This window comes from Pseudoxanthomonas sp. GW2, from assembly GCF_000283075.1.
Lineage (GTDB): Bacteria > Pseudomonadota > Gammaproteobacteria > Xanthomonadales > Xanthomonadaceae > Pseudoxanthomonas.
The window spans coordinates 1-46,274 of the sequence record NZ_ALIP01000127.1 but is presented as its reverse complement, the minus strand read 5'-3'; the positions used below and the strand labels follow the sequence as shown (position 1 = coordinate 46,274).

At 69.4% G+C, this 46,274-nt stretch carries 57 protein-coding genes, 3 tRNA genes and 1 pseudogene; 51 read left to right on the top strand and 10 right to left on the bottom strand.

The window, feature by feature from the left end:
• From B351_RS0111490 to B351_RS0111320, 35 genes are all read left to right on the top strand, one after another.
• Nucleotides 1-609, top strand: a 609-nt coding sequence (locus tag B351_RS0111490; protein ID WP_019399189.1) for a DUF933 domain-containing protein, incomplete at its 5' end; no start/stop codon positions are given.
• Nucleotides 610-708: 99 nt separating this feature from the next.
• Nucleotides 709-794: transfer RNA gene (locus B351_RS0111485), tRNA-Tyr, on the top strand.
• 70 nt (nt 795-864) lie between these two features.
• Nucleotides 865-938, top strand: a tRNA-Gly gene (locus B351_RS0111480).
• 38 nt (nt 939-976) lie between these two features.
• A tRNA-Thr gene (locus tag B351_RS0111475) sits at nt 977-1,052 on the top strand.
• Nucleotides 1,053-1,151: 99 nt separating this feature from the next.
• A complete protein-coding gene (gene tuf, locus B351_RS0111470; RefSeq protein WP_019399188.1) occupies nt 1,152-2,342 on the top strand; it encodes an elongation factor Tu in 1,191 nt (396 codons plus the stop codon).
• A gap of 319 nt (nt 2,343-2,661) precedes the next feature.
• A complete protein-coding gene (rpsJ, locus tag B351_RS0111465; protein WP_013535997.1) occupies nt 2,662-2,973 on the top strand; it encodes a 30S ribosomal protein S10 in 312 nt (103 codons plus the stop codon).
• A gap of 11 nt (nt 2,974-2,984) precedes the next feature.
• Nucleotides 2,985-3,635 (top strand): 50S ribosomal protein L3, encoded by a 651-nt coding sequence (gene rplC / locus B351_RS0111460; protein ID WP_019399187.1) that lies wholly within the window; start codon nt 2,985-2,987, stop codon nt 3,633-3,635.
• A gap of 11 nt (nt 3,636-3,646) precedes the next feature.
• On the top strand, nt 3,647-4,252 hold the full coding sequence (gene rplD, locus B351_RS0111455) for a 50S ribosomal protein L4 (RefSeq protein WP_019399186.1): 606 nt from the start codon (nt 3,647-3,649) through the stop codon (nt 4,250-4,252).
• Nucleotides 4,249-4,548, top strand: a complete 300-nt coding sequence (gene rplW, locus B351_RS0111450; RefSeq protein WP_019399185.1) for a 50S ribosomal protein L23 — start codon at nt 4,249-4,251, stop codon at nt 4,546-4,548. Before rplD ends, rplW begins: the two co-directional genes overlap by 4 nt.
• A gap of 10 nt (nt 4,549-4,558) precedes the next feature.
• Nucleotides 4,559-5,386: a 50S ribosomal protein L2 gene (gene rplB, locus B351_RS0111445; protein ID WP_026010635.1), complete on the top strand. Its 828-nt coding sequence runs from the start codon at nt 4,559-4,561 to the stop codon at nt 5,384-5,386.
• A 6-nt stretch (nt 5,387-5,392) separates the two neighbouring features.
• Nucleotides 5,393-5,659, top strand: a complete 267-nt coding sequence (rpsS, locus tag B351_RS0111440) for a 30S ribosomal protein S19 (RefSeq protein WP_019399183.1) — start codon at nt 5,393-5,395, stop codon at nt 5,657-5,659.
• Nucleotides 5,660-5,669: 10 nt separating this feature from the next.
• Entirely contained in the window at nt 5,670-6,005 is a 336-nt protein-coding gene (gene rplV, locus B351_RS0111435; protein WP_013535991.1) for a 50S ribosomal protein L22, read from the top strand.
• A 1-nt stretch (nt 6,006) separates the two neighbouring features.
• Complete coding sequence (gene rpsC, locus B351_RS0111430; protein ID WP_019399181.1) at nt 6,007-6,735, top strand: 30S ribosomal protein S3; 729 nt, start codon at nt 6,007-6,009, stop codon at nt 6,733-6,735.
• 5 nt (nt 6,736-6,740) lie between these two features.
• A complete protein-coding gene (gene rplP / locus B351_RS0111425; RefSeq protein ID WP_019399180.1) occupies nt 6,741-7,154 on the top strand; it encodes a 50S ribosomal protein L16 in 414 nt (137 codons plus the stop codon).
• Nucleotides 7,154-7,342, top strand: coding sequence for a 50S ribosomal protein L29 (rpmC, locus tag B351_RS0111420; protein ID WP_019399179.1), 189 nt, complete (start codon nt 7,154-7,156; stop codon nt 7,340-7,342). The genes rplP and rpmC overlap by 1 nt, the downstream gene beginning before the upstream one ends.
• A gap of 12 nt (nt 7,343-7,354) precedes the next feature.
• Nucleotides 7,355-7,621 (top strand): 30S ribosomal protein S17, encoded by a 267-nt coding sequence (gene rpsQ, locus B351_RS0111415; protein ID WP_019399178.1) that lies wholly within the window; start codon nt 7,355-7,357, stop codon nt 7,619-7,621.
• Between the two features lie 14 nt (nt 7,622-7,635).
• A complete protein-coding gene (gene rplN / locus B351_RS0111410; RefSeq protein ID WP_014161372.1) occupies nt 7,636-8,004 on the top strand; it encodes a 50S ribosomal protein L14 in 369 nt (122 codons plus the stop codon).
• A gap of 15 nt (nt 8,005-8,019) precedes the next feature.
• Nucleotides 8,020-8,337 (top strand): 50S ribosomal protein L24, encoded by a 318-nt coding sequence (rplX, locus tag B351_RS0111405; protein ID WP_019399177.1) that lies wholly within the window; start codon nt 8,020-8,022, stop codon nt 8,335-8,337.
• Nucleotides 8,338-8,348: 11 nt separating this feature from the next.
• Nucleotides 8,349-8,891, top strand: coding sequence for a 50S ribosomal protein L5 (gene rplE, locus B351_RS0111400; protein WP_019399176.1), 543 nt, complete (start codon nt 8,349-8,351; stop codon nt 8,889-8,891).
• Between the two features lie 11 nt (nt 8,892-8,902).
• On the top strand, nt 8,903-9,208 hold the full coding sequence (gene rpsN, locus B351_RS0111395; protein WP_019399175.1) for a 30S ribosomal protein S14: 306 nt from the start codon (nt 8,903-8,905) through the stop codon (nt 9,206-9,208).
• A gap of 174 nt (nt 9,209-9,382) precedes the next feature.
• Complete coding sequence (gene rpsH, locus B351_RS0111390; protein ID WP_019399174.1) at nt 9,383-9,781, top strand: 30S ribosomal protein S8; 399 nt, start codon at nt 9,383-9,385, stop codon at nt 9,779-9,781.
• Between the two features lie 19 nt (nt 9,782-9,800).
• Nucleotides 9,801-10,328: a 50S ribosomal protein L6 gene (gene rplF / locus B351_RS0111385; protein WP_019399173.1), complete on the top strand. Its 528-nt coding sequence runs from the start codon at nt 9,801-9,803 to the stop codon at nt 10,326-10,328.
• Nucleotides 10,329-10,406: 78 nt separating this feature from the next.
• Nucleotides 10,407-10,763: a 50S ribosomal protein L18 gene (gene rplR, locus B351_RS0111380; protein ID WP_019399172.1), complete on the top strand. Its 357-nt coding sequence runs from the start codon at nt 10,407-10,409 to the stop codon at nt 10,761-10,763.
• Nucleotides 10,764-10,914: 151 nt separating this feature from the next.
• Nucleotides 10,915-11,457, top strand: a complete 543-nt coding sequence (gene rpsE / locus B351_RS0111375) for a 30S ribosomal protein S5 (RefSeq protein WP_019399171.1) — start codon at nt 10,915-10,917, stop codon at nt 11,455-11,457.
• Complete coding sequence (gene rpmD / locus B351_RS0111370; protein WP_019399170.1) at nt 11,450-11,641, top strand: 50S ribosomal protein L30; 192 nt, start codon at nt 11,450-11,452, stop codon at nt 11,639-11,641. The genes rpsE and rpmD overlap by 8 nt, the downstream gene beginning before the upstream one ends.
• Nucleotides 11,642-11,651: 10 nt before the next feature.
• Nucleotides 11,652-12,089, top strand: a complete 438-nt coding sequence (rplO, locus tag B351_RS0111365) for a 50S ribosomal protein L15 (RefSeq protein WP_019399169.1) — start codon at nt 11,652-11,654, stop codon at nt 12,087-12,089.
• Between the two features lie 7 nt (nt 12,090-12,096).
• Entirely contained in the window at nt 12,097-13,449 is a 1,353-nt protein-coding gene (secY, locus tag B351_RS0111360) for a preprotein translocase subunit SecY (RefSeq protein WP_019399168.1), read from the top strand.
• A gap of 332 nt (nt 13,450-13,781) precedes the next feature.
• Nucleotides 13,782-14,138 carry a 30S ribosomal protein S13 gene (gene rpsM, locus B351_RS0111355; RefSeq protein ID WP_019399167.1) on the top strand — a complete coding sequence of 119 codons (357 nt, stop codon included), beginning with the start codon at nt 13,782-13,784 and terminating at the stop codon, nt 14,136-14,138.
• 14 nt (nt 14,139-14,152) lie between these two features.
• Nucleotides 14,153-14,545: a 30S ribosomal protein S11 gene (gene rpsK, locus B351_RS0111350; protein ID WP_013535974.1), complete on the top strand. Its 393-nt coding sequence runs from the start codon at nt 14,153-14,155 to the stop codon at nt 14,543-14,545.
• A gap of 14 nt (nt 14,546-14,559) precedes the next feature.
• Nucleotides 14,560-15,186: a 30S ribosomal protein S4 gene (rpsD, locus tag B351_RS0111345; RefSeq protein ID WP_019399166.1), complete on the top strand. Its 627-nt coding sequence runs from the start codon at nt 14,560-14,562 to the stop codon at nt 15,184-15,186.
• Nucleotides 15,187-15,343: 157 nt separating this feature from the next.
• Nucleotides 15,344-16,342 carry a DNA-directed RNA polymerase subunit alpha gene (locus tag B351_RS0111340; RefSeq protein ID WP_019399165.1) on the top strand — a complete coding sequence of 333 codons (999 nt, stop codon included), beginning with the start codon at nt 15,344-15,346 and terminating at the stop codon, nt 16,340-16,342.
• A gap of 232 nt (nt 16,343-16,574) precedes the next feature.
• Nucleotides 16,575-16,949, top strand: coding sequence for a 50S ribosomal protein L17 (rplQ, locus tag B351_RS0111335; RefSeq protein WP_019399164.1), 375 nt, complete (start codon nt 16,575-16,577; stop codon nt 16,947-16,949).
• A 126-nt stretch (nt 16,950-17,075) separates the two neighbouring features.
• Entirely contained in the window at nt 17,076-17,594 is a 519-nt protein-coding gene (locus tag B351_RS0111330) for a disulfide bond formation protein B (protein ID WP_019399163.1), read from the top strand.
• Between the two features lie 35 nt (nt 17,595-17,629).
• Complete coding sequence (locus B351_RS0111325) at nt 17,630-19,027, top strand: class II 3-deoxy-7-phosphoheptulonate synthase (RefSeq protein ID WP_019399162.1); 1,398 nt, start codon at nt 17,630-17,632, stop codon at nt 19,025-19,027.
• 144 nt (nt 19,028-19,171) lie between these two features.
• Entirely contained in the window at nt 19,172-20,341 is a 1,170-nt protein-coding gene (locus tag B351_RS0111320) for a mechanosensitive ion channel family protein (protein ID WP_019399161.1), read from the top strand.
• Here the strand turns inward: B351_RS0111320 and B351_RS0111315 are convergent, their stop codons facing one another.
• Nucleotides 20,342-21,919 (bottom strand): amidase, encoded by a 1,578-nt coding sequence (locus B351_RS0111315; protein ID WP_019399160.1) that lies wholly within the window; start codon nt 21,917-21,919, stop codon nt 20,342-20,344.
• A 131-nt stretch (nt 21,920-22,050) separates the two neighbouring features.
• Nucleotides 22,051-23,880: a translational GTPase TypA gene (gene typA, locus B351_RS0111310; protein WP_019399159.1), complete on the bottom strand. Its 1,830-nt coding sequence runs from the start codon at nt 23,878-23,880 to the stop codon at nt 22,051-22,053.
• 125 nt (nt 23,881-24,005) lie between these two features.
• Here typA and B351_RS0111305 point away from each other — a divergent pair, with 125 nt between their 5' ends.
• The 3 genes from B351_RS0111305 (at nt 24,006) to B351_RS0111295 (ending at nt 26,054) form a co-directional block, all read left to right on the top strand.
• A complete protein-coding gene (locus B351_RS0111305; protein WP_019399158.1) occupies nt 24,006-24,500 on the top strand; it encodes a peptidylprolyl isomerase in 495 nt (164 codons plus the stop codon).
• 136 nt (nt 24,501-24,636) lie between these two features.
• Nucleotides 24,637-24,993 carry a glutaredoxin domain-containing protein gene (locus B351_RS0111300; RefSeq protein WP_019399157.1) on the top strand — a complete coding sequence of 119 codons (357 nt, stop codon included), beginning with the start codon at nt 24,637-24,639 and terminating at the stop codon, nt 24,991-24,993.
• A 74-nt stretch (nt 24,994-25,067) separates the two neighbouring features.
• Complete coding sequence (locus B351_RS0111295) at nt 25,068-26,054, top strand: malate dehydrogenase (protein ID WP_026010631.1); 987 nt, start codon at nt 25,068-25,070, stop codon at nt 26,052-26,054.
• Between the two features lie 128 nt (nt 26,055-26,182).
• On the opposite strand, the gene B351_RS16745 is transcribed toward B351_RS0111295, so the two are convergent.
• Nucleotides 26,183-27,262: an FAD-dependent monooxygenase gene (locus B351_RS16745; protein ID WP_198006219.1), complete on the bottom strand. Its 1,080-nt coding sequence runs from the start codon at nt 27,260-27,262 to the stop codon at nt 26,183-26,185.
• A gap of 255 nt (nt 27,263-27,517) precedes the next feature.
• Here B351_RS16745 and B351_RS0111285 point away from each other — a divergent pair, with 255 nt between their 5' ends.
• Nucleotides 27,518-28,126 carry a TetR/AcrR family transcriptional regulator gene (locus B351_RS0111285; protein WP_019399154.1) on the top strand — a complete coding sequence of 203 codons (609 nt, stop codon included), beginning with the start codon at nt 27,518-27,520 and terminating at the stop codon, nt 28,124-28,126.
• A gap of 63 nt (nt 28,127-28,189) precedes the next feature.
• Here the strand turns inward: B351_RS0111285 and B351_RS0111280 are convergent, their stop codons facing one another.
• The 3 genes from B351_RS0111280 to B351_RS0111270 form a co-directional block, all read right to left on the bottom strand.
• Nucleotides 28,190-28,474 carry a DUF1330 domain-containing protein gene (locus tag B351_RS0111280; protein WP_019399153.1) on the bottom strand — a complete coding sequence of 95 codons (285 nt, stop codon included), beginning with the start codon at nt 28,472-28,474 and terminating at the stop codon, nt 28,190-28,192.
• Between the two features lie 86 nt (nt 28,475-28,560).
• Nucleotides 28,561-29,733 carry an L-dopachrome tautomerase-related protein gene (locus B351_RS0111275; RefSeq protein WP_019399152.1) on the bottom strand — a complete coding sequence of 391 codons (1,173 nt, stop codon included), beginning with the start codon at nt 29,731-29,733 and terminating at the stop codon, nt 28,561-28,563.
• A 12-nt stretch (nt 29,734-29,745) separates the two neighbouring features.
• Nucleotides 29,746-30,753 (bottom strand): zinc-binding alcohol dehydrogenase family protein, encoded by a 1,008-nt coding sequence (locus tag B351_RS0111270; RefSeq protein WP_019399151.1) that lies wholly within the window; start codon nt 30,751-30,753, stop codon nt 29,746-29,748.
• A gap of 93 nt (nt 30,754-30,846) precedes the next feature.
• Between B351_RS0111270 and B351_RS0111265 the strand changes: the two genes are divergently transcribed.
• The 3 genes from B351_RS0111265 to B351_RS16740 all read left to right on the top strand — a co-directional run bounded on the left by B351_RS0111265 (nt 30,847) and on the right by B351_RS16740 (nt 34,544).
• Nucleotides 30,847-31,770: a LysR family transcriptional regulator gene (locus B351_RS0111265; RefSeq protein ID WP_039731454.1), complete on the top strand. Its 924-nt coding sequence runs from the start codon at nt 30,847-30,849 to the stop codon at nt 31,768-31,770.
• 218 nt (nt 31,771-31,988) lie between these two features.
• The gene (gene prpE / locus B351_RS0111260) at nt 31,989-33,881 is read left to right on the top strand and encodes a propionate--CoA ligase (RefSeq protein WP_019399149.1); all 1,893 of its coding nucleotides are present in this window, start codon (nt 31,989-31,991) and stop codon (nt 33,879-33,881) included.
• A 309-nt stretch (nt 33,882-34,190) separates the two neighbouring features.
• Nucleotides 34,191-34,544 carry a hypothetical protein gene (locus tag B351_RS16740; protein WP_019399148.1) on the top strand — a complete coding sequence of 118 codons (354 nt, stop codon included), beginning with the start codon at nt 34,191-34,193 and terminating at the stop codon, nt 34,542-34,544.
• Nucleotides 34,545-34,646: 102 nt separating this feature from the next.
• On the opposite strand, the gene B351_RS0111250 is transcribed toward B351_RS16740, so the two are convergent.
• Nucleotides 34,647-35,690, bottom strand: a complete 1,044-nt coding sequence (locus tag B351_RS0111250; RefSeq protein WP_019399147.1) for a glycoside hydrolase family 43 protein — start codon at nt 35,688-35,690, stop codon at nt 34,647-34,649.
• A 338-nt stretch (nt 35,691-36,028) separates the two neighbouring features.
• Between B351_RS0111250 and B351_RS0111245 the strand changes: the two genes are divergently transcribed.
• The 6 genes from B351_RS0111245 to B351_RS0111220 are packed head-to-tail and all read left to right on the top strand — an operon-like array spanning nt 36,029 to nt 41,413.
• Nucleotides 36,029-36,880: an STAS domain-containing protein gene (locus tag B351_RS0111245; protein ID WP_019399146.1), complete on the top strand. Its 852-nt coding sequence runs from the start codon at nt 36,029-36,031 to the stop codon at nt 36,878-36,880.
• The gene (locus B351_RS0111240) at nt 36,880-37,245 is read left to right on the top strand and encodes an STAS domain-containing protein (RefSeq protein WP_019399145.1); all 366 of its coding nucleotides are present in this window, start codon (nt 36,880-36,882) and stop codon (nt 37,243-37,245) included. The genes B351_RS0111245 and B351_RS0111240 overlap by 1 nt, the downstream gene beginning before the upstream one ends.
• The gene (locus B351_RS0111235; RefSeq protein ID WP_019399144.1) at nt 37,242-37,640 is read left to right on the top strand and encodes an anti-sigma regulatory factor; all 399 of its coding nucleotides are present in this window, start codon (nt 37,242-37,244) and stop codon (nt 37,638-37,640) included. Before B351_RS0111240 ends, B351_RS0111235 begins: the two co-directional genes overlap by 4 nt.
• Nucleotides 37,631-38,650: an ATP-binding protein gene (locus tag B351_RS0111230; protein WP_026010630.1), complete on the top strand. Its 1,020-nt coding sequence runs from the start codon at nt 37,631-37,633 to the stop codon at nt 38,648-38,650. Before B351_RS0111235 ends, B351_RS0111230 begins: the two co-directional genes overlap by 10 nt.
• Nucleotides 38,647-39,510 (top strand): sensor histidine kinase KdpD, encoded by an 864-nt coding sequence (locus tag B351_RS0111225; RefSeq protein ID WP_019399142.1) that lies wholly within the window; start codon nt 38,647-38,649, stop codon nt 39,508-39,510. The genes B351_RS0111230 and B351_RS0111225 overlap by 4 nt, the downstream gene beginning before the upstream one ends.
• Nucleotides 39,497-41,413, top strand: coding sequence for a response regulator (locus B351_RS0111220; RefSeq protein ID WP_026010629.1), 1,917 nt, complete (start codon nt 39,497-39,499; stop codon nt 41,411-41,413). Before B351_RS0111225 ends, B351_RS0111220 begins: the two co-directional genes overlap by 14 nt.
• Before the next feature lie 10 nt (nt 41,414-41,423).
• On the opposite strand, the gene B351_RS0111215 is transcribed toward B351_RS0111220, so the two are convergent.
• Complete coding sequence (locus B351_RS0111215; protein ID WP_019399140.1) at nt 41,424-42,659, bottom strand: citrate synthase family protein; 1,236 nt, start codon at nt 42,657-42,659, stop codon at nt 41,424-41,426.
• An 86-nt stretch (nt 42,660-42,745) separates the two neighbouring features.
• Between B351_RS0111215 and prpB the strand changes: the two genes are divergently transcribed.
• The 3 genes from prpB to B351_RS0111200 are packed head-to-tail and all read left to right on the top strand — an operon-like array spanning nt 42,746 to nt 45,409.
• A complete protein-coding gene (gene prpB, locus B351_RS0111210) occupies nt 42,746-43,630 on the top strand; it encodes a methylisocitrate lyase (RefSeq protein ID WP_019399139.1) in 885 nt (294 codons plus the stop codon).
• 53 nt (nt 43,631-43,683) lie between these two features.
• The gene (gene prpC, locus B351_RS0111205; RefSeq protein WP_019399138.1) at nt 43,684-44,841 is read left to right on the top strand and encodes a 2-methylcitrate synthase; all 1,158 of its coding nucleotides are present in this window, start codon (nt 43,684-43,686) and stop codon (nt 44,839-44,841) included.
• A 40-nt stretch (nt 44,842-44,881) separates the two neighbouring features.
• Entirely contained in the window at nt 44,882-45,409 is a 528-nt protein-coding gene (locus B351_RS0111200; RefSeq protein WP_019399137.1) for a hypothetical protein, read from the top strand.
• A gap of 40 nt (nt 45,410-45,449) precedes the next feature.
• On the opposite strand, the gene B351_RS0111195 is transcribed toward B351_RS0111200, so the two are convergent.
• Nucleotides 45,450-46,061, bottom strand: coding sequence for a glutathione S-transferase family protein (locus B351_RS0111195; protein ID WP_019399136.1), 612 nt, complete (start codon nt 46,059-46,061; stop codon nt 45,450-45,452).
• 55 nt (nt 46,062-46,116) lie between these two features.
• Nucleotides 46,117-46,274 (bottom strand): annotated as a pseudogene (locus B351_RS16735) (cell wall hydrolase); the annotation flags it as partial.

Below are 46,274 nucleotides of genomic sequence, written 5' to 3'. Positions count from 1 at the left end.
AAGCCGGTGCTGCTGAAGCTGCAGGCCGCCCTGGCCGAGGGCAAGTCCGGGCGCAGCGTCGGCCTGGACGAGGAGGAGCGGGCGCTGGTGCGCGACCTGTTCCTGCTGACCCTCAAGCCGGTGATGTACATCGCCAACGTGCTGGAGGACGGCTTCGACAACAATCCGCACCTGGAGGCCGTGCGCGCCCACGCCGCGGCCGAGGGCGCGGAGGTGGTGCCGGTGTCGGCGGCCATCGAGGAGGAGCTGGCGCAGCTGGACGACGCCGACCGCGACACCTTCCTCGCCGACCTGGGCCTGGACGAGCCGGGCCTGAACCGGGTGATCCGCGCCGCGTACAAGCTGCTGGGCCTGCAGACCTACTTCACCGCAGGCGTGAAGGAGGTCCGCGCCTGGACGGTGAAGGCCGGGGCCACCGCCCCGCAGGCGGCGGCGGTGATCCACACCGACTTCGAGAAGGGCTTCATCCGCGCCGAAACCATCGCCTTCGATGACTTCATCAAGTACCGTGGCGAGGCCGGTGCGCGCGAGGCCGGGCGCATGCGCCTGGAGGGCAAGGAGTACCGCGTCCAGGAGGGCGACGTGCTGCACTTCCGCTTCAACGTCTGATGTGAAAAAAAGTTGCCGGAAGCGTTGACAGATCGTTTCGACATGACCAGAATAGCGGGCTGTTTCACCCCGGTCGCATTTGAGCCGCGGTGAGGTCCCGGAGGGATACCCAAGCGGCCAACGGGGGCAGACTGTAAATCTGCTGGCTTACGCCTTCGGTGGTTCGAATCCACCTCCCTCCACCAGTTTTTGAAGAGGTAACACGGAACAACGAGGCAAGGCCCGGAGCGGTAGGCCGGGAAAGCGGTTCCCCTCGCGGGAGTAGTTCAATGGTAGAACCTCAGCCTTCCAAGCTGATGGTGCGGGTTCGATTCCCGTCTCCCGCTCCATTGCGCCGCCCCCGTGGTTCCGACAACAGGTTTCCTGTGCTCACGTAGCTCAGTCGGTAGAGCACCTCCTTGGTAAGGAGGAGGTCGATGGTTCGATTCCATTCGTGAGCACCACCATTCGCGGGGATTCCCCGCAGGAGGCCAGGCGCCACGGCGCCTGGCCGCCACCACAGCAGTCACCCAAACACGAAAACGTCAGCGAGATAGGCAGCCATGTCCAAGGGTAAGTTCGAGCGCACCAAGCCGCACGTGAACGTCGGCACCATCGGCCACGTTGACCATGGCAAGACCACGCTGACGGCCGCGCTGACGAAGGTCGGTGCCGAGCGTTTCGGCGGCGAGTTCCACGCGTACGACGCGATCGACAAGGCGCCGGAAGAGAAGGCCCGCGGCATCACGATCTCGACCTCGCACGTCGAGTACGAACCCCCGACCCGCCACTACGCGCACGTGGACTGCCCGGGCCACGCCGACTACGTGAAGAACATGATCACCGGTGCGGCGCAGATGGACGGCGCGATCCTGGTGGTGTCGGCGGCTGACGGCCCGATGCCGCAGACCCGCGAGCACATCCTGCTGGCCCGCCAGGTGGGCGTGCCGTACATCGTGGTCTTCCTGAACAAGGCGGACATGGTGGACGACGCCGAGCTGCTGGAGCTGGTGGAGATGGAAGTCCGCGAGCTGCTGAGCAAGTACGACTTCCCGGGCGACGACACCCCGATCATCAAGGGTTCGGCGCTGAAGGCGCTGGAAGGCGACCAGTCGGAGATCGGCGTTCCGGCGATCATCCAGCTGGTGGACGCGCTGGACAGCTACATCCCGACCCCGGAGCGCGACGTTGACAAGCCGTTCCTGATGCCGGTCGAGGACGTGTTCTCGATCTCGGGCCGCGGCACCGTGGTGACCGGCCGCATCGAGCGCGGCGTGATCAAGGTGGGCGACGAAGTGGAAATCGTCGGCATCCGTCCGACCCAGAAGACCACCGTCACCGGCGTGGAGATGTTCCGCAAGCTGCTGGACCAGGGTCAGGCGGGCGACAACGCGGGCCTGCTGCTGCGCGGCACCAAGCGTGACGAGGTCGAGCGTGGCCAGGTGCTGGCCAAGCCGGGCACGATCACCCCGCACACCGACTTCGAGGCCGAGGTGTACGTGCTGTCGAAGGACGAGGGCGGCCGCCACACCCCGTTCTTCAAGGGCTACCGTCCGCAGTTCTACTTCCGCACCACCGACATCACTGGCGCCGTCCAGCTGCCGGAGGGCGTGGAGATGGTGATGCCGGGCGACAACGTGAAGATGTCGGTGTCGCTGATCAACCCGGTGGCCATGGACGAGGGCCTGCGCTTCGCGATCCGCGAGGGTGGCCGTACCGTCGGCGCCGGCGTGGTCGCCAAGATCCTGAAGTAATTCAGGTTCACTGACCCCCTGTCCGCCTGGGCGGGCAGGGGGCTTACCGCGAAAAGAGGTGCAGGAAGCGCCTCGTGTTCGCCAGACAGGGAAAAGTCGCGTGACGCAGAGCGCGGGACAGCCATGTGCTGTTGACGCGCCGTTTTACGCGTTCTATACTTTTCCGTCTGGGCAGGCCGGCTCGCTGGTCTGCCCGCACTTTTGGGGGTCGCCCGGTGCGGCCTCCTGTCCGGCGCGGGACCGGCCGGGCGAACGAACCATACCGGGGCAGGCATCCCAGAGGCCGCGCCCGTCGCTCTTTTAACGAAGGAACTCCGTCATGGCGGACCAAAAGATCCGGATTCGGCTCAAGGCGTTCGATCACCGTCTGATCGACCGTTCGGCCAGCGAGATCGTCGAAACGGCCAAGAGGACCGGCGCGCAGGTGCGTGGCCCGATCCCGCTGCCGACCAAGATCGAACGTTACACCATCCTCGTCTCCCCGCATGCCGACAAGGATGCGCGTGACCAGTACGAGACCCGCACGCACAAGCGCGTGCTCGACATCGTCGACCCCAACGACAAGACCGTGGACGCGCTGATGAAGCTCGAGCTCGCGGCTGGCGTCGACGTCCAGATCAAGCTCGCCTGAGGACTGCCGACATGACGAAGAAGTATTCGTTGGGTCTGGTCGGCCGCAAGGCCGGCATGAGCCGCGTCTTCACCGAGGATGGCCGTTCCATTCCGGTGACCCTGATCGAGGCCACCCCGAACCGCATCACCCAGATCAAGACCGTCGAGGTCGACGGCTACAGCGCTGTCCAGGTGCCCCCCGGCCCCCGCCGTGCGTCGCTGGTGAACAAGCCGCTGGCCGGCCACTACGCCAAGGCCAAGGTCGAAGCCGGCCGCGGCCTGTGGGAGTTCCGCGTCGCCGACGACAAGATCGGTGATTTCGCCATCGGTGGCGAGATCAAGGCCGACATCTTCGAGGTGGGCCAGAAGGTCGACGTCCAGGGCGTGACCAAGGGCAAGGGCTTCCAGGGCACCATCAAGCGCCACAACTTCACCATGGGCGACGCGACCCACGGTAACTCGCTGTCGCACCGCGCCCCGGGTTCGATCGGCCAGCGCCAGACCCCCGGCCGCGTGTTCCCCGGCAAGAAGATGGCCGGCCACATGGGCGCCGAGACCCAGAGCACGCAGAACCTGGAAGTGGTTCGCGTCGATGCCGAGCGCGGCCTGATCGCCGTTCGCGGCGCCGTCCCGGGTGCCCCGGGTGGCGACGTGATCGTGCGCCCGGCGAGCAAGGCGTAAGGAGAAGCACGATGGAACTCACCATTACGGGTAGCGCCAACAAGCTGTCGGTTTCCGACGCCGTGTTCGGCCGCGAATTCAGCGAGGACCTGGTCCACCAGGTCGTGGTGGCCTACCAGGCCGCCGGCCGTGCCGGCACCAAGGCGCAGAAGACCCGCGCCGAGGTCAACGGCACCACCAAGAAGTCCAAGCGGCAGAAGGGCGGCGGCGCGCGTCACGGCGCCCTGACGGCCCCGATCTTCGTCGGCGGCGGCCGGGCCTTCGCGGCCAAGCCGCGCAGCTACGACCAGAAGGTCAACCGCAAGATGTACCGCGCCGCGATTGCCGCGATCCTGTCCGAGCTGAACCGCCAGGGCCGCCTGAAGGTCGTCGAGTCGTTCGACGTCGACGCCCCGAAGACCAAGGGCCTGGTCGAGAAGCTGGCCGGTTTCGAGCTGGGCAAGCGCCCGCTGATCGTCACCGAGGACGCCTCCGAGAACCTGTTCCTGTCGGCCCGCAACCTGCCGTACGTGCAGGTCCGCGACGTCCAGGGCCTGGATCCGGTCGCCCTGGTCGGCGCCGATTCCGTGCTGATCACCGCCGATGCGGTCAAGAAGGTCGAGGAGTGGCTGGCATGAGCACCAACGAGAAGATTTTCAGCGTACTGCTCGCGCCGCGCGTGTCCGAGAAGACCGCTCGCCTGCAGGAAGTGAGCAACCAGTACGTGTTCGAGGTTTCGAACGACGCCACCAAGGCCGACGTCAAGGCCGCGGTGGAACAGCTGTTCGACGTCAAGGTCGAGTCGGTCAACGTCGTCAACGTGAAGGGCAAGAACAAGTCCTTCCGCTTCCGTTCCGGTCGCCGCGGCGACTGGCGTAAGGCGTACGTGCGCCTGGCCGAGGGCCAGAGCATCGACGTGTCCGCGAAGGCCTGAGGGTGATCCCATGCCATTGATGAAGTTCAAGCCCACCTCTGCCGGCCGCCGCTCCGCGGTCCGCGTGGTCACCCCCGACCTCCACAAGGGTGCCCCGCACGCCGCGCTCGTCGAGAAGCAGAGCAAGTCCGGCGGCCGCAACCACCACGGCCGCATCACCCCCCGCCACATCGGTGGTGGCCACAAGCACCACTACCGCCTGATCGACTTCAAGCGCAACAAGGAAGGCATCGCGGCGCGCGTGGAGCGGATCGAATACGATCCGAACCGCACCGCCCACATCGCCCTGCTGTGCTACGTCGACGGCGAGCGCCGCTACATCATCGCCCCGAAGGGCCTGAAGGCCGGCGACCAGGTGATCGCGGGTTCCGACGCCCCGATCAAGGCCGGCAACACCCTGCCGCTGCGCAACATCCCGGTCGGCACCACGGTGCACTGCATCGAGCTGAAGCCGGGCAAGGGCGCGCAGATCGCCCGCGCCGCCGGCGCCGGCGTGCAGCTGGTCGCCCGCGAGGGCGCCTACGCGCTGCTCCGCCTGCGTTCGGGCGAGATGCGCAAGGTGCCGGCCGAGTGCCGCGCCACCATCGGCGAGGTCGGCAACGACGAGCACAACCTGGAGAAGCTGGGCAAGGCCGGCGCCAAGCGTTGGCGCGGCGTGCGCCCGACCGTCCGCGGTGCGGCGATGAACCCGGTTGACCACCCGCACGGCGGTGGTGAGGCCAAGGCCGGCCAGGGTAACCCGCATCCGGTCACCCCGTGGGGTGTCCCGACCAAGGGTTACAAGACGCGCAGCAACAAGCGCACCCAGAAGTTCATCGTCCGCGATCGTAGGGGCTAATCGACCATGCCACGTTCCCTCAAGAAAGGCCCGTTCGTCGATCACCACCTCCTCAAGAAGGTGGAGGCCGCGGGCGGCACCAAGAAGCCGATCAAGACCTGGTCGCGCCGTTCCATGATCCTGCCGGAAATGGTGGGGTTCACCATCGCCGTCCATAACGGCAAGAACCATGTTCCGGTTCTCATCAACGAGAACATGGTCGGCCACAAGCTCGGCGAGTTCGCTGTCACCCGGACCTTCAAGGGTCACGGCGGCGACAAGAAGTCGAAGTAAGGAGATGACCATGGAAGCGAAAGCCATCCTGCGCACCGCGCGCATCTCCCCGCAGAAGGCCCGCCTGGTCGCCGACCAGGTGCGCGGCCTGCCGGCCGAGCGTGCCGTCAACCTGCTGAAGTTCTCCGACAAGAAGGCCGCCGCCCTGATCAAGAAGGTCGTCGAGTCCGCCATTGCCAACGCCGAGAACAACAACGGCGCCGACGTGGACGCCCTCAAGGTCAAGACCATCATGGTCGACGAGGGCCCGACCCTGAAGCGCTTCATGGCGCGAGCCAAGGGCCGCGGCACCCGCATCCTCAAGCGGACCAGCCACATCACCGTCGTCGTGGGAGAGGGCAAGTAATATGGGTCACAAAGTTCATCCCACCGGCATCCGCCTGGGCATCGCCAAGGACTGGAACTCGAAGTGGTACGCGGGCAAGGGCGAGTACGCCGACTACCTGGCGGCCGACCTGAAGGTCCGCAAGATGCTGCGCAAGAAGCTGGCCCAGGCCGGCATCAGCCGCATCCTGATCGAGCGCCCGGCCAAGACCGCCCGCGTCACCATCCACACCGCCCGCCCGGGCGTGGTGATCGGCAAGCGCGGTGAGGACATCGAGAAGCTGCGCCGCGAGGTCAGCGAGCTGATGGGCGTCCCGGCGCACATCAACGTCAGCGAGGTGCGCAAGCCCGAGCTCGACGCCCAGCTGGTCGCCGAGTCCATCGCCCAGCAGCTGGAGCGCCGCATCATGTTCCGCCGCGCCATGAAGCGCGCGGTCGGCAACGCGATGCGCCTCGGCGCCCTGGGCATCAAGGTCAACGTCGCCGGCCGCCTGAACGGCGCCGAGATCGCCCGTTCGGAGTGGTACCGCGAAGGCCGCGTGCCGCTGCATACCCTGCGCGCGGACATCGACTACGGCTTTGCCGAGGCTCACACCACCTACGGCGTGATCGGCATCAAGGTATGGGTCTACAAGGGCGAGATCTTCGACTTCGCCCAGGTTGGACAGGAGAAGCAGGAAGACGCCAGCAGCCCGCGCGGCGAGCGTGGCGACCGCGAGCGTCCCTCCCGTCCGGCACGTGAAGCGAGGTAACGGCGATGTTGCAACCCAAGCGAACCAAGTACCGCAAGCAGCACAAGGGCCGTAACGAGGGCCTGAGCTGGAGCGCCAACGCCGTGTCCTTCGGCGAGTACGGCCTGAAGGCCACCGCCCACGGTCGCCTGACCGCGCGCCAGATCGAGGCGGCCCGCCGCACGATCAGCCGCTACGTCAAGCGCGGCGGCAAGATGTGGATCCGCGTGTTCCCGGACAAGCCGATCACCCAGAAGCCCATCGAGGTCCGCATGGGCTCCGGTAAGGGTAACGTCGAGTACTGGGTGGCCCAGATCCAGCCGGGCCGCATGATCTATGAAATCGAGGGCGTGTCGGAGGAGCAGGCGCGCGAGGCGTTCCGCCTGGCGGCCGCCAAGCTCTCGGTCACCACCACCTTCGTGACCCGCACGGTGCGCTAATGGCTACGATCAACGAACTCCGTGAAAAGTCGGCCGACGAACTGAAGGCTCACCTGCTGGACCTGCGCAAGGAACAGTTCTCCCTGCGCATGCAGCGGGCGACCGGCCAGCTGACGAAGACCCATGAAACCCGCCGGGTGCGCCGCGAGATCGCTCGCGTTAAGACCCTGCTCGGCAGCAACAAGTAAGGGATCGCAGCGATGAGCGAGAACAACAACAAGCCGCTGCGCACGGTCGAAGGCCGGGTGATCAGCAACAAGATGGACAAGACGGTGACTGTCCTGGTCGAGCGCCAGGTCAAGCACCCGCTGTACGGCAAGTACATCAAGCGGTCGACCAAGCTGCACGCCCACGACGCCGAAAACGCCTGCAAGGAAGGCGACGTGGTGCGCGTGACCGAGGTCGCGCCGATTTCCAAGACCAAGAACTGGCGCGTGGTTGAAGTCGTCACCCGCGCGGCCGAATAAGGGAGATCTGAATCATGATCCAGATGCAGAGCTACCTTGACGCCGCCGACAACTCCGGCGCCAAGGAACTGATGTGCATCAAGGTGCTGGGCGGCTCCAAGCGCCGTTACGCCGGCATCGGTGACATCATCAAGGTGACCGTCAAGGACGCGATCCCGCGCGGCAAGGTCAAGAAGGGCGAGGTCTACGACGCCGTCGTGGTCCGTACCCGCAAGGGCGTCCGCCGTGCCGACGGTTCGCTGATCCGCTTCGACGGCAACGCCGCCGTCCTGCTGAACAACAAGCAGGAGCCGATCGGTACCCGTATCTTCGGACCGGTGACCCGTGAGCTGCGTTCCGAGAAGTTCATGAAGATCGTCTCGCTCGCGCCTGAAGTGCTCTGAGCGGAGGAAGCAGACATGGCAAACCGTATCAAGAAGGGTGACCAGGTCGTGGTCATCGCCGGCAAGGACAAGGGCAAGCAGGGCGAGGTGATCAAGGTGGACGGCGACCGCGTGGTCGTCTCCAACGTGAACCTCGTCAAGCGGCACACCAAGCCGAACCCGCAGGCGGGCATCGCCGGCGGCGTGGTCGAGCGCGAGGCCTCGATCCACATTTCCAACGTGATGCCGCTCAATCCGGCTACCGGCAAGGGCGAGCGCATCGGTTACAAGGTCCTGGAGGATGGACGCAAACTGCGTGTGTTCCGCTCCAGTGGTGAGGCGCTCGACGCCTGAGGAATGAAGCAATGACCACGCGGCTCGAAAAGATCTACAAGGAACAGGTTGTGCCGGCTCTCATGGAGAAGTTCGGCTACACCAATCCGATGGAAGTGCCCAGGCTCGTCAAGATCACCGTGAACATGGGTGTGGGCGAGGCGGCGACCAACAAGAAGGTGCTGGAGAACGCCGTTGCCGACCTGGCCAAGATCACCGGCCAGAAGCCGGTGACCACCAAGGCCCGCGTCTCGGTGGCCTCGTTCAAGATCCGCGACGGCTGGCCGATCGGCTGCAAGGTCACGCTGCGCCGGAACCAGATGTTCGAGTTCCTGGACCGCCTGATCAGCGTCGCGCTGCCGCGCGTGCGCGACTTCCGCGGCGTGTCCGGCCGTTCGTTCGACGGCCGCGGCAACTACAACATGGGCGTGAAGGAACAGATCATCTTCCCGGAAATCGACTTCGACGCCGTCGACGCGATCCGCGGCATGGATATCGCCATCACCACGACCGCCAAGACCGACGCCGAAGCAAAGGCGCTGCTCGAGGCGTTCAAGTTCCCGTTCCGCAACTAAGGGTTAGACACATGGCAAAGACCTCGATGGTCAACCGCGACGCGAAGCGGGAGAAGCTGGCCAAGAAGTACGCCGCCAAGCGCGAGGCCCTGAAGAAGGTGATCTCGAGCCAGACCGCCTCCTACGAGGAGAAGCTCGAGGCGGCGACCAAGCTGCAGAAGCTGCCGCGCGACTCGTCCCCGAGCCGCCAGCGCAACCGTTGCGAGCTGTCCGGCCGTCCGCGCGGCGTGTACCGCAAGTTCGGCCTCGGCCGCAACATGCTGCGCGAAGCCACCATGCGTGGCGACGTGCCCGGCCTGCGCAAGGCCAGCTGGTAAGGAAGGCGAGGGCGGCCCCGGCCGCCCCCGCGGGGAAACCGGCCCGACGGGCCGGTTTTCCTGCTATTATTTTCCGCTTGCCCGGCCCAGCCGCGGCGTGGCAAGGGCCCCGGCCCCTCCCGGGACAATCCAGATTTCGCGAAAGCGGATATCGGTGCACTCAAGGAACCACTCATGAGCATGACTGATCCCATCGCCGACATGCTGGTCCGCATCAAGAATGCGGCCGCTGTGGGCAAGCCGACGGTGAAGCTGCCGTCCTCCAAGATCAAGGTTGCCATCGCCAACGTCCTGAAGGACGAGGGCTACATCTCCGACCTGCGCGTCATCCAGGGCGAGAACAACAAGGCCGAACTCGAGATCGTGCTGAAGTACTTCGAGGGCCGTCCGGTCATCGAGCAGCTCAAGCGCGCCTCGCGCTCGGGCCTGCGCATGTACCGCGGCAAGAACGAGCTGCCGAAGGTCCTTGGCGGCCTCGGCGTGGCCATCATCTCCACCTCCCAGGGCATCATGACCGACAAGCAGGCGCGCAACGCCGGCATCGGCGGCGAAGTCCTGTGCTACGTGGCCTAATCGAAGGAGTACGACGACCATGTCCCGCGTAGCCAAGAAGCCGATCGCCCTGCCGAAGGGCGTGGAACTGAACATCCAGGACACCAGCGTCACCGCCAAGGGTCCGAAGGGCACCCTGTCGCTGGCCAAGCCGGCCGGCGTGAAGATCGCCATCGAGGACGGCCAGGCCGTGCTGTCGGCCGCCGAGCCGTCGCTGATCGCCATGACCGGCACCGTGCGCGCCATCCTGGCCAACATGGTCAAGGGCGTGTCCGAGGGCTTCGAGCGCAAGCTCGAGCTGGTCGGCGTGGGTTACCGCGCCGCGATGCAGGGCAAGGACCTGAACCTGTCGCTGGGCTTCTCCCACCCGGTCGTGTTCCAGGCGCCGGAAGGGATCACCCTGTCCACCCCGAGCCAGACCGAGATCCTGGTCCAGGGCGCCGACAAGCAGCGCGTCGGCGAGATCGCGGCCAAGATCCGCGCAGTGCGTCCGCCGGAGCCCTACAAGGGCAAGGGCGTGAAGTATTCCGACGAAGTCATCATTCGCAAGGAAGCCAAGAAGGCGTAATGCGGCTTCCCCGCGCGCCGGCCCGGCCGGCGCCACGGGGGATCCGCCCAAGCCGATCCGCTTCCGAGGACAGAAACCATGAGCATCAAGAACGACGCCCGCCTGCGCCGCGCCAAGTCCACCCGCGCCCACATCCGCAAGCTCGGCGTGCCGCGCCTGTCGGTCCTGCGTACCGGCCAGCACCTGTACGCCCAGCTGTTCACCGCCGACGGCTCCAAGGTGATCGCCGCCGCCAACACCCTGCAGGCCGACGTCAAGGAAGGCCTGAAGAACGGCAAGAACATCGAGGCCGCGGCCAAGGTCGGCAAGATCATCGCCGAGCGCGCCAAGGCCGCCGGCATCGAGAAGGTCGCCTTCGACCGCTCGGGCTACCGGTACCACGGCCGCATCAAGGCCCTGGCCGACGCCGCCCGCGAGGGTGGCCTGCAGTTCTGATCCCGCGGGCCCGCTTGCGCGGGCCCGTCCTGCCGGCGCGGGTCGCGCCGGGCGCCGCCCTCCTTCTGCGGGGGCGTGACGCTCCACCGCTGTAGACCACAACGACAAGCGGCCCACGAGCCGTACAGACCCAATCCACAAGGAAACAGAAATGGCAGAAGAGCGTCAGCCGCGGGGTCGCGATCGCGACCGCAACCGCGAAGAGAAAATCGACGACGGCATGATCGAGAAGCTGATCGCGGTCAACCGCGTCAGCAAGACCGTCAAGGGCGGCCGCCAGTTCACCTTCACCGCGCTGACCGTGGTCGGCGACGGCGAAGGCCGCGTCGGCTTCGGCTACGGCAAGGCCCGCGAGGTGCCGGTGGCCATCCAGAAGTCGATGGAATACGCGCGCAAGGGCATGCTCACCGTCGAGTTGAACAACGGCACCCTGTGGCACCCGGTCAAGGCCGGCCACGGTGCGGCCCGCGTGTTCATGCAGCCGGCTTCCGAGGGTACCGGCGTCATCGCCGGCGGTGCCATGCGCGCCGTCCTGGAAGCGGTGGGCGTGAAGAACGTGCTGGCCAAGGCCGTCGGTTCGCGCAACCCGATCAACCTGGTCCGCGCCACCCTGAAGGGCCTGGAAGCCATGCAGTCCCCGACCCGCATCGCGGCCAAGCGCGGCAAGAAGGCGGAGGAACTCCTCAATGGCTAACGAGTCCAACAAGACCGTCAAGGTGCGCCTGGTGCGCGGCCTGCGCGGCACCCAGGCCCGTCACCGTCTGTCGGTCCGCGCCCTGGGCCTGAACAAGCTCAACGACGTCCGCGAGCTGAAGGACAGCCCGCAGGTCCGCGGCCTCATCAACCAGCTGCACTACCTGGTGCGGGTCGAGGAGTAAGGAGAATCCCATGCGTCTGAATACTCTCAAGCCCGCCGAGGGCGCCCGCAAGGAGCGCACTCGCGTCGGTCGCGGCATCGGCTCCGGCCTGGGCAAGACCGCCGGCCGCGGCCACAAGGGCTCGTTCGCCCGCGCTGGCAAGGGCAAGATCAAGGCCGGCTTCGAAGGCGGCCAGACCCCGATGCAGCGCCGCCTGCCGAAGATCGGTTTCCGCTCGCTGACCGCGAAGGACACCGCCGAGGTGCTGCTGTACAAGCTCGAGCTGGTCCAGGGCGACGTGGTCGACTTCGCGGCGCTGAAGGCCGCCAAGCTGGTCCCGTCCACCGCCAAGCGCGCGAAGATCGTCAAGAAGGGCGAGCTGTCGCGCAAGCTGGTCATCAAGGGCATCGCCCTGACCGCCGGCGCCAAGGCCGCGGTCGAGGCTGCCGGCGGCAGCATCGAGGAGTAAGTCGCACATGGCGCAAGCTGGCATCGGCAATCTCGGCAGTGGCCTGGGCAAGTTCACCGAACTGCGCCAGCGCCTGCTGTTCGTGCTTGGAGCGTTGGTCGTCTACCGCATCGGCTGTTTCGTGCCGGTGCCCGGCGTCAACCCCGATGCCATGCTTGCCATGATGCAGGCGCAGGGCGGCGGCATCGTGGACATGTTCAACATGTTCTCGGGCGGCGCCCTGCACCGTTTCAGCGTGTTCGCGCTGAACGTGATGCCGTACATCTCCGCGTCGATCGTGATGCAGCTGGCGGTGCACATCTTCCCGGCGCTGAAGTCGATGCAGAAGGAAGGCGAGTCCGGCCGCCGCAAGATCACCCAGTACTCGCGCATCGGCGCGGTGTTCCTGGCGATCGTGCAGGGCGGCAGCATCGCGCTGGCGCTGCAGAACCAGACCGCCCCGGGCGGCATGCCGGTGGTGTACAGCCCGGGCATGGGCTTCGTCCTGACCGCGGTGGTCGCGCTGACCGCCGGCACCATCTTCCTGATGTGGCTGGGCGAGCAGGTCACCGAGCGCGGCATCGGCAACGGCGTCTCGCTGATCATCTTCGCGGGCATCGTGGCCGGCCTGCCGGGCGCGGTCATCCAGACCTTCCAGGCCTTCCGCGACGGCAGCATGAACTTCCTGAGCCTGGTGATCATCGCCGCCGTGGTGGCCGGCTTCACCTGGTTCGTGGTGTTCGTCGAGCGGGGCCAGCGCCGGATCACGGTCAACTACGCGCGGCGCCAGGGCGGCCGCAACGCGTACATGAACCAGACCTCGTTCCTGCCGCTGAAGCTCAACATGTCGGGCGTGATCCCCGCGATCTTCGCCTCGTCGATCCTGGCGTTCCCGGCGACCCTGAGCATGTGGTCGGGCCAGGCCACCTCGGCCACCTGGCTGCAGCGCGTGTCCAACGCGCTGGCCCCCGGCGAGCCGCTGCACATGATCGCGCTGGCGGCGCTGATCACCGGCTTCGCGTTCTTCTACACGGCGCTGGTGTTCAACTCGCAGGAAACCGCCGATAATCTCAAGAAGTCGGGTGCCCTGATCCCGGGCATCCGCCCCGGCAAGGCCACCGCCGAGTACATCGACGGCGTGCTGACCCGGCTGACCGCCGCGGGCGCGGCCTATCTGGTGATCGTCTGCCTCCTGCCGGAGCTGATGCGTACCCAGCTGGGCACCTCGTTCTACTTCGGCGGCACCTCGCTGCTGATCGTCGTGGTCGTGGTCATGGACTTCATTGCGCAGGTCCAGGCCCACCTGATGTCGCACCAGTACGAGAGCCTGCTGAAGAAGGCCAACCTCAAGGGTGGCACGCGCGGCCTGCCGCGCGGCTGAGCGGCAAGATTTCCAAGTCCGGCGGACCCATTCCGCCGGCAGGCCGGCCCCACGGGCCGGACCTTCCAGAAATGGGCGGCCCGTGCGACGTCTCGCGCGCGGGTGAGACCTTGCGGTGCCGCGCTGGAGTAGCGCGGCCGGTCCCGGGAAACCGGGGCCAGCGGGGTCCGGCGCCGGAGCATGGGCACACTCCCCATGCCGGGTTCAGGGTCGCAAGGCCTTGGACTTCCAAGCAATCCGGGACATTGATAGAATTCGCTGTTCACTTTTGAACCATTCCTGTCGGGCGTGCCCTTGGGCGACCCCGACCCATCAAGTTTGGAGATCGCGTCATGGCGCGTATTGCAGGCGTCAACCTGCCGACCCACAAGCACGTCTGGGTGGGGTTGCAGAGCATCTATGGCATCGGCCGCACCCGGTCGAAGAAGGTTTGCGAGGCCGCCAACGTGGCCCCGACGACCAAGATCCGTGACCTGTCCGAGCCGGAAGTCGAGCGCCTGCGCGCCGAAGTCGGCAAGTACATCGTCGAAGGCGACCTGCGCCGCGAAGTCGGCATCGCCATCAAGCGACTGATGGACCTGGGCTGCTCCCGCGGCCTGCGTCACCGCCGCGCCCTGCCGCTGCGTGGCCAGCGCACCCGTACCAACGCCCGCACCCGCAAGGGTCCGCGCAAGGCGATCCGGAAGTAAGGGACTAGACAACCATGGCCAAGCCAGCTGCTGCCAAGACCAAGAAGAAGATCAAGCGCGTCGTCACCGACGGCATCGCCCACGTCCACGCTTCTTTCAACAACACCATCGTCACCATCACCGATCGCCAGGGCAACGCGCTGTCGTGGGCGACTTCGGGCGGCGCGGGTTTCCGCGGTTCGCGCAAGTCGACCCCGTTCGCCGCGCAGGTCGCCGCCGAGAAGGCCGGCAAGGCCGCGCTCGACTACGGCGTGAAGTCGCTGGAAGTCCGCATCAAGGGCCCAGGCCCGGGCCGCGAGTCCGCCGTGCGCTCGCTGAACAACGTGGGCTACAAGATCACCAACATCATCGACGTGACGCCGATCCCGCACAACGGGTGCCGTCCGCCGAAGAAGCGTCGCGTCTAAGGGGGCGATAAGAAATGGCTCGTTATATCGGTCCTACCTGCAAGCTCGCGCGCCGCGAAGGCGCCGACCTGTCCCTCAAGAGCCCGGCCCGTGCGCTGGACTCCAAGTGCAAGCTGGAGCAAAAGCCCGGCCAGCACGGCGCCGCGCGCAAGGGCAAGCTGTCCGACTACGCCACCCAGCTGCGCGAGAAGCAGAAGGTCAAGCGCATCTACGGCCTGCTGGAGCGCCAGTTCCGCAACTACTACAAGAAGGCCTCGACCAAGAAGGGCAACACCGGCGAGAACCTCCTGCAGCTGCTGGAAACCCGCCTGGACAACGTCGTCTACCGCATGGGCTTCGCGGTGACCCGTCCCTCGGCCCGCCAGCTGGTCTCGCACCGCGGCGTGCTGGTCAACGGCAAGCCGGTGAACCTGCCGTCGTACCAGGTCAAGGCCGGCGACTCGATCGCCCTGTCCGAGAAGGCGCAGAAGCAGCTGCGCGTCCAGGAGGCCCTGGCCATCGCCGAGCAGCACGACCTGACCCCGTCGTGGATCGAGGTCGACGCCAAGAAGTTCTCCGGCGTGTTCAAGGCCGTGCCTGACCGGGCCGACCTGCCGGCCGACATCAACGAAGCGCTGATCGTCGAGCTGTACTCGAAGTAACAAGTAGTGGCAGGCAGCCGCGCCCTCCGGGGCGCGGCGCCGCATCCCACCACCGGCCGGATCGCGTCGCCCCGCCTTCCGGCCGTCCCCGGATAAGGGGCCACACACCAGGGCCGGCGCCTCCGGATCGTCGGTCCATTGCAGGAGAATCCGCAACATGACGGTTACCGCCAACCAGGTCCTGCGTCCGCGCGGACCGCAGATCGAACGCCTCAATGGCAATCGCGCCAAGATCGTGATCGAGCCGCTGGAGCGCGGCTACGGGCACACGCTGGGCAACGCCCTGCGTCGCGTGCTGCTGTCCTCGATCCCGGGCTTCGCGATTACCGAGGTCGAGATCGACGGCGTGCTGCACGAGTACACCACGGTCGAGGGCCTGCAGGAGGACGTGCTGGAAGTCCTGCTGAACCTGAAGGATGTCGCCATCCGCATGCATAGCGGCGAGAGCACCACCCTGACCCTGAACAAGCAGGGCCCGGGCGTGGTCACCGCCGGCGACATCAAGACCGACCACAGCGTCGAGATCATCAACCCCGACCACGTCATCTGCCACCTGACCAAGGACACCGCGCTGAACATGCGGCTGAAGGTGGAGCGCGGCCTGGGCTACCAGCCGGCCACCTCGCGCCGCCGCCCGGACGAGGAGAGCCGCGCGATCGGCCGCCTGGTCCTGGACGCCTCGTTCTCGCCGGTCCGTCGCGTCGCCTACTCGGTCGAAGCCGCGCGCGTCGAGCAGCGCACCGACCTGGACAAGCTGGTCATCGACATCGAGACCAACGGCACCATCGACGCCGAGGAAGCCGTGCGCACCGCCGCCGACATCCTGAGCGACCAGCTGTCGGTGTTCGGCGACTTCACCCACCGCGACCGCGGTGCGGCCAAGCCGGCCCAGACCGGCATCGACCCGGTGCTGCTGCGCCCGATCGACGACCTGGAGCTGACCGTGCGTTCGGCCAACTGCCTGAAGGCCGAGAGCATCTACTACATCGGCGACCTGATCCAGAAGACCGAGGTCGAGCTGCTCAAGACCCCGAACCTGGGCAAGAAGTCGCTCACCGAGATCAAGGAAGTGCTTGCCCAGCGCGGCCTTTCGCTCGGCATGAAGCTGGAGAACTGGCCGCCGGCCGGCGTCGCCGCCCACGGCATGCTCGGCTGACGAGCCTGGCGACGGCTGGCGTCCCTATGGGCGCCGGCCGTTGCCGCAGCAATACCCGCAGTACCGCAAGACGGCCCCGGCGACGGGGCAACAGCGCCGACGGACCCTTAAGGTCCGCGGCGACTTTCCGGCCAGGGAGGCCGGTAGGGCCAGCGCAGTCCGATGTTCCAGCGCCAGGGATGGCGACAGCGAAGTACAGAGACCCAACATTCATCGATAAGGACAAACCGCCATGCGCCACCAGAAAGCCGGCCGCAAGTTCAACCGCACCAGCTCGCACCGCGAAGCCATGTTCCGCAACATGGCCGCCTCGCTGTTCAAGCACGAGCTGATCAAGACCACCCTGCCCAAGGCCAAGGAACTGCGTCGCGTCGCCGAGCCGCTGATCACCCTGGCCAAGGTCGACTCGGTCGCCACCCGCCGCCTGGCCTTCGCCCGCCTGCGCGACAAGGAAGCGGTCGGCAACCTGTTCACCAAGTTCGGCCCGCGCTACCAGAGCCGTCCGGGTGGCTACCTGCGCATCCTCAAGTGCGGCTTCCGCGCCGGCGACAACGCCCCGATGGCGTACGTCGAACTGGTCGACCGCCCCGAGGCTGCCGCCGAGTAATCCCGGCGTAGCGAGCGAACCGAGAACCCCGGCCCCGGCCGGGGTTTTCCGTTTCAGCTGTCACCCTTTTTCCTGTTCGCGGCCGCGATGCGGAATAATCGGCCCAATCTTTCCTGGCCGTGCCCGATGAATCCGTTCGACTGGAGCTTTCGCGCCCGTTTCCTCGCAGGCTTCCTGGCCTGCGCCGCGCTGCTGGCCTACGCGATCTACACCCAGCTCTACCAGGGGCTGGAGCCGTGCCCGCTGTGCATCTTCCAGCGCCTGGCCTTCGCCGCGCTGGCCCTGGTGTTCCTGGTCGGCGGCCTGCACGCGCCCAAGGGCATCGGTGCCCGCCGCGTGTACGGCGTGCTGCTGCTGGCGGTCGGCGCGGTTGGCGCCGGCATCGCCGGGCGCCACGTATGGCTGCAGAACCTGCCGCCGGAACTGGCCCCGTCCTGCGGGCCGCCGCTGTCCTTCCTGCAGGAGACCATGGGGCCGCTGCAGCTGGTGCGCCGGGTGCTGACCGGCACCGGCAACTGCGGCGACGTGGACTGGACCTTCCTCGGCCTGGGCATGCCGGCGTGGAGCCTGGCCTGCTTCGTGCTGCTGACCGCCTGGGGCCTGCTGGCGGCGCTGCGCCGCCCGCGCGGCCGCAGCCGCTACTGAACCCCGGCCCTTTCCCTTCCTTCCGGTAACCCGCCATGAGCACCCCCGAACGCAACCTGCATCCCGTCGACCTGTCCGGTGGCTGGACCCCGGACAGCTGGCGCACCCGGCCGGCGCTGCAGATGCCGACCTACCCGGACCAGGCGGCGCTGGAGCGGGCGCTGGCCGAACTGCGCCACCTGCCGCCGCTGGTGACCTCCTGGGAGATCCTGGCGCTCAAGCGCCAACTGGCCGAGGCCCAGGAGGGCAAGCGCTTCCTGCTGCAGGGCGGCGACTGCGCCGAGAACTTCGCCGACTGCGAGTCCGGCACCATTTCCAACCGGCTCAAGGTGCTGCTGCAGATGAGCCTGGTGCTGGTGCACGGCCTGCGCCTGCCGGTGGTGCGCGTCGGCCGCTTCGCGGGCCAGTACGCCAAGCCGCGCTCGGCGGACATGGAGACCCGCGGCGAGGTCAGCCTGCCCAGCTACCGCGGCGACGTGGTCAACGGCCCGGAGTTCACCGCGCAGGCGCGCGTGCCCGACCCGCAGCGCATGCTGACCGCGCACGCGCGCTCGGCGATGACCATGAACTTCGTGCGCGCCCTGATCGACGGCGGCTTCGCCGACCTGCACCACCCGGAGTACTGGAACCTCAGCTGGGTGCGCTGCTCGCCGCTGGCCGAGGACTACCAGAAGATGGTCAACTCCATCGGCGACGCGGTGCGCTTCATGGAGACCCTGGCCGGGGCCGAGGTGCACAACCTCAACCGCATCGACTTCTACACCTCGCACGAGGCGCTGCTGCTGCCGTACGAGGAGGCGCTGACCCGCCAGGTGCCGCGGCAGCACGGCTGGTTCAACCTGTCCACCCACTTCCCGTGGATCGGCATGCGCACCGCCGCGCTGGACGGCGCGCACGTGGAGTACTTCCGCGGCATCCGCAACCCGATCGCGATCAAGGTCGGCCCCTCGGTGCAGCCGGACCAGCTGCTGCGCCTGATCGACGTGCTCAACCCCGAGGACGAGCCGGGCCGGCTGACCTTCATCCACCGCATGGGCGCGGCCCAGATCGCCGGGAAGCTGCCGCCGCTGCTGGAGGCGGTCAGGCGCGACGGCCGCCGCGTGCTGTGGGTGTGCGACGCCATGCACGGCAACACCGAGAGCACCAGCAACGGCTACAAGACCCGGCGCTTCGCCAACATCCTCAGCGAGGTGGAGCAGAGCTTCGACCTGCACGCTGCGGCCGGTACCCGCCTGGGCGGCGTGCACCTGGAGCTGACCGGCGAGGACGTCACCGAGTGCACCGGCGGGGCGCGCGAACTCAAGGACGCCGACCTGGAGCGCGCCTACCGCTCCACCGTCGACCCGCGCCTGAACTACGAGCAGTCGCTGGAGATCGCCATGGCGATCGTGCGCAAGCAGGGCCAGCAGCGCGCCGCCGAAGCGCGCGGCTGACGCCGCGGCTCGGGCAGGGCCGCGTGGGGCGCGCTTGCGCGCTCCTCACGCCGGCATCGGCAGCATGGAGCATCGACCGGTGCGCCATGCCACGGAACACCGCACGGCATGGCTGCCACTCACGGCAACGCGAGGAGCAGACAGATGCCCGATCCGCACTTCCTGATCGCCGGCGTGCCGGTGCCCGACTGGCGCCTGGCCGCCGCCTACGCCATCCCGATCGGCGCGGCCCTGCTGCTGGGCCTGGTGGTGCACTACGTGCTGCGCCGCTACGCGCGGCGCATCGCGCTGAAGGACTCCAGCCGCGCACGGGTGGCGCACGCGGTGATCCTGCCGCTGGCCTTCGCCCTGCCGCTGATCTTCCTCGGCCAGGCCCTGCGCGCGGTGCCGATGCCGGAGGAGCACCTGGCCAACTGGCTGCACCTGTTGCGCCTGGCCGTGTTCGGCTGCTTCACCTGGCTGCTGGTGCGCATCGTCGGCGCGGTCGAGGCCTCGATCCTGCGCCACAACCCGATGGAAGTCGCAGACAACCTGCACGCGCGCCGGATCCAGACCCAGACCCGGGTGCTGAGCCGGGTGGTGCAGGGCGGGATCATCCTGCTCGGTGCCGCACTGGCGCTGATGACCTTCCCGGCGGTGCGCCAGGTCGGGGCCACCCTGCTGGCCTCGGCGGGCATCGCCGGCCTGGTCGCCGGCATCGCCGCGCGCCCGGTGTTCGGCAACCTGATCGCCGGCCTGCAGATCGCCCTGGCCCAGCCCATCCGCCTGGACGACGTGGTGATCGTGGAAGGGGAATGGGGCCGGATCGAGGAGATCACCAGCACCTACGTGGTGGTGCGCATCTGGGACGAGCGGCGCATGGTGGTGCCGTTGTCGTGGTTCATCGAGAACCCGTTCCAGAACTGGACCCGGCGCACCGCGCAGATGCTCGGCACCGCCTTCCTGTGGCTGGACTACCGCACGCCGATGGAGGAGGTGCGCACCGAGCTGCAGCGCATCTGCAACGAGGACCCGCGCTGGGACGGGCGGGTGTGCATCGCCCAGGTCACCGAGACCGGCGAGCACGTGATGCAGGTGCGCCTGCTGGTGAGCGCCCGCGATTCCGGCGAGGCCTTCGACCTGCGCTGCGCGGTGCGCGAGCGGATGATCGACTTCCTCGCCCGCCACCATCCCTACGCGTTGCCGCGGCTGCGCGCGCAGATCGACCGCGACGAAGCGCCGCAGCGCGGCCGCTACCAGGCCCCGCCGGACGTGCCCGATTCGCCGCGCGCCGAGGACGGCGAGGCGGTGGTCGAGCCGCCGGCGCCGGCCTGATCAGCGCGCCGCGGCTGCGTCCTGCAGTTTGGGGGCGCGGCGCGCCCGCAGCAGGGATTCGAAGGCGTGGCCGATGCGCAGCAGGCGCGCCTCGCTCCAGGCCGGGCCGTAGAAGCCCAGGCCCAGCGGCAGTCCGCCGGCCTCGCCCATGGGCACGGTGAGCGAGGGATAGCCGGCCACCGCGGCGGCGCTGTAGCTGGCCGCCACGTCCGGATCGCCGCCGGCCTCGATCTTCCAGGCCACGTCGGTGACCGGCGCGACCAGCACGTCGAGCTGGTGCGCGCGCAGGGGCGCATCGATGCCTTCGGGCCCGGCCAGGCGGCGGGCTCGCTCGCGCGCGGCCAGGTAGCCCGGGTCGTCCAGGCCGCCGGTGGCGGCCGCCTGCTCGAACAGCTCCTGGCCGAACAGCGGCATCACCGCGTCGGCGTGCTCGCGGTTGAACGCCATCAGCGCCTCCAGGGTCTGCAGCGGCGCGTCGTGTTCGCGCAGGTAGCGCTCCAGGCCGGCATGGAACTCGTGCAGCAGGACCTGGAACTCGTCCTTCTTCCACTGGCCCTCGGTCGGCAGGTCGACCTCGACCACGGTGGCGCCGGCCGCGCGCAGCACTTCCATGGCCGCGGTGGTGGCCGCCGCGGCCGCGGGCGAGACCTCCTCCACGTGCTTGCGCAGCAGGCCGATGCGCAGGCCGCGCACGACCCCGGTGCCGTCCAGCTGCGCGGCGTAGTCGGAGCCGGAGCCGGCGATCGCGGCGCTGGCCGGGTCGGCCGGGTCGGCGCCGGCGATGGCCGCCAGCACCAGGGCCGCGTCCTCGACCGTGCGCGCCATCGGGCCGGCGGTGTCCTGGCTGTGCGCGATCGGCACGATCCCGTCGCGGCTGACCAGGCCGACGGTGGGCTTGAGCCCGACGATGCCGGTGACCGCCGCCGGGCAGAGGATGCTGCCGTCGGTTTCGGTGCCGATGCCGACCACCGCGAGGTTGGCGGCCAGCGCCACCGCGGTGCCGGAGCTGGAGCCGCAGGGCGAGCGGTCCGGCGCATAGGGATTGCGCGCCTGGCCGCCGGCCGAGCTCCAGCCGGAAATGGAGCGGGTGGAGCGGAAGTTGGCCCACTCGCTGAGGTTGGCCTTGCCCAGGATCACCGCGCCGGCCTGGCGCAGGCGCTGGACCAGGAAGGCGTCGCGCCGCGGGCGCAGGTCCCGCAACGCCAGGCTGCCGGCGGTGGTGGCCATCGGCGTGGCGTCGATGTTGTCCTTGAGCACCACCGGGATGCCGTGCAGCGGCCCGCGCACGCGCCCGGCGCGGCGCTCGGCGTCCAGCGCCGCGGCCTCGGCCAGCGCGTCCGGGTTGAGCGCGATGTAGGCGTTGAGCCGCGGCCCGTTGCGGTCCAGCGCCTCGATCCGCGCCTGGTAGGCCCGCACCAGTTCCTGGCTGCTGGTGCGGCCGCTGGCCATGGCCTCCTGCAGCTGCCGGATCCCGGCCTCGGCATGGGCGAACTCCGCTTCCGGCCGGGCCGCGTCGGCGGCGCAGCCGGCTCCCAGCGCGGCCAGCATGGCCGCCATCACGATCCGCAGTGCAGGCATCGGCAATTCCCCCGGTTTGGCCCCGCGCAGCCTAGCGGCGCGCGCGCCGGCCCGCAAACGCGAAACGCCGGCGAGGGGCCGGCGTTTCGCAATCCATACGGGGCGCGGCGGGCACGCCCCGGGGCAGGATCTCAGGCCGAGCGCGAGGCGCGCTTGCGGTCGCTCTCGGTCAGCAGCTTCTTGCGCAGGCGGATGGCCTTGGGCGTGACCTCGACCAGCTCGTCCTCCTCGATGAACTCCAGCGCCTGCTCCAGCGACATGCGGATCGGCGGGGTCAGCGAGATGGCGTCGTCCTTGCCGGCGGCGCGGATGTTGGTCAGCTGCTTCTCGCGCAGGGCGTTGACGGTCAGGTCGTTGTCCTTGGCGTGGATGCCGACCAGCATGCCCTCGTAGATGTCCTCGCCGGCGTCGATCAGCAGGCGGCCACGCTCCTGCAGGCCCATCAGCGCGTAGCCCGGGGCCTTGCCCTGGCCGTTGGAGATCATCACGCCGTTGGGGCGCTTGGCAATCGCGCCTTCCTGCTTCGGGCCGTAGTGGTCGAAGATGTGGAACATCAGGCCCGAGCCGGAGGTCAGGGTCTTGAACTCGCTCTGGAAGCCGATCAGGCCGCGCGCCGGGATCATGTAGTCCAGGCGCACGCGGCCCTTGCCGTCCAGCTCCATGTTGCGCAGCTGGCCCTTGCGGATGCCCAGCTTCTCCATCACGCCGCCCTGGTGCTCCTCCTCCACGTCGACCACCAGCTGCTCGTACGGCTCCATCATCTGGCCGTCGATCTCCTTGATGATCACCTCCGGGCGCGACACGCCCAGCTCGTAGCCCTCGCGGCGCATGGTCTCGATCAGCACCGACAGGTGCAGCTCGCCGCGGCCGGAGACCTTGAAGCGGTCCGGGTCCTCGGTGTCCTCCACGCGCAGGGCGACGTTGTGCAGGGTCTCGCGGACCAGGCGCTCGCGGATCTGGCGGCTGGTGAGGAACTTGCCGCCGGAGAAATCCTTGTTGCCGGCGAACGGCGAGTTGTTGACCTGGAAGGTCATCGAGATGGTTGGCTCGTCCACGCTCAGCGCCGGCAGCGCCTCCGGCGCGGACGGGTCGGTGATGGTGTCGGAGATTCCCAGGCCCTCGATGCCGGAGATGGCGACGATGTCACCGGCCTGCGCCTCGGCCACCTCGTGCCGCTCCAGGCCCAGGAAGCCCAGCACCTGCAGCACCTTGCCCTGGCGCTTCTTGCCCTCGCGGTCGACGATCGCCACCGGCATGTTCGGGCGCACGCGGCCGCGCTGGATGCGGCCGATGCCGATCAGGCCGACGTAGCTGTTGTAGTCCAGCTGGCTGATGCGCATCTGGAACGGGCCTTCCAGGTCGACCTGCGGCGGGTTGACGTGCTCCATGATCGCCTCGTACAGCGGGGTCATGTCGCCGCTGCGGGCCTCCGGGTCGAGGCTGGCGTAGCCATTGAGCGCCGAGGCATAGACGATCGGGAAGTCCATCTGCTCCTCGGTCGCGCCGAGGCGGTCGAACAGGTCCCACACCTGCTCGACGACCCAGTCGGGGCGCGCACCGGGGCGGTCGATCTTGTTGACCACCACGATCGGCTTGAAGCCCATCGCGAAGGCCTTCTGGGTCACGAAGCGGGTCTGCGGCATCGGGCCGTCCATCGCGTCCACCAGCAGCAGCACCGAGTCCACCATCGACAGCACCCGCTCCACCTCGCCGCCGAAGTCCGCGTGCCCGGGGGTATCGACGATGTTGATGCGGTTGCCGTTCCAGTTGATGGCGGTGTTCTTGGCCAGGATGGTGATGCCGCGTTCCTTTTCCTGGTCGTTGCTGTCCATCACGCGCTCGCCCAGCTGGGTGCGTTCGCTGAAGGTGCCGGACTGCTTCAGCAGCTGGTCGACGAGGGTGGTCTTGCCATGGTCGACGTGGGCGACGATGGCGATATTGCGCAGGTTTTCGATGGACATGTTTTCTGGGATCGGGAAAGCCGCACCCGGCTGCCAGGAGCTGGACAGGGCGCGGAAGGATGGGGCGGACGAACGGGCTATTATACCCGGTCAATGGCCCGATCCGGGCGCCTGGAGATGAACCAATGACCGTGACTGCCGTCTTCGACACCGCCAAGGGCGTGATCAAGGTGGACCTGCTGGCCGACAAGGCCCCCCTCACCGTGGCCAATTTCGTCAACCTCGCCCGGCGCGGTTTTTACGACGGCCTGAATTTCCACCGCGTGATCGCCGATTTCATGATCCAGGGCGGCTGCCCCGAGGGCACCGGCCGCGGCGGCCCGGGCTACCGCTTCGAGGACGAGACCAGCAACGGCGTGCCGCACGAGCGCGGCGTGCTGTCCATGGCCAATGCCGGCCCCAACACCAACGGCAGCCAGTTCTTCATCACCCATGTGAAGACCGACTGGCTGGACGGCCGCCACACCGTGTTCGGCAAGGTGACCGAGGGCATGGAAGTGGTGGACGCCATCGCCCAGGGCGACACGATCAACTCGGTGAAGATCGAGGGCGACGCCGAGGCGGTGCTGGCCGCCAAGGCCGACCGCGTGGCCGAGTGGAACCGCTACCTGAGCGCCTGATCCACCCGCGGGGCCGCGCGGCGGCCCCTTCGCGCCCCGCCGCGCGAGAGTTCGCGCCAATGGTTGCGATTGGCAGCGTCCGGGGCCGGCCCGGGGCCGCGTGGTAAAATCCGCGGTCCCTGAGCGACGGATTCCCATGCGCATCCTCGGCTTACTGTTGGTCATCGGCCTGGCCGGCGGCCTGTACGCCTGGTGGTCGAAAGCCCCGGCGGAGCTGCATCCGGACGATCCGCGGCGGCTGACCGGCGAGGCCGGCATCGTGATGCTGGCCGCCGACTGGTGCGGCTACTGCCGCCGCCAGCGCAGCGAATTCGAGCGTGCCGGCGTGCCCTACCGCGTGCTGGACGTCGACCGGGAAGAGGGCGGGCTGGCCATGCGCGCGCTGGACGCGCGCGGCGTCCCGGTCACCGTGGTCGGCCAGGCCGTGGTCCACGGCTACGACCCCGCCGCCTTGGACCAAAGGCTTACCCCGCTGGGCTACGACGTCTATTAACCTGCGCGGCGCCGCACGGTCACGCCGGCGACGCCTTTCCATTACCCGCAACACACACCGAAGGACCTCCACCGATGAAGACCCCCGTTCGAGTTGCCGTGACCGGTGCCGCCGGCCAGATCGGCTATGCCCTGCTGTTCCGCATCGCTTCCGGCGAGATGCTGGGCAAGGACCAGCCCGTGATCCTGCAGCTGCTGGAGCTGCCGATGGAGAAGGCCCAGGCCGCGCTGAAGGGCGTGATCATGGAGCTGGAGGACTGCGCGTTCCCGCTGCTGGCCGGCATCATCGGCACCGACGATCCGGAAGTGGCGTTCAAGGACGCCGACGTGGCCCTGCTGGTCGGCGCGCGTCCGCGCGGCCCGGGCATGGAGCGCAAGGACCTGCTGCTGGAGAACGCCAAGATCTTCACCGCCCAGGGTGCCGCGCTGAACAAGGTCGCCAAGCGCGACGTCAAGGTGCTGGTGGTCGGCAACCCGGCCAACACCAACGCCTACATCGCCATGAAGTCCGCCCCCGACCTGCCGAAGGAGAACTTCACCGCGATGCTGCGCCTGGACCACAACCGCGCGCTGAGCCAGCTGGCCGCCAAGGCCAACGTCGCCGTCGGCGACATCGAGAAGCTGGTGGTGTGGGGCAACCACAGCCCGACCATGTACCCGGACTACCGCTTCGCCACGGTCAAGGGCGAGTCGCTGAAGGACAAGATCAACGACGCCGACTGGAACGCCAACGAGTTCATCCCGAAGGTCGGCAAGCGCGGCGCCGCCATCATCGAGGCCCGCGGCCTGTCCTCGGCCGCCTCGGCCGCCAACGCCGCCATCGACCACATCCGCGACTGGGTGCTGGGCAGCAACGGCAAGTGGGTGACCATGGGCATCCCGTCCGACGGCTCCTACGGCATCCCGGAGGGCGTGATCTTCGGCTTCCCGGTGACCACCGAGAACGGCAAGTACACCATCGTCAAGGACCTGCCGATCGACGAGTTCAGCCAGAAGGCCATCGACAAGACCCTGGCCGAGCTGGAAGAAGAGCGCGCCGGCGTCGCCCACCTGCTGGGCTGATCCGCCGCCGCCGGGCCCGGGCGTGCCGTGCGCGTCCGGGAGCCGGCGCGGAAGCGTGGAAGGGAAAAGCGCCGGACATCGTCCGGCGCTTTTTTTCATCCAGCGGCCGCGTTCCGGCGAGGCCCGCCTTATCCGCCCAGGCCGAGCACGGCGACGTAGTCCGGCAGCTCGAGCAGGCCGTGGGCCTTGCGGTGCCTGGCCGCATGGTCGCCGCCGCCCGGCGCGAAGTGGCCGGCGGCCAGCCTGCGGTTGCGGTGTTCCAGCTCCTCCCGGGTGCGCGGCAGCAGGATCGGTTCGCCATCGGTCGCCAGCGCCTGGTTGGCCTCGACGTAGGGCCGGAGCGCGCGTTCATAGGCCGCGAAGGCCGCTTCCGCGTCGGGCTGGGACGCCAGCTCCCCGGCGAGGACGTAGGCTCCGACCAGGGCGAGGCTGGTGCCCTGTCCCGACAGGAACGAGGGCGCGTAGGCGGCGTCGCCGACCAGCGCCACGCGCCCGGAGGACCAGCGTGGCATGCGGATCTGGCTGACGGTGTCGAAGAACAGGTCGTTCGCCTTCTGCATCGCCTCGACCAGGCGCGGCACCTCCCAGCCGTCGTTCGCGAACACCTCGGCCGTGCGCTTGCGTTGCATGTCCACGTCGCCATGCGAGCGGAACGGCGGCTTGTCGCTGGCGAAGGTGAGGAACGCATGCAGAACCGCGTTGTCGCCGGTCGCGTAGATCCCGGCCATCCGGCCCGGGGCGGCGTAGCTGACGCTCTCGTGGGCGTACCCGGCGTGGTTGGGCATCGAGAACAGGTTGAAGCAGCGCCCGAGGTAGTGATTGAACTTCTCCTCCGGGCCGAACACCAGGGCGCGGGTCCGGGAGTGCAGGCCGTCGGCGCCGATGACGGCATCGAAGCGTTCCCGGGCGCCGCTGTGGAACCACACGTCGATGCCCTTGCCGTCGTCCATCAGGACGTCGATCGCATCGTTGAAGCGGTAGCGGATGCCTTTTTCCCGGGTTGCCTGGTGGAGCAGCGCCGTCAGCGCTCCGCGCGGCAGCTCCAGGTCGCGGCCGGGCACGCTGCCCGTCACCGCCCCGGGCGCCAGGGTGGCGATGGCGGTCCCGTCGCCGTCGACGAAGGTGAGCTTGCGCACTTCCACCTGGGCGGCGCGCAGCCGCGGGAGCAGCCCCATGCGCTCGACCACGTCGACCGCCGTGCCCCTCACGTCGATGGGATACCCCCCCGGCGCGGAACCCCTTGGCGCGCTCGACGACCGAAACCTCGAAGCCGTACCGGTGCAGCCAGTACGCCAGCGCCGGGCCGGCGATGCTCGCGCCGGAGACCAGGATCGTCCTGCGGGGAACCTTGGTGCCAGACATCGGAGTACCTTCCAGTTAAGATGCATGCATGCATCGTATTGACGATGGATCGGGTGCGTCAACAAGATGCGTCCATGTATCTTGTGTGGCAGAGTAGGGGCATGACGACCAATTCCCGCAGGCGCGGCGCGGCGCTGGACGAGGCGATCCTCGAGGCTGCCTGGGCCGAACTGATCGACAACGGCTACGCGGGTTTCACCCTGGAAGGGGTGGCCCGGCGTGCCGGCACCAGCCGCCCGGTCCTGTCCCGTCGCTGGGCGGGCAGCGCGGACCTGGCGGTCGCGGCCATGCGCCATTACATCGCGCAGAACCCGATCCGGGTGCCGGACCTGGGCAACGTCCGCGCGGAACTGGTGCGGTTCCTGCGCGAGGTATCCGATCGCCGCGCGATCACCATCGCCCGCGTGCTGTTCGGCATGAGGGACTACTTCATCGAGACGAGTTCCAGCGTGGCCGACCTGCGCAAGGCGCTGCACGAGCAGCTGGGGACCCGCCCGGTGATCGACGACATCCTCGAGCGGGGCATCCGCCGCGGCGAGATCGATCCGCGCAAGCTGACCGCCCGCCGCATCGCGCTGCCCCTGGAGCTGGTGAGCCACGAAGCGCTCATGACGCTCAAGCCAGTGCCCGCGGCGGTCATCGCCGAGATCCTCGACACCATCTTCCTGCCGCTCGTCGCGGCGGACCGGAAAGCCGCCGCGGCGTGGTGAGCGGGCGCCTGCTGGCGATGGCGCCCGGTGCCTTGCTGCGTTCGCCGGCATGGGCGTGGCTCCTCAGGTGCCCTGGACGATGAAGGCGCGGTACCGCGCTCCCCGGAAGCGGTGGCGGGCGATCGCCTGGTAGGCGTCGCCGTGATACCAGGCACGGGCCGCATCCATGTCGGGGAACTCGAGGATGACGGCCCCTTCGATGGGCGCTCCTTCCAGCATTTCGAATTCGCCGTAGCCCACCCGCACGGTGACGGGGTGGCCGGTGAGCTTGTCCGGTGCCTGGGCGTAGGTCGCCAGTGCTTGCGGATCCAGGGTTTGTTCGCGGGTGAATACGACGTAGGCGGCCATGGGGGACTCCGGTCTGGTCGTGGGGCAGGGTGTGGTGGAGCGTGCCGCGCAGCGGAGGAGGGGTAGGGGCGCTGCGGGCGGGGTGCTCAGGGGGAGCCGGGGGCGCGGGGCACGGCGTCCGGGAGATCGACGCGGAGCACCTCGAACGGCGGCTGCATGGTTGAGGTGCCGTCGTTGAACGGCGCGGCGCCGTCGATCTGCGCGGCCGGCAGGTAGATGTGTCCCTTGCCGTCCAGGAACGGTGCATCGGCCCAGCGCAGGCGCCGGTCGCGCACGACCGGCGCGGTCGTGCCGTCCGGACGCCGCACCACCAGCGTGTTGTCCGCCAACCGCGTGTAGTACAGGCTGCCGTCCGCCGCCATGGCCGTCCCGCCCACCGGCGGGATCCCGAACCACGGACGCACCAGGCGTGCCAGCGCTTCGTCGTCGATGTCGTCGTCGTCCAGGTAGCGCGTCTGGATCTGTGACAGCGGGCCGGACAGCGGGCCGAAATACAGCACCTGGCCGTCCGGGCTCAGTTCCAGCGGATCCGCGTTGACCTGCAGCGGCTTGCCGTCGCCGCCGCGCAGGACCTTGCCGGCGACCTCGATCGTGTCGCCCGCGCGGGCGCGGACGAACGGCTGGCCGTCGAAGCGGCGGCGGACGCGGCCGTCCTCCAGGTCCAGCACCAGGACCGCGCCTTCGCCCGCGTCGGTCAGGTACGCATGCCTGCCGTGGATGCGTATGTCGTCGACGTAGCTGTGTGCCCGGATTGCCTCGTCCGGGATCAGGTAGGTGCGGACCACCGTGTCGGTGCGGGGATCGACGTGGACCACCTTGGGGCCGTGCCGCACCGGTTCGCCGCCGAACTCCGGGGCGCCGCTGTCGACGATCCACAGGCCGCCTTGCGCGTCCTGGTGGATGGCATTGACGCTGACCAGCACGCCGGCCGCTTCCCTGCCCGGTGCCCAGCTGTTCCAGGCCGCGTCCGGGTAGGGGACCAGGGTGCCGTCTTCGCGGGCGATGGCCACGGCCGGGCGCGTGTCGCCGTTGGCCGTCCATCGCGGCGAGCCGACGATGAAACGGCCATTGCCGTCGACGACGACCGCGTTCCAGGGCATGCGGTCGTTCTGGCGCACGACGACCGGCGGCTGTGCCGCGGCGCGCGGCGCGACGGTGGCCGCGGACCCGGCATCCGGCGCGGCGCGGAGCGGCGATGCCGCGGTCATCAGCGCTGCCAGCGCCAGGGCGGTAGCGAACGGGGCGCGGGTGTTGTCCATGTGCGTCCTCCCTCAGAAGCCGGCCAGCACCACCTTGCCCTGCGCCTTGCCGCTCTCGATCAGCGCATGCGCGCGGCGCAGGTTCCCGGCGTTGATGGTGCCCAGCCGGTGGTTGACCGTGCTGCGGATCCGGCCGGCGTCCACCAGCGCGGCCACTTCGGCAAGCAGCCGGCCCTGCTCGTCCATGTCGGGCGTTTCGAACAGCGGCCGGGTGAACATCAGCTCCCAGTGCAGCGAGATCGACTTCAGCTTCAGCTGCATGACGTCCAGCGGCTCGTCGTCGATCACCGCCATGGCGCCCTGCGGCTTGAGGCTCTCGACGATTTCCGCGAAGTGCTCGCCGGTGCGGGTCAGGGCGGCGACGGCGTCGACCTGGTGGATGCCGGCGGCCCTGAGCGCGGTGGACAGCGGCTGGCGATGGTCGATCACCGCATGCGCGCCCAGCTCCAGGCACCACTGCCGGGTTTCCGGCCGCGAGGCGGTGGCGACGATCCGCAGCTGCGTGAGCTGGCGGGCCAGCTGGATCAGGATCGAGCCGACGCCGCCGGCACCGCCGACGACCAGCAGTGTCTGGCCGGCGCCGCCGCCTCTGGGAATGCGCAGGCGGTCGAACAGCAGTTCGTAGGCGGTGATCGCGGTCAGCGGCAGGGCCGCCGCGGCGGCATCGTCGAGCGAGCGCGGCGCGCGGGCGACGATGCGTTCGTCCACCGCGTGCAGTTCGGCGTTGGTGCCCGGGCGGTTGATCGCGCCTGCGTAATAGACCCGGTCGCCTGGCGCAAACAGGGTGACCCCGCTGCCCACGGCTTCGACCACGCCCACCGCGTCCCAGCCCAGGACCTCGACCTGGCCGTCGGCCGGCTTGCGGCCCTGGCGGATCTTGGTATCGACCGGATTGACGGAGATGGCCTTGACCCGCACCAGGAGATCGCGTGGGCCGTAGGCCGGGGTGGGCAGTTCGACGTCCTCCAGGGCGCGGGCATCGGTAATGGGCAGGTTGTGGCGATAACCAACGGCTTTCATGGCGGTGCGTCCTCGGCGTGGTGCGGGTGGAGGACTGCACTCTAGGAATTCAAGCTAGAATTGATAAGCCAACATGATTGAATTCATATTCAAATGTTGATTGAAAATCTTGGCGACCTGCGGGTGCTCGTGCAGACCGCGCGTACCGGCAGCCTGACCGGCGCCGCACGCGCGCTGGGGATCACGCCGGCGGCCGCCAGCGCGACGCTGAAGCGCCTGGAAGCCCAGCTCGGGGTGCGCCTGTTCGAACGTTCCACGCGGGCGATGCGGCTGACCCCGCAGGGCCAGATCCTGCTGGATTACGCCAGCCGCGCGTTCGAGCTGGTGGAGGAAGGCGAGGCGCAGGCCACGGTCGACCGCGCCGGCCTGGTGGGCCTGATCCGCCTGGCTGCGCCCTCGGACCTGGCGCGCGCGACCCTGCTGCCCTGGCTGGACGAATTCATGGCCGCCCACCCCGGCGTGCGCCTCGCGCTGTCGGTCGGCGACCGCCCGCTGGACGTGGTGCGCGACGAGGTCGACCTGGCGATCCGCTATGGCCACCTCGTTGATTCGCGGCTGGTGGCGCGCAGGCTGATGGATACCGCGCCGGTGGTCGTCGCCTCGCCGGCGTACCTGGCGCGGCACCCGGCACCGCAGACGCCGATGGAACTGCTGGGCCACAACTGCCTGGCCTACGACCGCGGCGGCCGCCCGCACCGCACCTGGCGCTTCACCCGCGATGGGCAGTCGGTGGAAGTGCAGGTCGATGGCGACCGCAGCGTGGACGATGCCTCGCTGGCGCGGCAATGGGCGCTCGCCGGCGCCGGCATCCTGATCAAGACCCCGGTCGAACAGCGCCAGGACCTGGCCGAGGGACGCCTGGTGCGGCTGCTGCCGGACTGGCGGACCGAACGCTATCCGCTGAACGCGATCCTGCCCAGCGGACGCTTCGTCCCGGTGCGCGTGCGCGCGCTGGTGGATTTCCTCGCTGCGCGGTTCGAGTACGTCTCTGCGTCGCTGGCCGACTTGCTGGGCTGAGGCCTGCGCCGCCGTCCGCGGAGAACGCCGGCCCGCGACCAAGCCCGCTGCGGCACGGCGCATTGATCGCATCGATCAAGCTGTGGCGTGCAGGAACGCCGGGGAAACCCGGCGTTCCGCGCATTCAGCCCGGTCTTTTCGACCAAGGTCTGACGCGCGGGTCCCATCGACGGGGACTATGCTCGGCCCATTCCCTGCAGGGGAAGTGGGAGAGGGCCATGGGTTACGAAGACTTTTACCGGCGTTCGGTGGAGCAGCCGGAGGAATTCTGGGCCGAAGCGGCCCGCGCCATCGACTGGAAGCAGCCACCGCAGCGCATCCTCGACTACGACAACCCGCCGTTCCGGCGCTGGTTCGTCGGCGGCACCACCAACCTGTGCCACAACGCCGTTGACCGGCACCTGGCCGAACGCGGCGACCAGCTGGCCCTGGTCGGCTGGTCCACCGAGACCGGCCAGGTGCGCGAACTCACCTTCCGCCAGCTGCACCGCGAGGTGAACGCCTTCGCCGCCGTGCTGCAGTCGCTGGGCGCGCGCAAGGGCGAGCGGGTGGTGATCTACATGCCGCACACCGTCGAGGCGGCGGTCGCGATGCTGGCCTGCGCGCGCATCGGTGCGATCCACTCGGTGGTGTTCGGCGGCTTCGCCGCGCACAACCTGGCCGTGCGCATCGACGACGCCAGGCCCGCGGTGCTGGTCTGCGCCGACGCCGGCATGCGCGGCGGCAAGGTGATCCCGTTCAAGCCGCTGGTGGACGAGGCACTGGCGCGCGCGCAGCACCCGCCTGCGCACGTGCTGGTGGTCAACCGCGGCCTGGCCGCCGAGCTGCCGATGCAGGAGGGGCGCGACCTCGAATACGGCCCGCTGGCCGCGCAACACGCGGACGCCGAAGTGCCGGTGGAATGGCTCGAATCCAACGAACCCAGCTACATCCTTTACACCTCCGGCACCACCGGCAAGCCGAAGGGCGTGCAGCGCGACGTCGGCGGCTATGCCGTGGCCCTGGCCCTGTCGATGTGGTCGATCTACGACGTGCGCGCCGGCCAGGCGATGTTCTCCACCTCCGACATCGGCTGGGTGGTGGGCCACTCCTACAACGTCTACGGCCCGCTGATCGCCGGCGCCACCTCGATCCTGTACGAAGGCCTGCCGACCTGCCCGGACCCGGGCATCTGGTGGCGCATCTGCGAGAAGTACGGCGTGCGCACCATGTTCTCCTCGCCCACCGCGGTGCGCGTGCTGAAGAAGCAGGATCCCAAGTGGCTGCGCAGCGCCGACCTGTCGCAGCTGCAGTACCTGTTCCTGGCCGGCGAGCCGCTGGACGAACCCACCGCCGACTGGATCACCAGCGCCCTGGGCAAGACGGTGATCGACAACTACTGGCAGACCGAGACCGGCTGGCCGGTGCTGACCCTGATGCCGGGCGTGGAACTGAAGCCGGTCAAGCTCGGCTCGCCGGGCCTGCCAGCGCCGGGTTACCGCCTGCGCGTGATCGACGAGAACACCGGCCAGGACGTGGGGCCGGGGCAGAAGGGCGTGCTGGCGATCCAGCCGCCGCTGCCGCCCGGCTGCCTGAGCACGGTGTGGGGCGACGACAACCGCTTCATCGCCAGCTACTTCAGCCACTTCAGGGAGCAGCTGTACAGCTCGCTGGACTGGGCGATCCGCGACGAGGACGGCTACACCTTCATCCTTGGCCGCACCGACGACGTGATCAACGTCGCCGGCCACCGCCTGGGCACGCGCGAGATCGAGGAATCGGTGGCCAGCCACCCGGACGTGGCCGAGGCCGCGGTGGTCGGCGTGCACGACGAGGTCAAGGGCCAGGTGCCGGTGGTGTTCGCCACCCTCAAGCGGCCCGACGCCGATCCGGCCGATGCCGCCTGCGCCATGCTGCAGACCGTCACCCGCCAGCTTGGCGCGGTGGCGCGGCCGCAGCGCGTGTACGTGGTCAGCGCCCTGCCCAAGACCCGCTCAGGCAAGCTGCTGCGCCGCTCGCTGCAGGCCCTGGCCGAGCACCGCGACCCGGGCGACCTGTCCACCCTCGACGATCCCAATGCGCTGGAGGAAGTGAAGCGCGCGCTGGAGCGCGGCGCCGACGCCGGCTGCTGAGTGACGGCATGGCGCAAGCGTCCCCCCTTCCTGTAGCCGGGCGCATCCGACTCCCCCCGGATCGCCTGCCGGACGATGGAGGCCGGCAGGCGATGGATGCGTCCGGCCACGGGAACCTCCGGCTTGCCATGGAATACGCGGAACCATGGTCCCGGGTCCGGGCCTTGTTTCCACGAGGGTGCGGGTTGGCGATGATGCCGGGACTGCTGCGCAGGAGCAGTCGCGCGGGCCGCCAGGGCCAGGCATGCACGCAGCGGCCGCACGCTGCAGGAGCGGGACAGGCAGCATCCATGGCGCAAGGGGGAAACCATGAAAGAGGACGACTACGCCCGGCTCGAAGCGCTCTGCGCCGGTTTCCAACGGCAGTGGATCGCGGACCTGCGCGACACGCTCCGGGCGCATGGCATCGCCGACGAGGTGGCCAAGTCCGTCTGCGGCGATTTCAGCTTCGCGCTCTCGATGCTGCTGGACCAGGGCGAGATCGCGTACCAGGGCCGCATGTACCGGCCGTTCGTCGCCTTCGAGGCGGAGTCCGGGGACGAGGAGCCGGGGGAAATGATCGTCGAGCCGCTGGGACCGGAGTTCCACGAGTACGCCTACGGAACCACGGAAGAAGCCTGGGAGGACACCGGCCGGCCCGATGGCGGCAGCCCGCGGACCTGACCGGCCCCCCGCGCAGCCCGTTCCCGCGCAGACGCCGGCGCACGCTGGACGAAGGACCGGCGCCCGGCCTGGGCGTCCATCCGGCGTCCGCCACCCACGCGCTCACCGCGGCGGTGGAACGGAAACGCCTTCCTCGGTCTGCACCACCGGCTTGAGGGTGCCGTCATCGTTGTACTGCAGGTACTCGACGGTGACCGCGCGGCGGCCGAGGGCGCCTTCCTGGTCGCCGATGGTCAGGGCGGCGTTGTGCAGGAAGATGTACCACTGGCCCTTGAACTCGGCGATGCCCGGGTGGATGGTGAAGCTGTTCTTGCCCGAGCCGGTCAGTTCGCCGCGGTAGGTCCACGGGCCCTGGATCGAGGACGCGGTGGCGTAGGAGATGCGCTCGTCGGTGTGGGTGCTGCGGTCCAGCGAGGCGTAGGTGAGGTAATAGGTGTCGCCGCGCTTGTGCAGCCACGGGCCCTCTTCGAAATGCGGCGGGGTGATCTCGGTGATCGGGCCGTCAAGCTCGATCATGTTCGGCTTGAGCCGGGCGATGTAGCAGTGGCGGTTGCCCCAGGCGATCCAGGTGCTGCCGTCGTCGTCGGTGAACACCGTCGGGTCGATGTCTTCCCAGCTGTGCTCGCCCTTGGGCGTCATCTGGTTGGTGACCAGGGCCGAGCCCCGGGCGTCGACGAACGGGCCGGTGGGCGAATCGGACACGGCCACGCCGATGGCCTTGCCCGGGTGGGTGTCGTCGTGCTCGACCGCGGTGTAGAACCAGTAGCGGCCATCCTTCCCGATGACCTGGGAAGCCCAGGCATCGCCCTTGGCCCACTTGAAGTCGGTGGCCTGCATGACCGGGCCGTGGTAGGTCCAATGCTTCATGTCGCCGGTCGAGTACGCCAGCCACTGGCGCATGTTGAACATTTCCCCGTCGCGCGCCTCGTCGTGGCCGACGTAGAGGTACAGGCGGTCGCCGACCACCAGCGGCGCGGGATCGGCGGTGAAGCGGTCGCGGAACAGCGGATTGGAGCCCGGCGCAGGCCCGGGTGGATGCGCGGCGTGCGGATCCGTTCCGGCCGCGGCAGGCAAGACGGTGCTGCACAGCAGGAGCGCGAGGGCGGCGTGGCGGAGGCAGGAGAAGGTGCGGGACTTCGCAGGCATCGGTGGGCTCCGGGATCTCGGTGGTCCGCGCGGGCGGCCGGGCGAGTGTAGGCGCCGTCCGTCGCCCCACCGATTCGATCTGCGCCCGCCGGGATAACCGTCGGTATATGCCAATGCGCAGGCGCGCACGCCTGCTCGCGCGGGAAGCGTTGCGCCGCCTGCCCGGCGCCGTGCAGGATCCGTGCCGCGGTATTTCACGCCCGTTTCACGTCGCTTTCCCGCTAATCCGCGCGCCGACGCGGAAGCCCGGTTTCCGTTAGGCTCGTCCAACAATGTGGCTGGGGGGATCCGCTGGCATGCCGGGGGTCGTCCGGCTGCGCCCATTACAGGATCCCTGCATGGCCGCTCTCGACCCGCGTACGCTTACCCTCATCCAGTCCCGCCAGGACGCCATCCTCGACGCCTGGGCCGCCGGCTTCGCCCGGGCCGCGCAGGACGGGCGTGCTACGCCGCTCGAGCTCGACGCGCAGGTGCGCGGGTTCTGGCAGGCCTTCGCCGCCGCTCTCGGCCGCGCCGACGTTTCCAGCCTGCAGGGGGCCGAGTGGGACGACACCCGCCACTTCCTCGAGGACCTGTCGCGCGACCGCGTGCTCAAGGGCTTCAGCGCCGCGGAGACGGCGACCTTCATCTTCTCGCTCAAGCGCCCGCTGTTCGACGCGGTCGAGCAGGGCCTGGCCGCCGATCCGCAGGCCATGGCCGCGCAGTTGCGCGTGGTCTCGGACCTGCTGGACCAGCTGGGCCTGCACACCGTCAAGGTGTTCCAGAAGAACCGCGAGGACGTGATCAAGCGCCAGCAGGAGGAAATGCTGGAGCTGTCCACCCCGGTGGTGAAGCTGTGGGAGGGCGTGCTGGCGCTGCCGATGATCGGCACCCTGGATTCGCAGCGCACCCAGGTGGTGATGGAATCGCTGCTGCAGCGGATCGTGGAGACCGGTTCGGAGATCGCGATCATCGACATCACCGGCGTGCCCACGGTGGACACCCTGGTCGCCCAGCACCTGCTCAAGACCGTCACCGCGATCCGCCTGATGGGCGCCGACGCCATCATCAGCGGCGTGCGCCCGCAGATCGCGCAGACCATCGTCCACCTCGGCCTGGACCTGCAGGGCATCGTCACCAAGGCCAACCTCGCCGACGCCCTGGCGCTGGCGCTCAAGCGCACCGGCGTCACCGTGGCGAAGGCGGCCTGATGGAGCGCATCCCGATCCTGCAAATGGGCGACGTCCTGCTGGTCACCATCCAGGTGGACATGCACGACCAGCTTGCGCTGACGCTCCAGGACGACCTGGCCGAACGCATCCGCGCCACTTCCGCGCGCGGCGTGCTGATCGAGATCTCGGCACTGGACATCGTCGACTCCTTCATCGGCCGCATGATCGCCACCATCTCGGCGCTGGCCGCGGTGATGGACGCACGCACCGTGGTGGTGGGCATGCAGCCTGCGGTGGCGATCACCCTGGTGGAGCTGGGCCTGAACCTGACCGGCGTGAGCACCGCGCTCGACGTGGAGCGGGGCATGCGCCTGCTGCGGCAGGCAGGCGCCGGCGTCGAATGAGCAGCGCAGGGGAGTTGCCGATCCGCACCGAGCAGGACGTGGTGCTCGCCCGCCAGGCCGCCCGCCAGGCGGCGGTGGCCTGCGGCCTGCGCCTGGTCGACCAGACCAAGCTGGTCACCGCCGCCAGCGAGCTGGCGCGCAACGCCGTGGTCTACGGCGGCGGCGGGACGATGCACTGGCGCGTGGTCGAGGACGGAATGCGCCGCGGCCTGCGCCTGGAGTTCGTCGACCAGGGCCCGGGCATCGCCGACATCGAGCAGGCGTTGACCGACGGCTGGACCTCGGGTGCCGGCATGGGCCTGGGCCTGTCCGGTTCGCGCCGGCTGGTGGACGCGTTCGAGCTGGACAGTGCGCCGGGGCGGGGCACGCGGGTGGCGATCACCAAATGGGCATAGGGTTCGTCGGCCATCCCACGCGCTCCATCGTGGTCGAGGAGTCCTCCCAGGTCGGCCAGGTGCGGCGCGAAGCGCAGTCGCTGGCGCAACTGGCCGGATTCGCCGAACTGGATGCCGGGCGCGTGACGCTGGCGGCGGTGGAAATCGCCACCAACGTGCTGCGCCATGGCCGCGGCGGGCGGGTGCTGTTGTCGCTGCTGCAGGGCCGCGATGGCCGCGGCGTGGAGGTGTGCGGGATCGACCGCGGCCCGGGCTTCTCGCTGCCGCAGTGCCTGCCGGACGGCTATACCACCGGGGTTGGCAGCCCGGGCCAGGGCCTGGGCGCGATCCGGCGCCAGGCCCAGGTGTTCGACGTGTGGTCGGACGGGCGCGGCGCGGTGGTGCTGGCGCGCATCTATCCCGAGCGCAGCCGCGGGCAGGACCTCGGCTACGGCGCGCTGCGCCTGCCCATGCGCCAGGAAAGCGCCTGCGGCGATGCCTGGTTCCTGGGCGGCGACGGCAGCCGCGTGCTGGGCGTGTTGGTCGATGGCCTGGGCCACGGCCTGCTGGCGGCCGAGGCGGCCGACGCCGGCATCGCCGCGGCGGCCACAGCCGCGGACCTGCGCGCGGAGGAGGTGCTGGCGCGCATGCACGCACGCATGTCCTCCACCCGCGGCGCCGCCGCCGCGGTGTTCGAGCACGATCCGCAGGCCGGCGTGGTGCGCTTCGCCGGGGTGGGCAACATCGCCGCGGCGATCCACCTGCCCGGCGCGCCTGCACGCGGCCTGGCCTCGCATCCGGGCATCGTCGGCGCGCAGTACCGGCGCGCACCGGCGTTCGTGCTGCCAGCCGAACCGGGCGCGCTGCTGCTGCTGCACAGCGACGGCCTGCAATCGCGCTGGAGCCTGGGCGCGTACGAGGGCCTGGCCCACCGCCACCCGGCGCTGGTGCTGGCGGTCCTGCTGCGCGACTTCGACCGCGGGCGCGACGACACCGGCGCGCTCGCCATCCGCCTTGGAGGCCGGACGTGAATACCCCCGTTGCCACGGACACCGAACTGCAGCGCCTGCACGCGGAGAACGCCGCGCTGCGCGCCGAGCTGGAGGAGACCAACCAGGGGGTGCTGGCCCTGTACGCCGAGCTGGACCAGCAGGCCGAGCAGCTCAAGGAGGTCTCCGAGCTCAAGAGCCGGTTCCTGTCCTACATGAGCCACGAGTTCCGCACCCCGCTGGGCTCGATCCTGAGCATCACCCGGCTGCTGGAGGAGGGCATGGACGGCCCGCTCAACGACGAGCAGCTCAAGCAGGTGCGCTTCGTCAGCACCGCGGCGGTGGAGCTGCGCGACATGGTCGACGACCTGCTGGACCTGGCCAAGATCGAAGCCGGGCGGATCTCGATCTCCCCGGCCTGGTTCGACCTGATGGACCTGTTCTCGGCGCTGCGCGGCATGTTCCGGCCGCTGGTGGAGGGCGCCAACCACGTCGAGCTGGTGTTCGAGGAGCCGCCGGCGCTGCCGATGCTCTACACCGACGACAAGAAGCTGGCGCAGATCCTGCGCAACTTCATCTCCAACGCGCTCAAGTTCACCCCGCAGGGACGGGTGTCGGTATCGGCGCGGCCCGAAGGCGCGGCGCACATCCGCTTCAGCGTGCGCGACACCGGCATCGGCATCCCCGGGCACATGCTCGGCGCCCTGTTCGAGGACTTCGTCCAGGTCGACTCGCCGATCCAGAAGCGCCTGCGCGGTACCGGCCTGGGCCTGGCCCTGTGCCGCCGCTTCGCCGAACTGCTCGGCGGCAGCGTCGGCGTGCACAGCGTGGTCGGGCAGGGATCGGAATTCCACGTGATCGTGCCCATCGCACTACCGGAGAAGAACGATGACGGGAGCTAGCCGGATCCTGGTGGTCGACGACAACGCCGCCACCCGCTACTCGGTGCGGCGCGTGCTCGAGCGCCAGGGCTTCAGCGTGGCCGAGGCCGGCACGGGCAACGAGGGCCTGGCGCAGCTGGCCGCGGCCGCGTTCGACGCGCTGGTGCTGGACGTGAACCTGCCGGACATGAGCGGCTTCGACCTGGTGCGTACCTTGCGCGCCGACCTGGCCACCAGCCTGCTGCCGGTGATCCACGTCTCCGCCGCCTCGATCGCCCGTGGCGACGTGATCGCCGGCCTCGACGCCGGCGCCGACGCCTACCTGGTGCATCCGGTTGACCACGACGTACTGCTGGCCACGCTGCGCACCCTGCTGCGGGTGCGCAGGGTCGAGGACGCGCTGCACGCCAGCGAGGCGCGCTTCCGCGGGATCTTCGAGAACGTGGGCGCGCCGATCGCGGTGGTGTCCGGCGAGCTGGAGGTGCGCGATTCCAACCACGCCTTCAAGCGCCTGCTGGACGAGGCGGGGGCGCCGGACCTGTCCGCGCTGTTCGGCGATCAGCCGGTGGACGCGCTGTGCGAGGCCTTGCGCAGCGGCGGCAGCTGGAAGGGTACCTACTGCCTGCATACCCCGCGCGGCCGCCGCGTGACCGAGTGGCGGGTTAGCCCGTACAAGGGCCCGGGCGCGGGCCTGCTGTACGTGGAGGACCAGACCGAGCAGCACGCGCGCGAGCAGGAGCACCGCCAGCAGCTGCATTCGGCCACCAGCGAGCTGGCGGTGCAGATCGCCGAGCGCGAGCGCACCGAAGCCGAGCTGCAGCAGGCGATGAAGATGGACGCGCTGGGCAAGCTCACCGGTGGCATCGCCCACGACTTCAACAACCTGCTGACCGGCATCATCGGCGCGCTGGACATGATCAACGCCGCGGTGGAGAACGGCCGCCTGGAGCGCATCCCGCGCTTCGCCGGGGTCGCCACCACCTCGGCGTTCCGCGCCGCGGCGCTGACCCAGCGCATGCTGGCGTTCGCGCGCAAGCAGTCGCTGGATGCCACCGCGTTCGACATCGGCGCGCGCGTGTCCAGCCTGGCCGAGCTGCTCACCCGCTCCATCGGCGAGAACATCGACCTGGCGTTCGACCTGCCGGCGGAAGGCCTGGTCGTGGTGGCCGACGCCAACCAGCTGGAGAGCGTGGTCCTGAACCTGGTGATCAACGCGCGCGACGCGCTGAAGGGTGCCGGGCGCATCACCATCTCCGCGCGCCCGGCCACCCAGGTGCCGTCCGACCTGCCACCGGGCGAGTACGTGAGCCTGGAGGTGACCGACGACGGCCCCGGCATCCCCGCCGACATCATCGACAAGGTGTTCGAGCCGTTCTTCACCACCAAGCAGATCGGGCAGGGCACCGGCCTGGGCCTGTCGATGACCTACGGCTTCGCCCGCCAGAGCGGCGGCACCGCGCGCGTGCACAGCGTCGAAGGCCAGGGCACCACCATCGAGCTGCTGCTGCCGCGCGGGCGCCAGGCCGCGCCGGAGGCGCCGGTGGAGGAGCCGGAGGTACGCGGCGGCGCCGAGAGCATCCTGCTGGTGGACGACAACGAGCTGGTGCGCGGCATGGCGCTGGAAGTGCTGGTGGACGCAGGCTACGAAGTGGTGGCCTGCACCGACGCGGCCGAGGCGCTGCAGGCGGCCGCCCAGCGCGGCTTCGACCTGCTGCTGACCGACGTCGGCCTGCCCGGGATCAGCGGCCGCGAGCTGGCCGACCGCGTGCGCGAGCGGCACCCGGGCACCGCGGTGCTGTTCGTCACCGGCTACGCGGAGAACGCCCAGGACCGCCAGGCCTTCCTCGGCGAGCGCATGGACCTGCTGCTCAAGCCGTTCAACCTCAACGAGCTGCTGCGCGCGGTGCGGCAGAAGCTGGGCTGAGGCACGCGGCTCAGGCGCGCGGCGCGCTGTCTTCGCCGCTTTCCGGCGGCAGCCCGGTGTAGCTGGCGCGCGGCCGGATCAGCCGGCCCAGTGCCTGCTGCTCGAGCACGTGCGCCAGCCAGCCGGCCAGGCGCCCGGCGGCGAAGATCGACAGCGCCGGCGCGGCGGGCAGGCCGTACACGTAGCAGATCGCGGCCAGCATGAAGTCCACGTTGGGGCGGCGCTCGGACACGCCCTCGGCGGCGGCGACTACTTCCTCCACCAGCTGCATCGGTGCCTCCGCCACCGGCTGGGTGCGCAGCATGGCCAGCAGTTCGGTGGCGCGCGGGTCGCCGTCCGGATAAAGCGCGTGGCCGAAGCCGGGCAGGTCCTCGCCCTGGCGCCAGCGCGCGGCGATCAGGCGCTTGACGTCGCGGGTCTGGCGCGCGTCCTCCAGCAGCGCGTAAACCCGTGCGGTGGCGCCGCCATGGCGCGGGCCGGCCAGCGCCGACAGGCCGGCGCACACGGTCGCGTGCAGGTGCGCGCCGGTGGAGGCGACCACGCGCGCGGCGAAGGCGGAGACGTTGAGCTCGTGGTCGGCGCACAGCACCAGCGCGGCGCGCACCAGTTCGGCGAAGCCTTCGTCGCCGGGGCACCAGGTGCCGGCCAGCAGGCGGTGCACCGGGCCGGACGGGCGCCGCGCCACCAGCAGGCCGGCGTTCTGCCGCAGCAGGGTCGCCGCCAGGGCGCGGCGTGTGGCCTGGTCGGCCTGGAACGAATGCGGCACCTGCAGCGCCAGCAGCGGGATCACCGCCATCGCCCGCGCCAGCGGCGGCAGCTCCGGGTCGGTGGCCAGCGCCACCACCCGCGCCGGCCAGTCGCCGGGCGGATCGGCGAACGGATCCTGGCTGCCGCAGTCCCACAGCAGGCGTGCGGTGTCCTCCAGGGTGGCGCCGGCGCGGGCCATGGCGACGGCTGAACGTCCGCGGTAGTAGGGTCCGTCCGGACGGATCAGCGAAATGCGCGTTTCCAGCACCGGCAGGCCGCGGTCCAGGCTCTGCGCGGCGCCGCGCGCCGGGCCGCGGCCGAGGCGCTTGCGCTGCGCCAGCCGCTCCACGTCCTGGCGGCGGTACATCCGGCTGCGGTGGTCGCGGCCGGGGCGGGATTCCAGCAGTCCCCGGCTGACATAGGCGTACAGCGTGGCCGGGCTGATGCCCAGCAGGCGGCAGGCCTCGGTAGCGGGAATCAGGTCGCGGTCCAGGGACATATTGATTTGAAGGATCAAGATTGATCAACCGGTAACAGGGTGACACATTGCCCGCGCCACGTGAACCACGTGCCCAGGAGTCCGCCATGTCCAATGCTTCCGCCGGTGCGCGCTTCCGCGCCGCCCTCGCCGCCGAGTCGCCGCTGCAGGTGATCGGCGCGATCAACGCCAACCACGCCCTGCTGGCCAAGCGCGCCGGCTTCCGCGCCATCTACCTGTCCGGCGGCGGGGTCGCGGCCGGCTCCCTGGGCCTGCCGGACCTGGGCATCAACACCCTCGAGGACGTGCTGATCGATACCCGTCGCATCACCGACGTGTGCGACCTGCCGCTGATGGTTGACATCGACACCGGCTTCGGCCCGTCCGCGTTCAACATCGAGCGCACGATCAAGAGCCTGATCAAGGCCGGCGCCGCCGCCTGCCACATCGAGGACCAGGTCGGCGCCAAGCGCTGCGGCCACCGTCCGGGCAAGGAGATCGTCAGCCAGGGCGAGATGGTCGACCGGATCAAGGCCGCGGCCGACGCCAAGACCGACCCGGACTTCTTCCTGGTCGCGCGCACCGACGCCATCCAGGTCGAGGGCGTGGACGCGGCGATCGAGCGCGCCATCGCCTGCGTCGAGGCCGGCGCCGACGGCATCTTCGCCGAGGCCGCCTACGACCTGGACACCTACCGCCGCTTCGTCGAGGCGGTGAAGGTGCCGGTGCTGGCCAACATCACCGAGTTCGGCAAGACCCCGCTGTTCTCGCGCGAGGAGCTGGCCTCGGCAGGCGTGGCCATCCAGCTGTTCCCGCTGTCGGCCTTCCGCGCCGCCAACAAGGCCGCCGAGAACGTGTACCAGGCCGTGCGCCGCGACGGCCACCAGCGCAACGTGGTCGATTCCATGCAGACCCGCGAGGAACTGTACGACCGCATCGGCTACCACGCCTTCGAGCAGAAGCTCGACGCGCTGTTCGCCGCGAAGAAGTAAGCGCATCCGGCCGGGCCCGCGCGGCCGGCCACCCCGAACACAGGAGCACGAAGATGAGCGACACCACCGCCACCGCCACGTTCAAGCCGAAGAAGTCCGTGGCCCTGTCCGGTACCGCCGCCGGCAACACCGCGCTGTGCACCGTCGGCCGCAGCGGCAACGACCTGCACTACCGCGGCTACGACATCCTCGACATCGCCAACGCCTGCGAGTTCGAGGAGATCGCCTACCTGCTGGTGCACGGCAAGCTGCCCAACCGCGCCGAACTGGCCGGCTACAAGGCCAAGCTCAAGGCGCTGCGCGGCGTCCCGGCGGCGGTCAAGTCCGCGCTGGAACAGCTGCCGCTGTCGGCCCATCCGATGGACGTGATGCGCACCGGCGTGTCGGTGCTCGGCTGCATCAGCCCGGAGAAGGACGACCACAACCACCCGGGCGCGCGCGACATCGCCGACAAGCTGATGGCCTCGCTCGGTTCGATGCTGCTGTACTGGTACCACTACAGCCACAACGGCAAGCGCATCGAGGTCGAGACCGACGACGACTCCATCGGCGGCCACTTCCTGCACCTGCTGCACGGGGAGAAGCCGCGCGAGAGCTGGGTGCGCGCCATGCACACCTCGCTGATCCTGTACGCGGAGCACGAGTTCAACGCCTCGACCTTCACCGCGCGCGTGATCGCCGGCACCGGCTCGGACATGTACAGCTGCGTCGCTGGCGCGATCGGCGCGCTGCGCGGGCCGAAGCACGGCGGCGCCAACGAGGTCGCGTTCGAGGTGCAGAAGCGCTACGACACCCCGGACGAGGCCGAGGCCGACATCCGCGCCCGGGTCGAGCGCAAGGAAGTGGTCATCGGCTTCGGCCACCCGGTCTATACCGTGGCCGACCCGCGCAACCAGGTGATCAAGGAAGTGGCGCGGCAGCTGTCGGCCGAGCAGGGCAACATGAAGATGTTCGACATCGCCGCGCGTCTGGAGGCGGTGATGTGGGAGATCAAGAAGATGTTCCCCAACCTCGACTGGTTCAGCGCGGTCAGCTACCACATGATGGGCGTGCCCACGGCCATGTTCACCCCGCTGTTCGTGCTGGCCCGCACCGCCGGCTGGAGCGCCCACGTGATCGAGCAGCGCCAGGACGGCAAGATCATCCGCCCCAGCGCCAACTACACCGGCCCGGAGAACCTCCCGTTCGTCCCTCTGGACCAGCGCCCCTGAAGTGCTATCGTGATCCCCGCGTATTCCTGGGGGGGAACCGATGCGCGAGGGGATTTACCGGAAGACCGAGGCGGGTCGCGACGAGATCCGCGACCGCGCCCGCAAGCTGCCGCCGCAACTGCGGACGGTCCTGCTGATGGTGGACGGCCAGCGCACGCTGGCCGAATTGCGCCAGGTGGCCGCCGGGGTCAAGGCCCCGGAGGACGCCCTGGAGCGGCTGCTGGCCGAGGGCCTGATCGAACCGGTGAGCAACGGCTTCGATGCCGCCGGGCTGGCCCAGGCCGCCCGCGGCGGCGGGCCGGGCGCACCGGTGCCGGCCGTGGCCGAAGAGGAGCCGCCGCCGGCACGCACGGCCGACGAGGCCAACGAATACGTGCGCCTGTACGAGGCCATGAGCGAGGCGGTCCGCGCCCACCTGGGCCTGCGCGGCTATTTCATGCAGCTGAAGATCGAGCGCTGCACCGACGCCGCCGGGCTGCGCGAGGTCCTGCCGGAGCTGCGCCAGGCCCTGGCCAAGGCCCGCGGCGAGGAGTTCGCCACGTTCTGGGAGCGCCAGCTCCAGGGCTGAGGGCCGCCGGGGTACTGGCGGCGCGGCGCCGTGGCCGGGCTCAGGCCAGGCCTTCGTCCCGGAGCGCGCGCTGCACGCCCGGGTCGGCGTCCATGCGCCCGCGGAAGGCGACCAGCGCGTCCAGCCCGGACAGGTCCACGCCGGTACGCGTGGCCCAGCGCAGCGCCATATAGAAGTAGGGGTCGGCAAAGCTGCGGAACCCGGCCAGCCAGTCGCGGCTGGCCAGGACCTTGTCCGCGCCCTCCAGCAAGGTGCGGATCCGGGCGCGGGCATTGCTGCGCAGCGCCTCGTGCTGCATCGGGTCGGCCACGAACGCGGCCGGCGCGAACATCGGCTTGAACGCCGGATGCAGGTCGGAATTGACGAAGGCCAGCCAGCGGGTGGCCTCGGCGCGCTGGCGGGCGCTGCCGTCGCCAGCCAGGCCGGACTCGGGGAAGCGGTCGGCCAGGTAGCCGGCGATGGCCACGTTCTGGGTCAGCACGAAGTCGCCGTCCACCAGCACCGGCACCGAGCCGGCCGGGTTCAGCGCCCGGAACTCCGGCGACTTCAGCCCGTCGGCGTCCAGGATCTGCAGCTCGAAGGGCTGGCCGGTCCAGCACAGGTCGATGTGGATCGCGGTGGAGCAGGCGCCGGGCTTGGTGTACAGCTTCATGCAGGTCGGGATGCGGGCTGGGGACGCCGGGAGAGGCGGCGCCGGGGACGGTGGGTCAGGTGCGCGGCTTGAGCCGCTGCACCCGGTAGAAGGTGTGGTCGCCGATGGTCGCCACCTGGTAGGCGTTGGACCAGCTGGGATTGGCGATGGAATGGGCGGCGAAATGGCTGGCGCCAGGCACGATTTCCTTGCGCTGCCCCGCCGGCAGCGCCC

Excerpts from the sequence above, each read along its gene's own strand:
- rpsH (WP_019399174.1), top strand. The coding sequence starts at position 9,383 with ATGAGCATGACTGATCCCATCGCCGACATGCTGGTCCGCATCAAGAAT.
- rplN (WP_014161372.1), top strand. The coding sequence starts at position 7,636 with ATGATCCAGATGCAGAGCTACCTTGACGCCGCCGACAACTCCGGCGCC.
- rpsD (WP_019399166.1), top strand. The coding sequence starts at position 14,560 with ATGGCTCGTTATATCGGTCCTACCTGCAAGCTCGCGCGCCGCGAAGGC.
- B351_RS0111320 (WP_019399161.1), top strand. The coding sequence starts at position 19,172 with ATGCCCGATCCGCACTTCCTGATCGCCGGCGTGCCGGTGCCCGACTGG.
- rplD (WP_019399186.1), top strand. The coding sequence starts at position 3,647 with ATGGAACTCACCATTACGGGTAGCGCCAACAAGCTGTCGGTTTCCGAC.
- B351_RS0111315 (WP_019399160.1), bottom strand. The coding sequence starts at position 21,919 with ATGCCTGCACTGCGGATCGTGATGGCGGCCATGCTGGCCGCGCTGGGA.
- rpsC (WP_019399181.1), top strand. The coding sequence starts at position 6,007 with ATGGGTCACAAAGTTCATCCCACCGGCATCCGCCTGGGCATCGCCAAG.
- rpsE (WP_019399171.1), top strand. The coding sequence starts at position 10,915 with ATGGCAGAAGAGCGTCAGCCGCGGGGTCGCGATCGCGACCGCAACCGC.
- B351_RS0111325 (WP_019399162.1), top strand. The coding sequence starts at position 17,630 with ATGAGCACCCCCGAACGCAACCTGCATCCCGTCGACCTGTCCGGTGGC.
- B351_RS16740 (WP_019399148.1), top strand. The coding sequence starts at position 34,191 with ATGAAAGAGGACGACTACGCCCGGCTCGAAGCGCTCTGCGCCGGTTTC.
- B351_RS0111300 (WP_019399157.1), top strand. The coding sequence starts at position 24,637 with ATGCGCATCCTCGGCTTACTGTTGGTCATCGGCCTGGCCGGCGGCCTG.
- rplW (WP_019399185.1), top strand. The coding sequence starts at position 4,249 with ATGAGCACCAACGAGAAGATTTTCAGCGTACTGCTCGCGCCGCGCGTG.
- rpsQ (WP_019399178.1), top strand. The coding sequence starts at position 7,355 with ATGAGCGAGAACAACAACAAGCCGCTGCGCACGGTCGAAGGCCGGGTG.
- secY (WP_019399168.1), top strand. The coding sequence starts at position 12,097 with ATGGCGCAAGCTGGCATCGGCAATCTCGGCAGTGGCCTGGGCAAGTTC.
- B351_RS0111295 (WP_026010631.1), top strand. The coding sequence starts at position 25,068 with ATGAAGACCCCCGTTCGAGTTGCCGTGACCGGTGCCGCCGGCCAGATC.
- B351_RS0111265 (WP_039731454.1), top strand. The coding sequence starts at position 30,847 with ATGTTGATTGAAAATCTTGGCGACCTGCGGGTGCTCGTGCAGACCGCG.
- rplX (WP_019399177.1), top strand. The coding sequence starts at position 8,020 with ATGGCAAACCGTATCAAGAAGGGTGACCAGGTCGTGGTCATCGCCGGC.
- rpsM (WP_019399167.1), top strand. The coding sequence starts at position 13,782 with ATGGCGCGTATTGCAGGCGTCAACCTGCCGACCCACAAGCACGTCTGG.
- B351_RS0111285 (WP_019399154.1), top strand. The coding sequence starts at position 27,518 with ATGACGACCAATTCCCGCAGGCGCGGCGCGGCGCTGGACGAGGCGATC.
- prpC (WP_019399138.1), top strand. The coding sequence starts at position 43,684 with ATGAGCGACACCACCGCCACCGCCACGTTCAAGCCGAAGAAGTCCGTG.
- rplP (WP_019399180.1), top strand. The coding sequence starts at position 6,741 with ATGTTGCAACCCAAGCGAACCAAGTACCGCAAGCAGCACAAGGGCCGT.
- rpsK (WP_013535974.1), top strand. The coding sequence starts at position 14,153 with ATGGCCAAGCCAGCTGCTGCCAAGACCAAGAAGAAGATCAAGCGCGTC.
- B351_RS0111245 (WP_019399146.1), top strand. The coding sequence starts at position 36,029 with ATGGCCGCTCTCGACCCGCGTACGCTTACCCTCATCCAGTCCCGCCAG.
- rplF (WP_019399173.1), top strand. The coding sequence starts at position 9,801 with ATGTCCCGCGTAGCCAAGAAGCCGATCGCCCTGCCGAAGGGCGTGGAA.
- B351_RS0111200 (WP_019399137.1), top strand. The coding sequence starts at position 44,882 with ATGCGCGAGGGGATTTACCGGAAGACCGAGGCGGGTCGCGACGAGATC.
- rplC (WP_019399187.1), top strand. The coding sequence starts at position 2,985 with ATGACGAAGAAGTATTCGTTGGGTCTGGTCGGCCGCAAGGCCGGCATG.
- B351_RS0111240 (WP_019399145.1), top strand. The coding sequence starts at position 36,880 with ATGGAGCGCATCCCGATCCTGCAAATGGGCGACGTCCTGCTGGTCACC.
- rplQ (WP_019399164.1), top strand. The coding sequence starts at position 16,575 with ATGCGCCACCAGAAAGCCGGCCGCAAGTTCAACCGCACCAGCTCGCAC.
- rpsS (WP_019399183.1), top strand. The coding sequence starts at position 5,393 with ATGCCACGTTCCCTCAAGAAAGGCCCGTTCGTCGATCACCACCTCCTC.
- rpmD (WP_019399170.1), top strand. The coding sequence starts at position 11,450 with ATGGCTAACGAGTCCAACAAGACCGTCAAGGTGCGCCTGGTGCGCGGC.
- rplV (WP_013535991.1), top strand. The coding sequence starts at position 5,670 with ATGGAAGCGAAAGCCATCCTGCGCACCGCGCGCATCTCCCCGCAGAAG.
- B351_RS0111220 (WP_026010629.1), top strand. The coding sequence starts at position 39,497 with ATGACGGGAGCTAGCCGGATCCTGGTGGTCGACGACAACGCCGCCACC.
- B351_RS0111330 (WP_019399163.1), top strand. The coding sequence starts at position 17,076 with ATGAATCCGTTCGACTGGAGCTTTCGCGCCCGTTTCCTCGCAGGCTTC.
- B351_RS0111280 (WP_019399153.1), bottom strand. The coding sequence starts at position 28,474 with ATGGCCGCCTACGTCGTATTCACCCGCGAACAAACCCTGGATCCGCAA.
- rplB (WP_026010635.1), top strand. The coding sequence starts at position 4,559 with ATGCCATTGATGAAGTTCAAGCCCACCTCTGCCGGCCGCCGCTCCGCG.
- tuf (WP_019399188.1), top strand. The coding sequence starts at position 1,152 with ATGTCCAAGGGTAAGTTCGAGCGCACCAAGCCGCACGTGAACGTCGGC.
- B351_RS0111275 (WP_019399152.1), bottom strand. The coding sequence starts at position 29,733 with ATGGACAACACCCGCGCCCCGTTCGCTACCGCCCTGGCGCTGGCAGCG.
- B351_RS0111250 (WP_019399147.1), bottom strand. The coding sequence starts at position 35,690 with ATGCCTGCGAAGTCCCGCACCTTCTCCTGCCTCCGCCACGCCGCCCTC.
- B351_RS0111215 (WP_019399140.1), bottom strand. The coding sequence starts at position 42,659 with ATGTCCCTGGACCGCGACCTGATTCCCGCTACCGAGGCCTGCCGCCTG.
- rpsJ (WP_013535997.1), top strand. The coding sequence starts at position 2,662 with ATGGCGGACCAAAAGATCCGGATTCGGCTCAAGGCGTTCGATCACCGT.
- B351_RS0111270 (WP_019399151.1), bottom strand. The coding sequence starts at position 30,753 with ATGAAAGCCGTTGGTTATCGCCACAACCTGCCCATTACCGATGCCCGC.
- prpB (WP_019399139.1), top strand. The coding sequence starts at position 42,746 with ATGTCCAATGCTTCCGCCGGTGCGCGCTTCCGCGCCGCCCTCGCCGCC.
- B351_RS0111235 (WP_019399144.1), top strand. The coding sequence starts at position 37,242 with ATGAGCAGCGCAGGGGAGTTGCCGATCCGCACCGAGCAGGACGTGGTG.
- prpE (WP_019399149.1), top strand. The coding sequence starts at position 31,989 with ATGGGTTACGAAGACTTTTACCGGCGTTCGGTGGAGCAGCCGGAGGAA.
- B351_RS0111230 (WP_026010630.1), top strand. The coding sequence starts at position 37,631 with ATGGGCATAGGGTTCGTCGGCCATCCCACGCGCTCCATCGTGGTCGAG.
- rpmC (WP_019399179.1), top strand. The coding sequence starts at position 7,154 with ATGGCTACGATCAACGAACTCCGTGAAAAGTCGGCCGACGAACTGAAG.
- rpsN (WP_019399175.1), top strand. The coding sequence starts at position 8,903 with ATGGCAAAGACCTCGATGGTCAACCGCGACGCGAAGCGGGAGAAGCTG.
- typA (WP_019399159.1), bottom strand. The coding sequence starts at position 23,880 with ATGTCCATCGAAAACCTGCGCAATATCGCCATCGTCGCCCACGTCGAC.
- rplO (WP_019399169.1), top strand. The coding sequence starts at position 11,652 with ATGCGTCTGAATACTCTCAAGCCCGCCGAGGGCGCCCGCAAGGAGCGC.
- rplE (WP_019399176.1), top strand. The coding sequence starts at position 8,349 with ATGACCACGCGGCTCGAAAAGATCTACAAGGAACAGGTTGTGCCGGCT.
- rplR (WP_019399172.1), top strand. The coding sequence starts at position 10,407 with ATGAGCATCAAGAACGACGCCCGCCTGCGCCGCGCCAAGTCCACCCGC.
- B351_RS0111305 (WP_019399158.1), top strand. The coding sequence starts at position 24,006 with ATGACCGTGACTGCCGTCTTCGACACCGCCAAGGGCGTGATCAAGGTG.
- B351_RS0111195 (WP_019399136.1), bottom strand. The coding sequence starts at position 46,061 with ATGAAGCTGTACACCAAGCCCGGCGCCTGCTCCACCGCGATCCACATC.
- B351_RS0111340 (WP_019399165.1), top strand. The coding sequence starts at position 15,344 with ATGACGGTTACCGCCAACCAGGTCCTGCGTCCGCGCGGACCGCAGATC.